Origin of the sequence: Leifsonia sp. NPDC058230 (assembly GCF_042882245.1) — a bacterium.
In the GTDB taxonomy this organism is placed as follows: domain Bacteria; phylum Actinomycetota; class Actinomycetes; order Actinomycetales; family Microbacteriaceae; genus Leifsonia.
In genome coordinates, this window is the sequence record NZ_JBHVWM010000002.1 from 776191 (window position 1) to 832015 (window position 55825).

54 protein-coding genes (1 of these 54 cut by a window edge) are annotated in these 55825 nt (G+C 67.7%); 17 read left to right on the forward strand and 37 right to left on the reverse strand.

The features are described from left to right. On the reverse strand, positions 1-803 hold the 5' portion of the coding sequence (locus ACFVV0_RS09320) for a DegT/DnrJ/EryC1/StrS family aminotransferase (protein WP_387061462.1). Its footprint begins 289 nt before the window's first position; the window shows 803 of its 1092 coding nt (coding positions 1-803); its start codon is at positions 801-803; its stop codon lies beyond the left edge, outside the window. After that, positions 800-1390, reverse strand: a complete 591-nt coding sequence (locus ACFVV0_RS09325; RefSeq protein WP_387061465.1) for an acyltransferase — start codon at positions 1388-1390, stop codon at positions 800-802. Before ACFVV0_RS09325 ends, ACFVV0_RS09320 begins: the two co-directional genes overlap by 4 nt. Positions 1391-1590: 200 nt before the next feature. Between ACFVV0_RS09325 and ACFVV0_RS09330 the strand changes: the two genes are divergently transcribed. Continuing rightward, a complete protein-coding gene (locus tag ACFVV0_RS09330) occupies positions 1591-3084 on the forward strand; it encodes a DUF2142 domain-containing protein (RefSeq protein ID WP_387061797.1) in 1494 nt (497 codons plus the stop codon). On the opposite strand, the gene ACFVV0_RS09335 is transcribed toward ACFVV0_RS09330, so the two are convergent. Both ACFVV0_RS09335 and ACFVV0_RS09340 read right to left on the reverse strand, forming a co-directional pair. Beyond that, complete coding sequence (locus tag ACFVV0_RS09335) at positions 3081-5378, reverse strand: hypothetical protein (protein ID WP_387061468.1); 2298 nt, start codon at positions 5376-5378, stop codon at positions 3081-3083. The two genes, ACFVV0_RS09330 and ACFVV0_RS09335, sit on opposite strands and share 4 nt — an antisense overlap. Next, positions 5378-5842 carry a hypothetical protein gene (locus ACFVV0_RS09340; protein ID WP_387061470.1) on the reverse strand — a complete coding sequence of 155 codons (465 nt, stop codon included), beginning with the start codon at positions 5840-5842 and terminating at the stop codon, positions 5378-5380. The genes ACFVV0_RS09335 and ACFVV0_RS09340 overlap by 1 nt, the downstream gene beginning before the upstream one ends. A gap of 215 nt (positions 5843-6057) precedes the next feature. On the opposite strand from ACFVV0_RS09340, the gene ACFVV0_RS09345 reads away from it, so the two are divergent. Both ACFVV0_RS09345 and ACFVV0_RS09350 read left to right on the forward strand, forming a co-directional pair. Then, positions 6058-6993, forward strand: coding sequence for an ABC transporter permease (locus ACFVV0_RS09345; protein ID WP_387061473.1), 936 nt, complete (start codon positions 6058-6060; stop codon positions 6991-6993). A 3-nt stretch (positions 6994-6996) separates the two neighbouring features. Beyond that, positions 6997-8187 carry an ABC transporter ATP-binding protein gene (locus ACFVV0_RS09350; protein WP_387061475.1) on the forward strand — a complete coding sequence of 397 codons (1191 nt, stop codon included), beginning with the start codon at positions 6997-6999 and terminating at the stop codon, positions 8185-8187. Between the two features lie 40 nt (positions 8188-8227). Here the strand turns inward: ACFVV0_RS09350 and ACFVV0_RS09355 are convergent, their stop codons facing one another. Continuing rightward, positions 8228-9175, reverse strand: coding sequence for an NAD-dependent epimerase/dehydratase family protein (locus tag ACFVV0_RS09355; RefSeq protein WP_387061800.1), 948 nt, complete (start codon positions 9173-9175; stop codon positions 8228-8230). Then, positions 9171-10136 (reverse strand): glycosyltransferase domain-containing protein, encoded by a 966-nt coding sequence (locus ACFVV0_RS09360; RefSeq protein ID WP_387061478.1) that lies wholly within the window; start codon positions 10134-10136, stop codon positions 9171-9173. The genes ACFVV0_RS09355 and ACFVV0_RS09360 overlap by 5 nt, the downstream gene beginning before the upstream one ends. Before the next feature lie 102 nt (positions 10137-10238). Here ACFVV0_RS09360 and ACFVV0_RS09365 point away from each other — a divergent pair, with 102 nt between their 5' ends. Next, complete coding sequence (locus ACFVV0_RS09365; protein ID WP_387061482.1) at positions 10239-11117, forward strand: hypothetical protein; 879 nt, start codon at positions 10239-10241, stop codon at positions 11115-11117. Between the two features lie 7 nt (positions 11118-11124). Here the strand turns inward: ACFVV0_RS09365 and ACFVV0_RS09370 are convergent, their stop codons facing one another. From ACFVV0_RS09370 to ACFVV0_RS09380, 3 genes are read right to left on the reverse strand one after another with little or no spacing between them, the layout of a single operon-like run. Beyond that, on the reverse strand, positions 11125-12102 hold the full coding sequence (locus ACFVV0_RS09370) for a glycosyltransferase family 2 protein (protein ID WP_387061485.1): 978 nt from the start codon (positions 12100-12102) through the stop codon (positions 11125-11127). Continuing rightward, a complete protein-coding gene (locus tag ACFVV0_RS09375; protein ID WP_387061488.1) occupies positions 12095-13024 on the reverse strand; it encodes an NAD-dependent epimerase/dehydratase family protein in 930 nt (309 codons plus the stop codon). The genes ACFVV0_RS09370 and ACFVV0_RS09375 overlap by 8 nt, the downstream gene beginning before the upstream one ends. Then, positions 13017-14282 carry a glycosyltransferase family 1 protein gene (locus ACFVV0_RS09380; protein ID WP_387061491.1) on the reverse strand — a complete coding sequence of 422 codons (1266 nt, stop codon included), beginning with the start codon at positions 14280-14282 and terminating at the stop codon, positions 13017-13019. Before ACFVV0_RS09380 ends, ACFVV0_RS09375 begins: the two co-directional genes overlap by 8 nt. A 162-nt stretch (positions 14283-14444) precedes the next feature. Between ACFVV0_RS09380 and ACFVV0_RS09385 the strand changes: the two genes are divergently transcribed. Then, entirely contained in the window at positions 14445-15335 is an 891-nt protein-coding gene (locus tag ACFVV0_RS09385; protein WP_387061494.1) for a glycosyltransferase family 2 protein, read from the forward strand. On the opposite strand, the gene rfbA is transcribed toward ACFVV0_RS09385, so the two are convergent. Then, on the reverse strand, positions 15332-16198 hold the full coding sequence (gene rfbA, locus ACFVV0_RS09390) for a glucose-1-phosphate thymidylyltransferase RfbA (RefSeq protein ID WP_387061497.1): 867 nt from the start codon (positions 16196-16198) through the stop codon (positions 15332-15334). The two genes, ACFVV0_RS09385 and rfbA, sit on opposite strands and share 4 nt — an antisense overlap. Before the next feature lie 4 nt (positions 16199-16202). After that, positions 16203-16814: a dTDP-4-dehydrorhamnose 3,5-epimerase family protein gene (locus tag ACFVV0_RS09395; RefSeq protein WP_387061500.1), complete on the reverse strand. Its 612-nt coding sequence runs from the start codon at positions 16812-16814 to the stop codon at positions 16203-16205. 71 nt (positions 16815-16885) lie between these two features. On the opposite strand from ACFVV0_RS09395, the gene rfbB reads away from it, so the two are divergent. Genes rfbB through ACFVV0_RS09410 form a run of 3 tightly spaced genes read left to right on the forward strand, consistent with a single transcriptional unit; the run spans position 16886 to position 19882 of the window. Then, on the forward strand, positions 16886-17875 hold the full coding sequence (rfbB, locus tag ACFVV0_RS09400; protein WP_387061503.1) for a dTDP-glucose 4,6-dehydratase: 990 nt from the start codon (positions 16886-16888) through the stop codon (positions 17873-17875). Between the two features lies 1 nt (position 17876). Next, positions 17877-18731: a dTDP-4-dehydrorhamnose reductase gene (gene rfbD, locus ACFVV0_RS09405; protein ID WP_387061506.1), complete on the forward strand. Its 855-nt coding sequence runs from the start codon at positions 17877-17879 to the stop codon at positions 18729-18731. Next, positions 18728-19882 (forward strand): glycosyltransferase family 4 protein, encoded by a 1155-nt coding sequence (locus tag ACFVV0_RS09410; protein ID WP_387061509.1) that lies wholly within the window; start codon positions 18728-18730, stop codon positions 19880-19882. The genes rfbD and ACFVV0_RS09410 overlap by 4 nt, the downstream gene beginning before the upstream one ends. 54 nt (positions 19883-19936) lie before the next feature. Here the strand turns inward: ACFVV0_RS09410 and ACFVV0_RS09415 are convergent, their stop codons facing one another. The 5 genes from ACFVV0_RS09415 to ACFVV0_RS09435 all read right to left on the reverse strand — a co-directional run bounded on the left by ACFVV0_RS09415 (position 19937) and on the right by ACFVV0_RS09435 (position 24776). Beyond that, positions 19937-21181, reverse strand: a complete 1245-nt coding sequence (locus ACFVV0_RS09415; RefSeq protein ID WP_387061511.1) for an acyltransferase family protein — start codon at positions 21179-21181, stop codon at positions 19937-19939. Between the two features lie 134 nt (positions 21182-21315). Then, entirely contained in the window at positions 21316-21657 is a 342-nt protein-coding gene (locus ACFVV0_RS09420) for a hypothetical protein (protein ID WP_387061513.1), read from the reverse strand. 97 nt (positions 21658-21754) lie between these two features. Continuing rightward, complete coding sequence (locus tag ACFVV0_RS09425) at positions 21755-23116, reverse strand: LCP family protein (protein WP_387061516.1); 1362 nt, start codon at positions 23114-23116, stop codon at positions 21755-21757. Beyond that, a complete protein-coding gene (gene purE, locus ACFVV0_RS09430; RefSeq protein WP_387061519.1) occupies positions 23113-23619 on the reverse strand; it encodes a 5-(carboxyamino)imidazole ribonucleotide mutase in 507 nt (168 codons plus the stop codon). Before purE ends, ACFVV0_RS09425 begins: the two co-directional genes overlap by 4 nt. A gap of 17 nt (positions 23620-23636) precedes the next feature. Beyond that, positions 23637-24776, reverse strand: coding sequence for a 5-(carboxyamino)imidazole ribonucleotide synthase (locus tag ACFVV0_RS09435; protein ID WP_387061522.1), 1140 nt, complete (start codon positions 24774-24776; stop codon positions 23637-23639). Between the two features lie 121 nt (positions 24777-24897). On the opposite strand from ACFVV0_RS09435, the gene ACFVV0_RS09440 reads away from it, so the two are divergent. Then, positions 24898-25449, forward strand: a complete 552-nt coding sequence (locus ACFVV0_RS09440) for a GtrA family protein (RefSeq protein ID WP_387061525.1) — start codon at positions 24898-24900, stop codon at positions 25447-25449. Here the strand turns inward: ACFVV0_RS09440 and ACFVV0_RS09445 are convergent. Together ACFVV0_RS09445 and ACFVV0_RS09450 are read right to left on the reverse strand one after the other, a co-directional pair. Then, positions 25411-25959: a PH domain-containing protein gene (locus ACFVV0_RS09445; protein ID WP_387061528.1), complete on the reverse strand. Its 549-nt coding sequence runs from the start codon at positions 25957-25959 to the stop codon at positions 25411-25413. The two genes, ACFVV0_RS09440 and ACFVV0_RS09445, sit on opposite strands and share 39 nt — an antisense overlap. 6 nt (positions 25960-25965) lie before the next feature. Then, entirely contained in the window at positions 25966-26730 is a 765-nt protein-coding gene (locus ACFVV0_RS09450) for a biotin--[acetyl-CoA-carboxylase] ligase (RefSeq protein ID WP_387061531.1), read from the reverse strand. Positions 26731-26806: 76 nt separating this feature from the next. Here ACFVV0_RS09450 and ACFVV0_RS09455 point away from each other — a divergent pair, with 76 nt between their 5' ends. Further along, complete coding sequence (locus ACFVV0_RS09455) at positions 26807-28438, forward strand: acyl-CoA carboxylase subunit beta (RefSeq protein ID WP_387061534.1); 1632 nt, start codon at positions 26807-26809, stop codon at positions 28436-28438. Beyond that, on the forward strand, positions 28435-28668 hold the full coding sequence (locus tag ACFVV0_RS09460) for an acyl-CoA carboxylase epsilon subunit (protein WP_387061537.1): 234 nt from the start codon (positions 28435-28437) through the stop codon (positions 28666-28668). The genes ACFVV0_RS09455 and ACFVV0_RS09460 overlap by 4 nt, the downstream gene beginning before the upstream one ends. A 396-nt stretch (positions 28669-29064) precedes the next feature. Here the strand turns inward: ACFVV0_RS09460 and ACFVV0_RS09465 are convergent, their stop codons facing one another. From ACFVV0_RS09465 to ACFVV0_RS09480, 4 genes are read right to left on the reverse strand one after another with little or no spacing between them, the layout of a single operon-like run. Beyond that, complete coding sequence (locus ACFVV0_RS09465; protein WP_387061540.1) at positions 29065-30093, reverse strand: hypothetical protein; 1029 nt, start codon at positions 30091-30093, stop codon at positions 29065-29067. Further along, positions 30090-31334, reverse strand: a complete 1245-nt coding sequence (locus ACFVV0_RS09470; protein WP_387061543.1) for an ATP-binding protein — start codon at positions 31332-31334, stop codon at positions 30090-30092. The genes ACFVV0_RS09465 and ACFVV0_RS09470 overlap by 4 nt, the downstream gene beginning before the upstream one ends. Next, positions 31321-31980, reverse strand: coding sequence for a response regulator (locus tag ACFVV0_RS09475; protein ID WP_387061546.1), 660 nt, complete (start codon positions 31978-31980; stop codon positions 31321-31323). Before ACFVV0_RS09475 ends, ACFVV0_RS09470 begins: the two co-directional genes overlap by 14 nt. Before the next feature lie 38 nt (positions 31981-32018). Next, the gene (locus tag ACFVV0_RS09480) at positions 32019-33305 is read right to left on the reverse strand and encodes a class I SAM-dependent RNA methyltransferase (RefSeq protein WP_387061550.1); all 1287 of its coding nucleotides are present in this window, start codon (positions 33303-33305) and stop codon (positions 32019-32021) included. A gap of 24 nt (positions 33306-33329) precedes the next feature. Between ACFVV0_RS09480 and ACFVV0_RS09485 the strand changes: the two genes are divergently transcribed. After that, positions 33330-33968 carry a Maf family protein gene (locus tag ACFVV0_RS09485; RefSeq protein ID WP_387061553.1) on the forward strand — a complete coding sequence of 213 codons (639 nt, stop codon included), beginning with the start codon at positions 33330-33332 and terminating at the stop codon, positions 33966-33968. Positions 33969-34047: 79 nt separating this feature from the next. Then, the gene (locus ACFVV0_RS09490) at positions 34048-35814 is read left to right on the forward strand and encodes an acetyl/propionyl/methylcrotonyl-CoA carboxylase subunit alpha (RefSeq protein ID WP_387061556.1); all 1767 of its coding nucleotides are present in this window, start codon (positions 34048-34050) and stop codon (positions 35812-35814) included. A gap of 68 nt (positions 35815-35882) precedes the next feature. Here ACFVV0_RS09490 and ACFVV0_RS09495 read toward each other — a convergent pair whose 3' ends face one another. Together ACFVV0_RS09495 and ACFVV0_RS09500 are read right to left on the reverse strand one after the other, a co-directional pair. Continuing rightward, the gene (locus ACFVV0_RS09495) at positions 35883-36740 is read right to left on the reverse strand and encodes a type IV toxin-antitoxin system AbiEi family antitoxin domain-containing protein (protein WP_387061559.1); all 858 of its coding nucleotides are present in this window, start codon (positions 36738-36740) and stop codon (positions 35883-35885) included. A gap of 211 nt (positions 36741-36951) precedes the next feature. Continuing rightward, positions 36952-38388 carry an NAD(P)H-quinone dehydrogenase gene (locus ACFVV0_RS09500; protein ID WP_387061562.1) on the reverse strand — a complete coding sequence of 479 codons (1437 nt, stop codon included), beginning with the start codon at positions 38386-38388 and terminating at the stop codon, positions 36952-36954. Positions 38389-38492: 104 nt separating this feature from the next. Between ACFVV0_RS09500 and ACFVV0_RS09505 the strand changes: the two genes are divergently transcribed. Continuing rightward, on the forward strand, positions 38493-39326 hold the full coding sequence (locus tag ACFVV0_RS09505) for a purine-nucleoside phosphorylase (RefSeq protein WP_387061565.1): 834 nt from the start codon (positions 38493-38495) through the stop codon (positions 39324-39326). Beyond that, on the forward strand, positions 39323-41056 hold the full coding sequence (locus tag ACFVV0_RS09510; protein ID WP_387061568.1) for a phospho-sugar mutase: 1734 nt from the start codon (positions 39323-39325) through the stop codon (positions 41054-41056). The genes ACFVV0_RS09505 and ACFVV0_RS09510 overlap by 4 nt, the downstream gene beginning before the upstream one ends. A 15-nt stretch (positions 41057-41071) precedes the next feature. Here ACFVV0_RS09510 and ACFVV0_RS09515 read toward each other — a convergent pair whose 3' ends face one another. Beyond that, positions 41072-42274, reverse strand: a complete 1203-nt coding sequence (locus ACFVV0_RS09515) for an MFS transporter (protein WP_387061571.1) — start codon at positions 42272-42274, stop codon at positions 41072-41074. A gap of 24 nt (positions 42275-42298) precedes the next feature. Here ACFVV0_RS09515 and ACFVV0_RS09520 point away from each other — a divergent pair, with 24 nt between their 5' ends. After that, a complete protein-coding gene (locus tag ACFVV0_RS09520) occupies positions 42299-42664 on the forward strand; it encodes an ArsR/SmtB family transcription factor (protein ID WP_387061575.1) in 366 nt (121 codons plus the stop codon). A gap of 12 nt (positions 42665-42676) precedes the next feature. Here ACFVV0_RS09520 and ACFVV0_RS09525 read toward each other — a convergent pair whose 3' ends face one another. The 11 genes from ACFVV0_RS09525 to ACFVV0_RS09575 form a co-directional block, all read right to left on the reverse strand. Next, positions 42677-42949: a PTS sugar transporter subunit IIB gene (locus ACFVV0_RS09525; protein WP_387061578.1), complete on the reverse strand. Its 273-nt coding sequence runs from the start codon at positions 42947-42949 to the stop codon at positions 42677-42679. Then, positions 42946-43407: a PTS sugar transporter subunit IIA gene (locus ACFVV0_RS09530; RefSeq protein WP_387061581.1), complete on the reverse strand. Its 462-nt coding sequence runs from the start codon at positions 43405-43407 to the stop codon at positions 42946-42948. Before ACFVV0_RS09530 ends, ACFVV0_RS09525 begins: the two co-directional genes overlap by 4 nt. 24 nt (positions 43408-43431) lie before the next feature. Continuing rightward, positions 43432-44550 carry an adenosine deaminase gene (locus tag ACFVV0_RS09535; protein WP_387061584.1) on the reverse strand — a complete coding sequence of 373 codons (1119 nt, stop codon included), beginning with the start codon at positions 44548-44550 and terminating at the stop codon, positions 43432-43434. 37 nt (positions 44551-44587) lie between these two features. Further along, a complete protein-coding gene (locus ACFVV0_RS09540; protein WP_387061587.1) occupies positions 44588-45898 on the reverse strand; it encodes a thymidine phosphorylase in 1311 nt (436 codons plus the stop codon). 11 nt (positions 45899-45909) lie between these two features. Next, positions 45910-46359 carry a cytidine deaminase gene (locus tag ACFVV0_RS09545; RefSeq protein ID WP_387061590.1) on the reverse strand — a complete coding sequence of 150 codons (450 nt, stop codon included), beginning with the start codon at positions 46357-46359 and terminating at the stop codon, positions 45910-45912. Continuing rightward, positions 46356-47645: an ABC transporter permease gene (locus tag ACFVV0_RS09550; protein ID WP_387061593.1), complete on the reverse strand. Its 1290-nt coding sequence runs from the start codon at positions 47643-47645 to the stop codon at positions 46356-46358. Before ACFVV0_RS09550 ends, ACFVV0_RS09545 begins: the two co-directional genes overlap by 4 nt. Continuing rightward, positions 47642-48907 carry an ABC transporter permease gene (locus ACFVV0_RS09555; protein WP_387061596.1) on the reverse strand — a complete coding sequence of 422 codons (1266 nt, stop codon included), beginning with the start codon at positions 48905-48907 and terminating at the stop codon, positions 47642-47644. The genes ACFVV0_RS09550 and ACFVV0_RS09555 overlap by 4 nt, the downstream gene beginning before the upstream one ends. Then, positions 48904-50439, reverse strand: a complete 1536-nt coding sequence (locus tag ACFVV0_RS09560; protein ID WP_387061599.1) for an ABC transporter ATP-binding protein — start codon at positions 50437-50439, stop codon at positions 48904-48906. The genes ACFVV0_RS09555 and ACFVV0_RS09560 overlap by 4 nt, the downstream gene beginning before the upstream one ends. A 218-nt stretch (positions 50440-50657) precedes the next feature. Continuing rightward, positions 50658-51737: a BMP family protein gene (locus tag ACFVV0_RS09565; protein ID WP_387061603.1), complete on the reverse strand. Its 1080-nt coding sequence runs from the start codon at positions 51735-51737 to the stop codon at positions 50658-50660. Between the two features lie 173 nt (positions 51738-51910). Continuing rightward, the gene (locus ACFVV0_RS09570; RefSeq protein ID WP_387061606.1) at positions 51911-53041 is read right to left on the reverse strand and encodes a magnesium and cobalt transport protein CorA; all 1131 of its coding nucleotides are present in this window, start codon (positions 53039-53041) and stop codon (positions 51911-51913) included. Positions 53042-53080: 39 nt separating this feature from the next. Continuing rightward, positions 53081-54256, reverse strand: a complete 1176-nt coding sequence (locus tag ACFVV0_RS09575; RefSeq protein ID WP_387061609.1) for a glycosyltransferase family 4 protein — start codon at positions 54254-54256, stop codon at positions 53081-53083. A gap of 75 nt (positions 54257-54331) precedes the next feature. On the opposite strand from ACFVV0_RS09575, the gene ACFVV0_RS09580 reads away from it, so the two are divergent. Beyond that, complete coding sequence (locus ACFVV0_RS09580) at positions 54332-55456, forward strand: mannose-1-phosphate guanylyltransferase (protein ID WP_387061612.1); 1125 nt, start codon at positions 54332-54334, stop codon at positions 55454-55456. A 12-nt stretch (positions 55457-55468) separates the two neighbouring features. Here the strand turns inward: ACFVV0_RS09580 and ACFVV0_RS09585 are convergent, their stop codons facing one another. Then, positions 55469-55693 (reverse strand): hypothetical protein, encoded by a 225-nt coding sequence (locus tag ACFVV0_RS09585; RefSeq protein ID WP_387061614.1) that lies wholly within the window; start codon positions 55691-55693, stop codon positions 55469-55471. Between the last annotated feature and the right edge of the window lie 132 nt (positions 55694-55825).

The following is a 55825-nucleotide window of genomic DNA, read 5'->3' on the forward strand; positions in this document are numbered from 1 at the left end:
GTCACGACACCGGTGAGGTTCTCGTCGAAGAAGGCGGCGTTCTGCTGGCGGGTGCGAGTCCACCCGTGCACCTTGGTCAGCTGCACGCGTCCGATGGCGGCATGGATGTTCGTCATGCGCGCGTTGAATCCGACGATCTCGTTGGCGTACTGGCGTTCCATCCCCTGGTTGCGGAGCAGCCGCAGCATCCGGGCCACCTCGTCCGCACCGGTCGAGACCATCCCTCCCTCGCCCGACGTCATGTTCTTGGTGGGATACAGGCTGAACATCGCGAACTCGCCGAACGACCCGACCGGCCGTCCGCCCAGGCGTGCTCCGTGAGCCTGAGCGGCGTCCTCGAAGATCTTGAGACCCCGCTCTGCTGCGATGCGGGTGAGCTCGGTCATGTTCGCCGGGTGGCCGTAGAGGTGCACCGGCATGATTCCGACCGTCCGGTCGGTGATCGCGCGCTGCACCGAGCGCGGATCGAGGCAGAACGAATCGGGCTCGATGTCGGCGAAGACGGGTGTGGCGCCGGTCAGGGCGACGGAGTTGGCGGTGGCGGCGAAGGTGAACGAGGGCACGATGACTTCGTCGCCGGCCCCGACCCCTGCAGCCAGAAGACCGAGGTGCAGGCCCGCGGTTCCCGAGTTCACCGCCACGGTGTGCCGGCCGTCGATGAGGAGGTCGGAGAACTCCCGCTCGAACAACGCGACCTCTTCGCCCTGCGCGAGCATGCCGCCGGCGAGGACGGCGTCGACGGCGTCCCTCTCCTCCTGCCCGATGATCGGGCGCGCGGCCGGAATGAAGTTGGTCTCGGTCACTTGTCAGCCTCTCTCAGGATGTCCCCATCCTCTACGTACTCTTCACCGGTCTTCGGGCAGACCCAGACTCCGTCCTTCTGCTCCAGCGGCACGCCGGCGCGACCGACCCAGCGGATCCGCCGCGCAGGTACGCCGGCGACGAGAGCGAAGTCGGGAACGTCCTGCGTCACCACCGAGCCCGCTGCCACCAGCGCCCAGCGCCCGATGGTGACGGGCGCCACGCAGACCGCTCTCGCCCCGATCGAAGCGCCATCGCGGACGGTCACCCCGACCGGGGTCCAGTCCGACGCGGATTTCTGCGTCCCGTCCGGCTCGACCGCGCGCGGGTGCGTGTCGTTCGTGAAGACCACCGCGGGGCCGATGAAGACGCCGTCGCCGATCGCGGCCGGCTCATACACGAGCGCGTAGTTCTGAACCTTGCAGTTGTCGCCGAGACGGACCTGGGAGCCGATGTACGCTCCACGCCCGATGATCCCGTTGACGCCGATCACGACACCCTCGCGAACCTGCGCGAGGTGCCAGATCTTGGTGCCCTCCCCGAATTCGGCGTCAGGTGAGACGTCGGCGGTCGGCGCGATGAACACCATGCTCAGAAAGCTCCTTCCAACGCCCTCGGCCGGACCGACCGGAAGAGCCGCACTCGAAATTACCATCTGCGCGCTGGCATTCCCATTCGACGCCCAGGGGGAGCCGGGGTCTTTGAAGCGATCATCCCCGGGCCTGACGCTACGCTTGTGCAGACGGACGGCGTGGTGCCGCTGGAACGGAACGGATGACAAGCGTGGCCATGCAACCCTCCTCCTGGAAGAGACTTCTCGGAATCCTGGTACCCGTCGCGCTGTTCGCAAGTCTCGTGGCGTGGGGTTTCTCCTCCCCCGTCGGATCCAGTCCCGACGACGACTACCACATGGCCAGCATCTGGTGTGGACAAGGCGTACGCGAGAACCTGTGCGAACCGGGTGACACTCCCGGGGAGATGCGGGTGCCCCAGGCCCTCTTCGACTACGGCGACTGCTACGTCGGCAAGCCGGACAAGTCGGCGACATGCCCGATCGACCCGGTCAGCAACCTGACGTCGACCACGCGAGGCAATTTCAACGATCACGGCTACCCGGGGCTGTACTACGCAGTCATGAGCGTGTTCGCATCCGGAAACATCGGACTCTCGATCCTGGTGATGCGGACACTCAACGCGTTGTTGTTCACCGGCCTCGTGACGGCACTCTTCTTCGTGCTGCGTCCCGGGCGCCGAGGTCCGCTGCTCTGGGGCACCATGGCAGCGAGCATTCCGTTGGGCGTCTTCATCGTTCCCAGCGTGAACCCGAGTAGCTGGGCTTTCACATCGGCCGCTGTCCTGTGGATGTCCGCGTACACCTTCTTGACCGCCGTGAAACGGCGAGACCGGGTGACGAGCGGCATCCTGGCGGTCGCGGCGACGCTGATCGGGGCCGGTGCCCGGGGGGACTCCGCCGCCTACAACGTTCTGGCGCTCGGGATCGCAGCGATCCTCTCCTTCGAGCGCACCCGTCGCTATCTCTACTCGCTCGCTCTGCCCGCGGTGCTGACCGTGATCTCGGCCGCATTCTTCCTCTCAGCCGGCCAAAGCGGGATCCTCGTACCCAGCAGCAGCGAGAGCGCGCAGACACCCACCGAATTCATCGGACTGCTCGGCGTCAACCTGCTGGGGCTTCCTCAGCTGTGGACGGGCAGCCTCGGCACGTGGTCGCTCGGCTGGTTCGACACCACGCTCCCAGCCGTGGTTCCGACGTTCACCTGCGCCGTATTCGCCGGGCTGGCGTTCTGGGGCTTGCGTCGGCTCTACTGGCGCAAGTCGGTCGCGGTCGCGGTGTTGGCGTTCAGCCTCGTCGTCGTTCCGCTCTACATTCTGACGCGCGGTCAGATCGTCGTCGGCGGATACGTGCAACCGCGGTACATCCTGCCGCTGCTCGTGATCTTCGCCGGCGTGATCCTCGTGGGAGCCCGGCGCGACGATCTCGCACTCAACCTGACTCAGCTGGTCGTCGCAGGCACGATGCTCGCCGCAGCGTTCGGAGTGTCACTGTTCACGAACCTCCGCCGATACGTCGTCGGAGCGAGCGCGCACGTGATCAATCTCGATTCGCACATCTCCTGGTGGTGGCCGTCACCCGTGCCGGGCCCGATGGCCGTGTGGATCCTGGGCTCACTCGCGTTCGGCGTCTTCGTCGCAGGCGTCATCGTGTACTCGCGCGTCTCCGCACGCGAGCGCGCATCGATCGCGACGATCGCGTCGATCGGCTAAGACGTCGGAGCGCCCGTCGGGATCTGGTTGGCGAAGAGGTCCACGACGTTCAGCCATCCGTTCCCGCCGAGGGCTGCGTACGCGGCCATCGACGACAGCGGATGCTTCTGCCCACCCTGCAGATAGTAGATGGACCCACCCGGGGTTCGGATGAACTTGGTGGCGTCCGCGCCGACGTTCAACAGTCGGCACGTGTACGAGTCGAGGCTCACGAACGTGAACGGATACAGGGCCTGCAACGTCGGGTCCACCTTGTGGACGGCGCCGCCGGCGCTGACGTAGTTGGTCGTCCCACAGGTCAGGCCGAAGCCGAGGAGCGTCGACGCAACCGGGTAGGCGTCGAGTCGATCCTGGGTTGTGAAGCTGAAGGCCGACAACCCGGCCTCGGTTGCGAAGGCGAAGTTCGACATCGCGATCTTGTTCGTGACGCCGTTGACGAGGTACACCGTCGCGTTGTCGGGCGAACGGGCGAGCGTGTTCGACGTCAGCGCGACCGGGCCGGCGGGGATCGCCGCGACGACCTGCTCGGGCACGACCTTGATATCGGGATTTCCTCCGCCCGCCAAGGCGACCAGCGACTCCCAGGCGCCGACCGGGAGCAGTCGGGTGTCCTGAACGATGTAGACCGTACTGTTCGAGGCGGTCTTGACCATGGAACCGCCGACGATCGTGCCCTGGCTCGGGTAGGAGTCGACGAGGGCTTGCGGAACGACGACACCCTGCAGACTCGCCGAGGAGGCAGCCTGCCAATCGAGTCGGCCCGTCGGGGTCAGGACGGACTTCGCCGACGACCCCGCGACTTGGACGACCCCGGTGAACGTGGTGGAAGCGCTCGGGATGCGTGCGAGGCTCGACGGGTTGAGCGAACCGCTCACACGCGCGTCCGCTCCGGTTGTCGAGGCGACCGACGACGAGACGGAGTACTTGGCCGTGTTCCCGAGATAGTAGGAGCCGCTGCCGCCGCGGGTCGACGCGAAGGCGCCGTCGCGAACGATCGGCTGACCGACCGTGAGACCGGCGACCGCATCCTCGGTCAGCACGTTGTAGCCGCTCGGCAGGCCCGCCGCGGCCTGCGATTGATCGTCGAGAACCTCGCGGGTCGTTCCCTGCGTCACGTAGTACCGCGAGCCGGCCGTCGTTCCCAGCATGGGGCCCATCGCGGGACCGTTCGCGAATCGTGCCATCTGCTCCGCCGTCAGCTGCATGAATCCGGATGTCCCGCACGAGCCGCCGTAGTCGACTACCAGGCCGCACGTCGAGAACGGGAGTTTGATCCCCGCGTCGAAGAAGTAGATCGAGCCGTTGGGGTCTCGTAGCACGCGGCCCGCGGTCTGCTGCGTCGAGAACCCGTCGAGGTAGTTCTGGGAGACATAGCCGACCGGTCCGAGCACCGAGAGCGCGTTCAGCATGACCATGCTCGCGACGGGGTATTTGTTCGTCCCCGAAACGACGAACACCGTGCCGTTGTCCAGGGTGCGCAGGAGCGACGTGGCACCGTTCGGAGATCCGAACCAGTCGGTGAAGATGCGCCAGAAGTTGCGGTTGCCGTAGGAACTGCATCCGTCGCCCGTGCCGTAGAGGTTGTTCAGTGCAGCGGCGTTGGGCTGGTACGGCGTGTAGTTGTAGAGGCCGGCGGTCGCCTGGTTCTGGATGAAGACCGCTCCGGTGCCGCAGGCCGCATTCGGGCTGTATCGCACGTTGTTCACCCGGCCTGCGATGTGGTTCCAGCTCGTCGGGGTGGCGGCGTACCGCTTGAACTGCAGGGCCGCGCTGTAGACCTGGTTGAAGAACCCGTAGTAGAGGGAGTCGCAGGCTGCTGTGTCGGGGCAGCCGTATCCGGTGGCACTTCGATACTGGCTCGCCTCCGGCGAGCTGTCTGAGACGAGGCTCTGCTCCTTCTCGAGGAGCACGAGGAGCGCCCGCTGGCTGATTCCGCAGGCGACGCCGACCTTGGCGATGATGGTGGCCGCCGATTCGGAGGCTGCGCCGGTGTACGCGTCGCACCGGCCGCTGACGGCGGCCTTGGTGGTCGTCGCCTGGCTGTACGACTTGAGGCAGGTGTAGCCGGCGGCACAGTTGGCGACCTTGCTGTTCAGGACGCTCTGCACCTGGGCGGCGTTCAGCGCCTGACCGTCGAAGAACATGGCGTCGCTGATGATGTTGCCCGGGTCGAACAGCCGGGCGTCCGCCGTCGCGCTCGCGGGCTGGCTCGCGACTCCCGCGAAGCCGGTCGCGCTCAGCACCGAGCCGATGAGTGCGACGATGGCGGCAACTGCGATGATCCGTGCGCGCATCAGGGCACCTCCAGAGTGTTCGTTTGCGACGTGTACTGCTTGCCCTCGACGTCGAAGGCCAACGTCACTTTCCAGGTCCCGCGGGTGAAGCTGGCGATCGGCACCTGCGACGTGCCGCACGAAGTCGAGTCGCGATCGGCCGTGACCTCGTGAGTGACCGTCACCGGCGACGCAGTCTCGTGGGTGAACGTGAACGTGCACTCGCCCTGCGACTGGATCGTTCCCGAGACATATCCCGAAACCGACACGTTCTTTCCGTCGACGTCCACACCGGCCACGACGATCACGGGCTCGATGGTGCTCGACGGGGATGGTGTCGGTGTCGCCTCGACCGACGAGTTCGGGCTCGCCGACTGGGCGGAGTCGTTCGACGCGTCCTGGCCGGCCCCCGTGCATCCGGCGAGCGCAAGAGCGCACGCCAAGGCTGCGACGAGCGCGCTCGAGCGCAGGATGCGCGGTTTCACACGAACTCCAGACGGGTCGGGGGGTGGAGTGTTCGTTTCGAGGCTATATGGCGCGCATCGCCCTGTCACGGCACTCAGCACGCCGACACGGCCCCCCAATGGAGGCACGCGCCAAGCAAACTCCCGGGATCGGGCGAGTTAGACTCCTCTGTGTGCTGCGCCCGAACGAACGCATGCCCGTCCATTCATCCCCTGCAGATAGTCGAGGTACCGTCATGACATCCACTGTCGACGCGGATGCCCGCGCAGCCTCCATCGAGAATCTGCCGATGCAGTACGTCGGCCAGAAGTCGGGGTTCGTCCGCGGTACCCGCCGCTCGTTCGCCGACATCTGGGCGCACCGCGAGCTTCTCGGCCTGCTCGTCCGGCGCGAGCTCAAAGCCCGGTACAAAGACAGCAGCCTCGGCATCGTCTGGAGCCTGTTCCGGCCGCTCGCCCAGCTCCTCATCTACTACTTCGCCATCGGGCAGGTGCTCGGTGCCGCGAGGCAGACACCCGACTTCGCGATCTTCGTCTTCGTCGGACTCACGATGTGGGGGCTCTTCGCCGAGATCATCACGGGGAGCACCACGGCCATCCTGGCCAACTCCGGACTGGTGAAGAAGGTCTACCTTCCGCGCGAGATCTTCCCGCTGAGCGCGATCGGCGGGGCGCTCTTCAACTTCCTCGTCCAGCTCGTCGTTCTCGCGGTCGCGATCTTCGTCCTCTCGAGCGTTCCCTTCGCACCGGGCATCAACATCCTGCTCGCGCCCCTCGCGGTCGTGACCCTCATCGTCTTCGCGACGGCGGTCGGACTCGTTCTCTCCGCCATCAACGTCTACCTCCGCGACACCCAGCACCTCGTCGAGATCGCCATCATCATCCTGTTCTGGGCGTCGCCGATCGTCTACTCCTTCACGTACGTTCACAAGCTGCTCGGCGGAAACTGGCTCGAGCAGCTCTACCTGGCGAACCCCGTGACCATCGCGATCATCTCCATGCAGAAGGCGCTCTGGGCGGCCGGTTCCGACCCCGCGAGCACCCCGCCCCAGTACTGGCCCGCCCACCTCGCCCTGCGTCTGCTCATCACTCTGGTGGTGAGTCTGGTGCTGCTGTGGCTCTCGCAGCGCGCCTTCTCCCGCCTCCAAGGAAACTTCGCTCAGGAGCTCTAGGACATGGCCCACCCCTCTCTCGTCAGCGTCAAGGACGTCTCCAAGCGCTTCGTCCTGCACAAGGAGAAGTCGCTCAAGGAGCGCATCGTCAACTTCGGCGCATCCCGTCGGCACAAAGATGACTTCTGGGCGCTTCGTGACATAAACCTGGAGATCCCCGTCGGGAGCACTGTCGGCCTCGTCGGCCACAACGGATCGGGAAAGAGCACCCTGCTCAAGGTCGTCGGAGGCATCATCGAGCCGACGACGGGAACAGTCGCCCGCCGTGGCCGGATGGCGGCCCTCCTCGAGCTCGGTGCCGGATTCCACCCCGACCTCACCGGTCGCGAGAACGTCTACCTCAATGCGGCGATCCTCGGCCTCACCCGCAAAGAGACCGACCGCTACTTCGACGAGATCGTCGACTTCTCGGGCATCGAGTCGTTCATCGACACCCAGGTGAAGTTCTACAGCTCCGGCATGTACGTGCGACTTGCATTCGCTGTCGCCGTGCACGTCGATCCGGATCTGCTGCTGGTCGACGAGGTGCTTGCGGTCGGCGACGAGCCGTTCCAGCGCAAGTGCATGGACAAGATCGAAGAGTTCCAGCGGGAAGGCCGCACGATCGTGCTGGTGAGCCACTCCGCCGAGCAGGTCGGCCGTCTGTGCGATCGGGTCGTCGTGCTCAACCACGGAAATCTGCTCTTCGACGGCGACCCCGCCGACGGGCTGCGCGTGCTCCGGTTCGGATTCGAGCGGGAGCGCCTCGAGCACGACCGCACCCACAGCTCGAGCGCGCCGAAACCGGCTGCCCGCATCACGAGCATCGATGTGGTCCACGACTCCGTCGAGGAGACACCCGTCGTCAAGGCGGGCGCCGACCTCGTGCTCGAGTACACCTACGAACTCGACCGCCCCCAGCCGGCCCTCGTCGCCGGCATCGCCATCGAGACGGCGAACGGCCAGCCGGTGTACGGCGTGAACACGAAGATGCTCGACGTCACTCTCCCGACCACGCCGGGAACGCACACGGTGGAGCTGCGGTTCCCGCGCCACACGCTCGGTTCAGGCAATTACATCGTTCGCGGAAGCCTCGAAGAGTTCGCCGGGGCGTCGCTCGACCGGCTCAACCCTGCCGCCACGTTCGAGGTGGACGAGCCGCAGCACGGCTCCGGCCTGATCCGGCTCGACGTGGAAGCCTCGATCGCCGGCTGACGCCGATGGCCGGTGTCCCGGCCGACACCGATCGACCGGCTCAGCGAGCGCCGCCCGACACCCACTGCCACTGCTCCGTGAGCCCCTCGCGGAGCGAGCGCCTCGGCTCCCAGCCGAGCGCGGTGCGCGCCAGCTCGTTCGAGCCACCGGTCCGGAAGACGTCGCCGAGCACGGCGTCGAGGTACGTGACGTCGAGTTCGCGACCGGTGATCTCGCGGATGGTCTCCAGCACTTCGTTCACCGAGACGCTCGAGCCTCCGGAGAGGTTCATCACCGGCGGCATGGGCCCCTCGGCGTTCACAGCGAGGATCAGCGCGTCGACGATGTCGCCGACGAAGGTGAAGTCCCGGATCTGCTCGCCGTCGCCGTAGATCGTGATCGGGCCGCCCTCATCCGCCGCGCGCAGGAACCGGGTGAATGCCATGTCCGGGCGCTGTCCGGGGCCGTACACCGTGAAGAAGCGGAAGGCGACGGTGTCCAGATCGAAGTTCGCACGGTAGAGGTTGACCAGGTGCTCCCCGGCCAGTTTCGTGACACCGTACGGGCTGAACGGCTGCGGCAGCGCCCGTTCGTCGGTGGGGTAGCTCTCGGCCTGCCCGTAGATCGAGGACGACGAGGCGTACACGAAGCGGGGACGCCGCTCGAGCCCCTTCACCGCTTCCAGGAGGCGTTGGGTCGCCTCGACGTTGGCGTGCGTGTAGCTGTCGAACTGCGAGCCCCAGGAACCGCGGACACCGGGCTGCCCCGCGAGGTGCACGATCGCGTCCACCTCGAACCCGGCCAGCTGATCCGCAGTCACGGTCACGAGGTCGATCTCCACGAAACGGAAGGCGGGCGAGACGAGTCTCGCCAGGTTGGCCCGCTTGATGGCGGTGTCGTAGTACGGCGTGACCGAGTCGACCCCGACGACCTCGTCGCCCCGGGCGAGGAGTTCCCTGGCGAGATAACTGCCGATGAACCCGGCGGCGCCGGTGACGAGAACCCTAATCGGTCGGCCCTCCTGATCTCAGTCGCCGCAAGCGGGTGCCGACAGCGCGGATGGGGCGGGTCATCCGCCACGAGACGCTGTTCCTGATCGAGTTGATCTCAGCGCGTGCCGCATTGGCACGCCCCTTGGCATCCGTCAATTCTAGCTGCGTCGCATCGAGCCGGGCCGCCGCCTCGGCCTCGACATCGTTCACCTTCTGCGCGACGGGCTGGAGAGCGGCGATCTCCCGCTCGAGGCGTGCGATCTCGGCGAGCATCGGGCCCGTACGGCGACCCGTCGCCACGCCCATGCTCGCGCGGCGCTTGACGTCCACGGGCCAGCGATGCCACTGCGAGGCATTGTTGTCGAGGTCGATGACCTTCGGCGCGACCGGCCCGATCGAGAAGGCGACGTTCGCGGACAGCTGGTCCCGGCGGGAGTACCGCAGCACATGATCGAACCAGATGTGCATCGTGGCCGCCACGTCGTGCGTGTGCCGCCGCGCGATCATCCCGTTCCAGGTCGGATGCTGGAGCAGCACATCCGGATACAGCTCGGCGTAGTGCAGCAGCTGCTCGTTGACGCGGCCGGCATCGTCGTAGTTCAGCCGGACCACCTCGTCGAACTCGTCGATCACGCGTTCACGGAAGCTGTGGCTGGCGAGGGTGAAATCGGCGTCGGCGAGGAGGGAATCGAGGATCTGCTCCGGCGGCGCTTCCAGGTGCACGGAGTTGTCGATGTAGAGGGTCTCCTCGAACGGGGCGAGGTAATCGTGCCCACGGATCTTGAACTCACGCTGACTGCGCACCAGATCGAACGGGAACAGCGGGGTCACCGGGACGATGGTCCAGGTGTCGCTCGTGACGTCCGGACGATCGGTGAAACAGACGAACGGCAGGTCCGATTCCCGTGCCACAGGTTGTTCACTGAGCTCCTCGTAGCCACCGAGAAGGGCGGTGTAAACCGCGCGGCGTGTATTCATCAATCATTCTCTCATCGGGTCGGGTATCCGGCGGGCTCGCCTTCGAGCGACCGGGTTCCCACCGGCAGACCCCGTCTACTCTAGCCGGATAGACTCTTCGGCATGTTCCGTCGCACGCGCACTGTTCATTTCGTCTACGCGGAACGATTCCAGCACTCCGGCTCGACCGTGATGCGAGGTCGTCAGCTCAGCGGTATCGCGGGCGAAGCGCTCGGCGACAGCGCCACCGTGTCGTACACATCCCTCGATGCGCCGATGCGCAACGCCACCCTGTTCCTGACCAAGGGCGCCCTCATGGCTGCGACGCCCGAGCGGCTCCAGGAGCTGAAATCCGCCGGCAATCGCTTGCTGTTCGATGTCGTCGACGAAGTGCCGCCGCCGACCACCCGGGGCTACGCCGATCTGATCGTCGCCGCATCGATCACGGCGTTCATCGACCTCCAGCGGGACTACCCGACGATCGAGGTCGCCCTCGTCAATCACCACGTCGACCCGCGCCTGGCGAAGCTCCCCACGGGCCGCCCGGACGACCGGATGCGCGCCGGATACTTCGGCGAGCTGGTCAATGCCGTGCTCACGCCGGAGATCGAGCAGCTGGTCACGCCTGTCTTGGTCGACACCTCGTCCCAGAGCGACAGCTGGCTCTCCCGTCTCCCCGAGTTCAATCTGCACTACGCCGTGCGCCTGACGCGCGGCGCCGATCACCACAAGCCGTTCCTCAAGGGATTCACCGCTGCCCACTGCAGCAGCAACATCCTGATCCAGCGGAGCCAGGCCGAGGCCGTGCTCTGGCTCGGCGAAGACTATCCCTACCTCCTCGACGGCGAGCCGACGCCGGCGGACATCCTCACGGCGCTCGAGCACGTGCGCGACGACTTCGGGTCGGCCGAGTGGATGCGCGGCCTCGACGCGATGCGCGACATCCGGGAACGTACGTCGGCGGCACGCATCGGCGCTGAGGCGGCCCGCGCGCTTCGTTGAGCCGGGCTCAGCCGCGCTTGCGGGAATGCTCGAGCGAGCCGGCCTTGACGGCCTCGTCATCGGTGACGTCCACCAGGGTGGAATCGCGGTAGCTCCGCCACTTGGCGATCTGATATGCGGGGTTGACCGCCAGCCAGTACAGCCGCCGTTTCCAGCTGAAGTCCGGGTCGCGCAGGATGCGCAGGGTGTCCCCCACGACGCCGCGGAGGGTCAGCCGCAACTGCCCCGCCCGGCTCATCGGCGGAATGGGGAAACCGATCTGGCGCAGACCGACGGTCTCGTCGAAGATCCGGCGACCGTACTCGTCGAGCGTCAGATCGTTCGAGTGCTCGACCGCCGCGCGACCGGCGTATGCCTTGCGGTAGCCTGCCTCGATCAAATCGCGACCGAACAGCTGATCCTCTGCGTATCGCACATCGCGGTAGGGAATCGTGTCGACCAGGAAGTCCCGGCGGGCAGCGGAGTTGACGTCGGAGTAGAAGCTGATGGCCCCGAGAACGCCGTCGTCGCGCACGAAGTCGTCCTTGTAGAAGACGGTCGTTCCGAAGTCCGGTCCGAAGCCGGCGAACACGCCCTTGATCTCGTACTTGAGCAGCGGGAAGCAGTTCGCCCGGGGAACCTGCTTGCCCATGACGGCGACGATCTTCTCGTCCATGGCGAAGGGTGCGAGCAGCTCTCGCAACCAGGAGGTGTCGGTCGGGATGGCGTCATGCGTGAGGTACGCGACGAACTCCCCGGCGGCGAGCTGGGCGGCGAGGTTGCGGGTTCGACCGTGGCCGAACTCGGAGTTCGCGATCTGGTGCAGCCGAACGGACGGGAAGTCGGCGACGATCCCCAGAGTGGAGTCGGTCGACCCCGAGTCGATCACGAGGATCTCGACCTCACCGTCGACCTCCTGCTTCCCGACCATCTCGAGGATGCGTCGCAGGTAGGTCTCGCCGTTGTACGTCAGGATGGCGACGGTTGCGACAGGACGATCAGCCATTCATCTGCTCCAGGATCTCGGCGTAGGTTCTCGCCACGCCCTCGTCGAGGCTCGTCAGCGGTCTCGAGCCGAACTCGGTGACGAAACGGGTGGGATCGAGGACGACTCGGTCCACGAAGGTGGCGGGCCGGGGGCGTTCCTCGATGACGAGTTCGCGTCCGGTGACCCGGGCGAGCGATTCGAGGATCTCGGAGACCGAATGCCCGACGCCGCTGCCGACGTTGTAGAGGTCGTGCTCCGGCTCGACGCCGATCGCCGAGGTGAGCATGGCCGCCAGGTCTTCCACATAGACGTAGTCCCGCACCATGCTCCCGTCGCCGAAGCGCACGACGGGGCGGTCGAGCGCGATCTGACGAAGGGCGATGGGGATGAGTCCCTGCTTCTTGTTGACGTGCTGCCGGGTGCCGTACGGGTTGGAGATCCGGAACGCCGTGGATGCGAGTCCGTGGCGCACCTGGAAGTAGGTGAGGTAGTGCTCGATGGTGAGCTTGCCGATGCCGTACGGCGAGACAGGAAGTGCCCTGTCCGTCTCCGAGTACTCCGACTTGCCCTGCTCGCCGTAGATCGCGCCACCCGTGGAGGCGAAGTAGAAGCGCGACACTCCCGCCGCCACGCAGGCTTCGAGAAGCTCGATGGTCTGCGCCACATTGGTGCGCACGTCGAGAGTGGGGTCTCCCTCCGCGGTGGCCGGTGTCGTGGTGGAGAGGAAGTGGAGCACGTAGTCCTGCCCGGCGACCGCCTCTTCGAGGTCGGCCCTCGACAGGAACTCCCCTCGCATCAGCTCGACGCCGGAAGGGTCGAACGTCGGGCGCCCCGAACTGAACCGGTCGAACGCCCGCACCGTGTGCCCTGCCGCCGAGAGGGAGTCGACCAGATGCGATCCGATGAAACCGTTGGCGCCGATAACGACCGTCTCAGCCACGCATCGCCCTCTCGAAGGCGGCGACGAACTGATCGCCGGAATCCTGCCAGTTGACCTCGGCGACCGACTCCGACATCGCGATGGACCGCTCCACCGCATCCGGGCGGTCGAGCGCCTCGGCCAGCGCGCGCGCGATCGCCATCGGCGAGGCCGGCACGTACTCGATGTAGGGGTTGTCGGAGACCATCCGGTTGTTCTCGCCGTCGTTGACGACCGGCGTCACGCCACTGGAGATGAGTTCGAGTGGGAGCAGCGACATGTTGGACAGCGAGAGCACCAGCCCGGCGCCGCAGCGGTTGTAGATCCCGTTGAGCTCGGAGATCTCGAGACTCGCGAGGTTCTTGTACGGGAACGGGACCTTCCAGTTGGAGACGTCCCAGCCCGCGAGGTTGATCGTCACATCCGGCTTCAGCGAATGGAAGTCTTTGAGGGCGAGCAGACCGAACTCGAACGCCCGTCGCGGGGTGACCGGCCGGGCGTAGAAGAAGATCTCGGTGCGCCGGTCGGTGTTCGTCACGCTGTAGTGGCGCTTGTCGACCGCGAAGTCGAACGAGTCCGTCGTCATGCCGAACCGCTCGTTCAGCGTGTGGGCGAGCCACCCACCCGCCGTGATCCCGTGGAAGCCGAAGCGGTAGGTGTTCTCCGCGAGCAGCGACTCGGTTCCGAGCGGGTAGAAGCTCGACTCGAGGTCCTGCACGAAGTAGAAGCGCCGGGCCCTGGAACCGTCGAGGTACGCGGGGTACGCGGTCTCCCATCCGGTTGCGAACAGGGCCTGGGTCTCCGGCTTCACGCCGATCTCGGAATCGTAGACGACGATGTCCGCGGCGAGCTTCGGGTAGGCGTCGGTCGATCTGAGCATCCCGTGCACGTCGTCAATGCTCACCTGGCCGGCCGCGGAGTAGAGGTAGATCGTCGAGCGATGTCCTGCCTTCTCGGCGAAGTCGATGAACCGGAACAGATTCTGGTGACCGCCGCTCTCCTTTCCGGGAGGCGACATGATCCAGGCGATCTCGACCGGTCCCTCACCGACAGTGATCGGGTCCCCGTGCTGCGGGAGGCGGATCGTCCAGTCGACCTGAGCGGCGTCTTCGGTCTTCACGAGCATCGCCGGGGTGTTGACGGCGAGCCTCTGGTGCGCCTTGGCCAGGACCCGGGCCGAGAACGAGCGCGGGCCCTCGTCACGAAGAACGCGGAAAGGACGCAGAATCGAGCGCGATGCCTTACGGGAGAACGTGCCGAAACCCTGGTCCCGGATCACTCGGATGCTTCTGCTGACCTTGTTCACTCATACTCCCGACCATCGATCACGACGTTTCAGGCGCCGCCGAACCAGCGGCAAGTGTACCAAGGCCGCAGTGCCGGGTTGCTGAGTGCCTCCGCTCTTCGCGTTGCTCCAGCCCAGGACCTTATGCTGAGGGGGATGTCATCCGAGCCCTCCCTCTCTTCCGTCGCTGTTGTGACCGTGAGCTACAACTCGAGCGCTGAGATGGCGCCGTTCCTGTCTTCCGTCACTGAAAGCGAGGGCGCGCCCGTTCGAGTGGTCGTCGCCGACAACGATTCCGCCGACGCGTCGGAGACCCGTCGCATCACGCTCGACGAGAAGGCGACGTTCCTCCCGACGGGCGGGAACCACGGCTATGGCGGAGCCATGAACCGCGGGGTCGCCTCCCTCGGGCCCGACATCGACGCGGTCCTCATCTCGAACCCGGATGTGGTGATCCACCCCGGCGCGATCTCACGGCTCCTGGCCGTGCTCGCTTCGTCGGAGTCGATCGGAGCCGTTGGACCGCGCGTCCTGAACCCGGACGGGTCGACCTACCCGTCGGCCCGGGCCCTCCCCTCGCTGCGGTCGGGCATCGGTCACGCGCTGTTCGGAGAGATCTGGCCGACCAACCCCTGGTCGGCCTCCTATCGCGTCGATATGAGCGATGTGAGCGCCACCCGTGACGTCGGCTGGCTCTCCGGTTCGTGTCTGCTCGTGCGGCGATCGGCGTTCGAGGCGATCGGCGGATTCGACGAGGGCTTCTTCATGTACTTCGAAGACGTCGACCTCGGCCGACGACTCCACGAGGCGGGCTGGCGCAGCGTCTACGTCCCCGACGCCTCCGTCACGCACACGGGTGCCCACTCCACGTCGACCGACTCGGTCAAGATGATCAGGGCGCATCACGCGAGCGCATACCGCTACCTGAAGAAGAAGTACCCGTCGGCCCTCTACTCGCCGATCCGGCTCGCGCTGCGGATCGGCCTCGCCGCACGCGCGCAGTACCTCATCATCCGCGCGCGGCGACGCCGCTCGTCCGTCGGCTAGTCGACGTTCAGCAGCCCGGTCAGATAGGTGCCGTACCCGCTCTTCACGAGCGGCCGCGCGAGCTCGGCAAGCCGGGCGTCGTCGATCCATCCCGCGCGCCAGGCGATCTCCTCGATGCAGCCCACCTTGAAGCCCTGACGGTCTTCGATCACGCGCACGTACTCGGACGCCTGCATCATGGACTCGAATGTGCCTGTGTCGAGCCAGGCGGTGCCTCGATCGAGCACCTGCACCTGCAGTTTGGCGTCGGTGAGGTACCGCTCGTTGACCGTCGAGATCTCCAGTTCGCCGCGCGCGCTGGGTTCGATGGTCTTGGCCAGTGCGACGATCGAGTTGTCGTAGAAGTAGAGGCCAGGCACCGCGTAGTTGCTCTTGGGTCTCGTCGGCTTCTCCTCGATCGACAGCGCCTTGAAGTCGTCGTCGAACTCGACGACGCCGTACGCCGTCGGATTGCTGACGTGGTATGCGAAGATCAGCGCGCCGTCGATCTCGTTGTGATCGCGCAGCGACGAACCGAGGCCCGCGCCGTGGAAGATGTTGTCACCGAGCACGAGCGCCACCGACTGGTCGCCGATGAACTCCTCGCCGATGATGAAGGCCTGCGCCAGCCCGTCGGGCGACGGCTGGACCGCGTACTCCAGGCGGATGCCGAGCTCGGAGCCGTCACCGAGCAGGGCTTTGAACTGCTCGTTGTACTCCGGCGTCGTGATGATGAGGATCTCGCGGATGCCCGCCATCATCAGTGTCGACAGGGGGTAGTAGATCATCGGCTTGTCGTAGATCGGCATCAGTTGCTTGGAGATGCCCTTGGTGATCGGCCAGAGCCGGGTGCCGGATCCGCCGGCCAGGATGATTCCGCGCATGCGGTTACTTACCTCCGTTGTCGAGGGTGGCGTAGAACGCACGAGCGGCATCCCAGGTCGGAAGGAGCCCAGCGGCGGCCGACTCGGCCAGCCCGGGAGCGTCGGTGTCTTTCGGCGAGAGCAGCAACTCCCCCGCCTCGGCGGGGAAGACCAACGCGATGTCGGCGTCGAGGGGATTGATGCCGTGCTCGGCGGTCGGGTTGTAGACGTCGGAGACGAGATAGCTCACGGTCGCATTGTCGGTGAGCGCGACGAAGCAGTGACCGAGCCCCTCGGCGACGTAGACGGCGCGACGGTCCTTGTCGTCGAGCAGGACGCTGTCCCACGCACCGAAGGTCGGTGAGCCGACCCGGATGTCGACGACGAAGTCGAGCACAGCGCCGTACGGTGCCGTGACGTACTTGGCCTGGCTCGGCGGCACGTCGGCGAAGTGGATTCCGCGAACGGAGCCCCGCCTCGAGACGGAGGTGTTTCCCTGCCGGAGGTTCAGGCTGTGACCCACGGTCTCCTCGAGCCGGTCGAAGCGGTACCACTCCAGAAAGACGCCGCGGTCGTCCGCGTGCTGTTTCGGGGTGATCTCGTAGGAGTCGGGGATGGCGAGTTCGCGGATTTGCACCCGGGGAGTCTACCAATCAAGGCGCGACGGTAGACTCAAACGCGTTTGTCGACAGAAAGCACCCATCTCACATGAAGATTCTCGTCACCGGCGGCGCCGGTTTCATCGGCTCCAATTTCGTCCGTCGCACCCTGCAAGACGCGTACCCGGGCCTCGAGGGCGCTGAGGTCGTCGTCCTCGACGCGCTCACCTATTCGGGCAACCTGCAGAACCTCGCGTCGGTCGCCGACTCCCCTCGCTACACCTTCGTCAAGGGCGACATTCGCGACGGCGGGCTGCTCGACGAGCTCTTCCCGTCGCTGGATGCGGTGGTCCACTTCGCCGCCGAATCGCACGTCGACCGCTCCGTGCGCGACGCCTCCATCTTCGTCGAGACCAACGTGCTCGGCACGCAGCAGCTGCTCGACGCGGCCCTGCGCAACAACCTCGACCGGTTCGTCCACGTGTCGACGGATGAGGTCTACGGCTCGATCGCCGAGGGCTCGTGGGCCGAGGACCGCCCGCTCGAGCCCAACTCGCCGTACTCCGCGTCGAAGGCCGGCAGCGACCTGCTCGCCCGCAGCTACTTCCGCACTCACGGCCTCAATCTCTCGATCACCCGCTGCTCCAACAACTACGGGCCCTACCACTTCCCCGAGAAGGTCATCCCGCTGTTCGTCACGAACCTGATCGACGACAAGCACGTGCCGCTCTACGGCGAGGGCAACAACATCCGCGACTGGCTGCACGTCGACGACCACACCCGCGGTATCGCGATGGTGCTGACCAACGGCCGCGCCGGCGAGATCTACAACATCGGCGGCGGCACCGAGCTCACCAACAAGGAGCTGACCCAGCTGCTGCTCGACGCCACCGGCAAGGACTGGTCGTATGTCGACCGGGTCGCCGACCGGCTCGGCCACGACCTGCGATATTCGGTCGACATCTCCAAGATCCAGTCGGAGCTCGGCTACGAGCCCCTCGTGCCGTTCCAGCAGGGTCTCGCCGACGTCGTTCAGTGGTACCGCGACAACCGCTCGTGGTGGGAGCCGCTGAAGGCGCGCGCGGCGCTGGACAACTGACGTGACGCGCTACCTGATCACCGGGGCGGGCGGGATGCTCGGAGCCGACCTGCAGCGCGCCCTCACCGGCCGTGAGGTCACGGCGCTCTCCCGCGCCGACCTCGACGTGACCGACCTGGATGCGGTGCGTGCCGCGGTCGTCGGTCATGACGCCATCATCAACGCCGCCGCCTACACGAAGGTCGACGATGCCGAGACCGACGAAGAGCTGGCGTACTCCGTCAACGCGACGGGAACGCAGAACCTCGCCATCGCCGCGGCGGAGACGGGTGCGAAGCTGGTGACGATCTCCACCGACTACGTCTTCGACGGCGCGGCGACCTCCCCCTACGACGAGAATGCGCCGCGTGACCCGATCAACGCGTACGGTCGCACGAAGGCCGCCGGCGAGGAGCTCGCACTGGCCGCACATCCGGACGGCACCTACATCGTGCGCACCGCCTGGCTGTACGGCGCCGACGGTCCCAACTTCGCGAAGACGATGGTGCGGCTGGCCGCAAACCACGAGACCGTGAGCGTCGTCGCCGACCAGCTCGGCCAGCCCACCTGGACCGGTGACCTGGCCGAACGCATCGTCGCGCTGCTCGACTCCGACGCCCCCGCGGGCATCTACCACGGCACCAATTCGGGCGAGGCCACGTGGTTCGAGTTCGCCAAGGCGGTGTTCAGCGAGGCCGGATTGAACCCTGATAGGGTCACACCGACCGACAGCGCACAGTTCGTACGGCCCGCTCCTCGTCCGTCGTACTCCGTTCTCGGTCACTCCGCGTGGCAGGCCGCCGGCCTCTCGCCGATGCGGGACTGGAAGGAAGCACTGGCCGACGCATCACGTCACGGAGTCTTGGAAGCAGAATGACAACCCTCAGAGTGGTCGTTGATGAGCTCATCGGCGACGGCTCGTCGGGAGCGCAGCGCTACGCGGAAGAGCTGACCAGGCAGATCATCGCGACCGCCCCGGCGGGGACCGAGGTCGAAGGCGTCGTGTCCAACCTTCCGCAGGAGACCATCGACGAGCTCACGGCCCGCCTCCCAGGGCTCGCTCGCCTGATCAAGCTCCCGCTCGCCCGGCGCGAACTGACGGTGGCGTGGCAGTCGGGTCTGGCCATTCCGGGAGCGCGAGGGATGATCCACGCCCCGAGCCTGCTCGCACCGCTCCGCAAGCACGATCGCGCCGACGGCGATCAGACCACGGTGACGATCCACGACGTACTGCCGTGGACGCATCCGGACTCGCTGCCGTCCACGACCGTCATGTGGCACAAGGCGATGGCCAAACGGGCCCGCAAGTTCGCCGATGCGGTGGTCGTGCCGACGCACGCCGTCGCCGACAGGCTGATCGAATTCGTCGACCTGGGCGACCGCATCCGTGTGATCGGCGGGGCTCCGGCGACCACGCTGAGGCTGCCACCCGATGCAGACGAACGCGCCGAGCGGCTCGGGCTCCCGCACCACTACGCGTTCACGCTCGGCTCGATCCAGCCGCGCAAAGGCATCGCCCCGCTCATCCGGGCCGTCGCACGGCCGGAGGCGCTCGGGATCCCGCTGCTCATCGCGGGCCCCGACCGCTACGGCGACGGGTCCGCCACCGGTGTCGCGGCAGCGGCGGGTCTTCCGGAGGACCGGGTGCGCGTTCTCGGTCAGCTCGACGACGCCGACCTCGCCGTCGCACTCGACCGCGCGACCGTCTTCGTCTTTCCGAGCGTTGCGGAGGGCTTCGGCCTTCCCATCGTCGAGGCGTTCAAGTTCGGTACCCCGGTCATCCACTCGGACGACCCCGCCCTCGTCGAGGTCGCCGGCGGCGCGAGCCTGATCGTGGAGCGTCCCGAGCAGGGTACGTCTGCCGCCGACGACGAGGGCTACTCGGAGCGCCTCGCAGCCGCCATCGGCCGCGTCCTCACCGACGAGGCGCTGCGCGCCCGCCTTGCCGTGCTCTCCGCCGACCGCGCACGCGCATTCAGCTGGCGCGACTCCGCGGAGCGCGTCTGGCAGTTGCACGCCGACCTCTGATCCGAGGCTGCGTGGCCGCCGGCGAGGCGCGCCGGGTCGCCTGGGCTCCTCCGGTCAGCCGGCGTCGACGGATTCGCGCTTCGGGGCCTCGATGGCCTTCGGAGCGACCTCGGACTGCTCGGACCGGCCGAACGACGCACGGTAGCGCTCGGACGCCCAGGCGCCGATGGCCCTGGACCAGCCGTGGCTGCGCTTCTCGACGAGCCAGGTGAATCCGACGGCGACCAGGATCGCGACGGGAACCGCGAACAGCAGCGGAACGTACCAGGCCGCGCCGGCGAACAGGTACGTGCTGAAGATGATGATCGGAACGTGCACGAGGTAGAGGCTGAACGAGATCGCGCCGACGAACTGGAGCGGCTTCGACTCGAACAGCGCGCGCAACGGAGCCCAGCCGATCGCTGCGACGACGATCGCGGCGGCGCCGAGCGGCGCCAGGCCCTTGAGCGCGTGATTCAACTCGGTCATGTCGGCGATGTTCGGGCCGAACAGCCAGGGCGCGATCATCAGCATCGAACCGCCGAAGGCCAGGACGAACCAGAACAGGTGCCGGCCCTTTCGGGTGTTCATCCGGTCGGCGAAGTTGCGCACGGCATCCAACCGCACCGCGAGCACCGCGCCGACGAAGAACGCGGGCAGATAGCTGAGGGCGCCGGAGTCGGTCCGCACACCCAGCCAGGTGAGCACGACAGCGCCGGCGAGGCCGGCGACCCACCACTTGCGCATCGCGAGGGCCGCGATCACGAAGACAGGGAGCGCAAGCGAGAAGATCAGCTCCCAGCGCAGCGACCAGAGCGGGTTGTTGATCTGGCCGTCGCCGCCGAGGAGGTCCCACGCCTTGACGATGTACTCCCAGCCGAAATTCGGCGTCGACGAATCGGTCAGCCAGGTGCCCTTGGGCTGCGTGCTGATCTGCGGGATGGCCATGACGAAGGCGGCGGCCACCACCACAGAGGCGATGACCGGCACCATCAGGCGCACGACCCGTCGTGGGAAGTAGGCGATCCAGTCGAAGCCGGCCTTCCGGACGACCGGCAGAGTGACCACCAGGCCGCTGAGCACGAAGAAGAGGATCACCGACTCCCAGCCGGCCGTGGCGAGCTTCAGCGGGGTGTAGCTGATCCACCACATCGGGCTGCCCACCGTCACGCTTCCAGACCCCGGAGTCCCCGGGAATGCGGGATTCGTATACAGGGAGTGATGTGCAAGAACGATCAGCGCGGCGAGCCCGCGCACTCCGTCGAGAGCGGCCAGCCGCCCACCCGTTTTCGCATTCATCTTCACACCAGTACTCGACATAGGCGTATGACGGTACCCCTGGATACTGTGGAGACTCTGTGCCTCCAATAGGGGTCACGTGTGCGATCGCGCTCCAGGGCTGAGCAGCGCTGAGCAGCGCTGAGCCACCCCGGCCCGGCCCGGCCGGGCCCGGATCAGCTGGACCGCAGCAGCCGCGCCAGCGCCAGCCCGGCCGCTGACACCAGCGGAGCCGCGGCGATGACCAGCGCGACCGGATTCGGGCGGAACGTCGGCCCATGGGGCCCGCCGATGTAGGCGCCGATCGGTATCGTGTAGCCGCCGCCACCGCCGCCGCTTCCCTCGCCTCGCGTGGAGCCATCCGGATCGTCACCAGACCCCTCGCCGCCTCCGAAGCCGAAGACGACGATCGCGACGGGGAGGATGTCGTGTCCGTCGAGCGTGGTCTTGTCGCCGTACGCGAGCCGCGCACCCCAGGAGGGCACGGAGTCAGCCAGTCTCTCGATGAGGTTCGTCATGGGTCGACCGTACGCGCGTCCGTGGCCGGCGACCAGAGGCAGTGCCCTTCGACGCCGACGGCCCTGGCGGAAAGACGATCTGCGTCGGCGGCCGACACTACTTCGAGGACGTCGGGGAAGGCGTGGCCGGAGCCACCGCATCCCGCACCAACTGGTGGATCTGCGTGTAATCCGGATGCGTCGGATCGATGGTCGGCGGCACCAGCTCGAGCTGTTTCACGGGGAGTTTGCGGGTCTTCATCCCGAGGTCGACGAAGTAGCCGAGCATCGACTGGGGAATGTCGGTCTTCACGACCTGCGTCCCCGCATCGGCGATGCCCTCGAACTTGGAGACCACGTTGACCGGGTTGACCTGCTTGAGAATCGCATCCTGGAGCTGGCGCTGGCGCATCATGCGGTCGTAGTCACTCGTGCCGTGGCGCGAACGGGCGTACCACTGAGCGTAGTAGCCGTTGAGGTGCTGCTTGCCCGGCTGGATCCAGTCGACGACCCCGTTGAGGTTTTCGTCGCCGCCGATCGGCAGTTTGTCCTTAACCGTGATGTCGACCCCGCCGAGCGCGTCGACGAGATCGGCGAAGCCCTGCATGTCGATGAGCACGTAGTACTGGATGGTGAGGCCGGTCGCGCCCTCGAGCGCATCGCGCATCGACTCGATGCCCGGGTCGCTGTTCTGCGACGTCGCGGCGGGGTACAGATCGGATTTGTACACCGTCACCTCGGTGTAGATCGAGTTGAGCTGGCAGACGTCGACATCGCATCGGCCCTTGAAGCCGTAGCCGTCGGGGTAGAGCGTGTGCATCGGAGAGTCGGACGGGAACGGCACGGGGTCGAGGTCGCGCGGAAGGCCGATCGTGACCGCCTGGCCGGTGTTCGCGTCGATGCTCACCACCGACATGCTGTCCGGACGCAGGCCGTCGCGGTCGGGGCCGGCGTCGCCGCCGAGCAGCATGATGTTGTAGCGACCGTCGACCGGCGGCTGCGACGGGCCCGCCGAGAAGATGTCGCCCAGCGCCCCCCGCGCCGAGCCGGCCAGGACCGATCCGTAGCCTGCGGTGCAGGTCAAGCCGACCAGGACGACGACAGCCGAGGCGGCGATCCACCCTCGGGCGTTCGCCTTCGTCTTCACCAGCCGCACAAGCCGAAGGGTGTCGAGGGTGAGCACCACCCAGAGCACCGCGTAGAGCACGAGCACGATCTGCGCGGTCCAGAGGCTGACCGCCTGCGTGAACATCGTGTAGATCACGGTCGGCCAGATCAGGTAGACCACCAGCGCGGCCAGTGCGAGAACCCAGAGCAGTCCCGTGGCGATGATTCCGAGCCGGCCGAGCCTGCGATCGCCGGCGAGCACCTGCACCGACCCCGGCAACAGGATGTTCAGCCCGACGAGCCACCAGGCCCGCTTCGTCATCGTGGGCGCGGATCCGGTGTCCGGAAAGCGGAGCGGGCTCGCAATGCTCATAGTCGGTCTTTGAGCGCCTGGTTCTTCTGCTCGACAGCGGCCTCGAGGTCGGCGGCATACGTCTCGAGCGCGGACGCGAGCTGCTCGTCCGAGGTGGCGAGGATGCGCACCGCGAGGAGCCCCGCGTTCTTGGCCCCGCCGATCGAGACCGTGGCGACCGGGATCCCGCCCGGCATCTGCACGATCGAGAGCAACGAGTCGAGGCCGTCGAGCCGAGCGAGCGGCACGGGGACCCCGACGACCGGGAGGGTCGTCACCGACGCGAGCATGCCCGGCAGGTGCGCCGCACCGCCGGCACCGGCGATGATCACGCGGATCCCGCGGCCGGCGGCCCTGCGGCCGAAGTCGATCATCTTGTCGGGCGTGCGGTGCGCGGAGACCACTTCCACTTCGTGGGCGACGCCGAACTCGTCCAGGACCTGCGACGCATCCTGCATCACCGACCAGTCCGAGTCCGACCCCATGTAGATCGCTACGCGCGGGTTGCTGGACGTGACGGGCATGCCGTCAATGCTAAAGGTCAGCCCTCGAAGAACGCGGCTGCGCCACGCGCCTGATAGACCACGTCGTCGAGGTCGTCACCCGTGACGGTGACGTGTCCCACCTTGCGGCCCGGACGCGGCTCCTTGCCGTAGCCGTGCACCTTGGCGACCGGATGCGCGGCGAGCGCGGCCGGGTACCGGTCCTGCAGCGTCCCCTCGGCCGGACCGCCCAGGATGTTGACCATCACCGACCACTCGTCGCGCGCATCCGTCGCTCCGAGCGGCAGGTCGAGCACCGCGCGGAGGTGCTGCTCGAACTGGCTGGTGACGGCTCCCTCGATGGTCCAGTGCCCGCTGTTGTGCGGGCGCATCGCGAGTTCGTTGACGAGCACGCGACCATCCGTCGTCTCGAACATCTCGACCGCGAGGACCCCAGTGACGCCGAGCTCGGTCGCGATCGTGCGTGCGATGTCGGCGGCCAGCTCCGCGACCCGGCCGGCCGATTGCGGCGCCGGGGCGATGACCTCGGCGCAGACGCCGCCGCGCTGGACGGTCTCCACGACCGGCCAGGCCGCCGTCTCCCCCGAGGGCCGGCGCGCGATGAGCTGCGCGAGCTCCCGCTGGAACGACACGAGCTCCTCGACGAGCAGCGCCCCGCCCCGGCCGTCCTCGGCGAGCGCGAGGAACCAGTCGTCGGCCTCGGAGGCTTCGGTCACCAGGCGCACGCCCTTGCCGTCGTATCCACCACGGGCCGTCTTGACCACGGCGCGGCCGCCGTGATCGTCGAGGAAGGCGCCGAGCTCCTCGGCCGACTCGACCGCGGCCCAGTCGGGAACGGGCACTCCGAGTTCGGTGAGCCGGGCGCGCATGTGCAGCTTGTCCTGGGCGTAGAGCAGCGCATCCGGCCCCGGATGCACGGGGATGCCGCGCGAGACCAGCTCGCGCAGGATGGCGGGCGGCACGTGCTCGTGGTCGAAGGTGACCACGTCCACCGTCTCGGCGAAGGCGAGCACGGTGTCGAGATCGCGGTAGTCGCCGACGCCGCTCGCCGCGATCTCCGCGCTCATCCCTGCGGCCTCTTCGAGTACGCGGATGTCGATGCCGAGTTCGATCGCGGGAGGGATCATCATCCTCGCCAGCTGCCCGCCGCCGATCACGCCCACCGTGTTCTTAGCCATGTACCGTTGTCTCCTCGATGTCCCTCAGGATGGAGAGGGGGAACTCCCAGATTGCGTCCCGCATTCTCGCGTACGCTCGCACTGCACTCCCTATCTTCCCGCATTCGATTCGGTTGGAAGCATGGCCCTAGATTCAAGCCCCGTCCGAGGTTCGCGGCTCCTGCCGCAGCTGGTGAAGTTCGGTGCCGTCGGCGCCGTGGGCTTCGTCGTCAACCTCGTCGTCTTCAACGGTCTGATGCTCACGGTCTTCAGCGGAGTGCACCACGGCACCATCTTCGCCACGGTGATCGCGACCTTCATCGCCATCGCGACGAACTGGGTGGGCAATCGCTACTGGGCGTTCGCCGCTCAGCGCCAGAGCAACACCACGCGGGAGGGCATCGAGTTCTTCGTCGTCAGCCTGGCCGGCATGGGGATCCCCCTGTTCTGTGTGTGGCTCTCCCACTACGTGCTCGGGTTCACCTCGCTGCTCGCCGACAACATCGCGAACAACGTGATCGGACTCGTTCTCGGCACGCTGTTCCGCTTCGCCTTCTACCGCTGGTGGGTCTTCTCGCCCAAGCGGGCGGCACGCCTGGCGAAGGTCCCGACAGCGCACCCGGCCCGGGAGGCGGTCACGACGCTGCCGACCTCGCTACCGGGATCCCCAGACCGTGGTCTCATCGGAGACTGACTCGCTCTGCTGACGGCGCACGGCGACGACCGTCTGCGAGTGCTCCATCAGGTCGTTCAGTGCGCGCTGCACCGTGTCGGCCTTCGGAACGTCTTTGAGCACGACCGGGCGTTCCAGCCCGGAGTTGATGCGCACATCCCCGGACCGGAACGCGCTCTGCAGCCAGTTGCGCCTGAGCGTGACGTCGTAGCCGCGGCTGTGCAGCAGCTCCTGGCGCACGCGCACGAAGAAGCCGTGGCGCAGGATGATGCGGCGGGTCGTGATCGTGTACCGCTTGCTCAGCCAGAACGCCAGCGGGAGCAGGAACAAGAGCAGCACGATCGCGGCGGCGGCCGACCAGAGGAGCACGTTCTCCCACACCTCGTCGAACTGCCCGGCGAAGTAGCCCATCGCGCCGCAGGTGGCGATCAGCACGATGCTCGGCCAGAACAAGGCGCGAGCGTTCGGGCGCAGACGCGCCACGATTCTCTCGGGAGGCTGTGCGGGAGCTCCCTCAGGCGTGTTGCTCATGCCCTATTAATACCGCAGGTGGGTGACGTCGCCGGCCGCGACAGCCGTGATGCCCACATCCGTCCGGACGAGGAGCCGACCCTGCTCATCGATGCCCGTCGCGGTGCCGAACAGGTTCTTCTCCGCCGGCAGCTCGACGCGGACCGACCGGCCGATCGTGTCGCATCCTTCGACGACCGAGTCGCGAAGTGTGCTCTCGATCGGATCCCCACCCGCGGTGAGGAACTCGCGGTAGAGCGTGCTGAATGCGGTCAGGTATGCCGCGAGCACCGCATCCGGATCGAGGTCGGCCGGTGCGTCGGCCAGCAGCAGCGAGGTCGAGGTGTCGGTGGGCAGCTCGTCGCCCTCGAGGGTCAGGTTGAGCCCTGCGCCGATGACGACGCCCGAGCGATCGGGGAGGAGTTCGGCGAGCGTGCCGCTCACCTTCGCGCCGTCGATCAGCACATCGTTCGGCCACTTCACGGCCACCCCCGCCGCCACGAAGGTCGACACCGCCCGGCTCATCGCGAGGCCGGCGAGCAGAGGGAACCAGCCGTAGCTCTCCACCGGCAGGCCGACGGGTTTCAGCAGGATCGAGATGGCGAGCGCCTTACCGGGAGGCGAGACCCAGACGCGCCCGAGCCGTCCGCGGCCGCCGGTCTGATTCGCGGTCACGATCACGGCGAGGTCGGGCAGATCGGATGCGCGACCGACGAGCACATCGTTGGTCGAGCCGGCCTCCTCCAGATACTCGAGCACGGGAACGACGGTACGGCTGCGACGGAACTCCATTGCCTCAGTCTGCCAGCGGGTGACCCCGTTTTTGTAGGGAATCCTCAACGGCACGCCCCAACCGCTGGCCGGTAGAGTGAAACGCGTGACCGACACTGAACCGCGACAGAGCGCCACGGCGCCCTCGGCCCCCGATCTGCACACGACCGCCGGCAAGCTGGCCGACCTCAAGGAGCGGTTCCACGAAGCGGTGACCGCAAGCGGTCAGGCCGCGATCGAGAAGCAGCACGCCAAGGGCAAGCTCACCGCCCGGGAGCGCATCGAGCTCCTCCTCGACCAGGGGTCGTTCGTCGAGTTCGACGAGTTCGTACGGCACCGCACGCACGCCTTCGGCATGGAGAACAAGCGTCCGTACGGCGACGCGGTCGTGACCGGCGTCGGCACCATCCACGGCCGCAACGTGGCCGTGTATAGCCAGGACTTCACGATCTTCGGCGGCTCGCTCGGCGAGGTCGCGGGCGAGAAGATCATCAAGGTGATGGACCACGCACTGAAGACCGGCGTGCCGATCATCGGCATCCTCGACTCCGGCGGCGCCCGCATCCAGGAGGGTGTGGTGGCGCTCGGCAAGTACGGCGAGATCTTCCGCCGCAACACCGCCGCATCCGGGGTCATCCCCCAGATCTCGATCGTCATGGGCCCGGCTGCGGGCGGCGCGGTCTACTCGCCCGCGCTCACCGACTTCGTGATCATGGTCGACAAGTCGAGCCAGATGTTCGTCACCGGACCCGACGTCATCAAGACGGTGACCGGCGAGGACGTCGGCATGGAGGAGCTCGGCGGCGCGCTCACGCACAACAAGATCTCCGGCGTCTCGCACTACCTCGCCAGCGACGAAGAGGATGCGCTCGACTACGCGCGCACGCTGCTCTCCTACCTGCCGCAGAACAACCTCGCCGAGCTCCCCGTGTTCGAATCGGAACCCGAGCTCGAGACGACGGATGCCGACCGCAAGCTCAACACGATCATCCCCGACTCCCCCAACCAGCCGTACGACGTCAAGACGATCATCGAGGGCATCGTCGACGACGGCGAGTTCCTCGAGGTCCAGCCGCTGTTCGCACCGAACATCGTGATCGGGTTCGCCCGCGTCGAGGGACGATCCGTCGGCATCGTCGCCAACCAGCCGAGCGCCATGGCGGGAACGCTCAACATCGACGCCGGCGAGAAGGCCTCGCGCTTCGTGCGGTTCTGCGACGCGTTCAGCATTCCGATCCTCACCCTGGTCGACGTTCCCGGATACCTCCCCGGCACCGACCAGGAGTGGACCGGTGTCATCCGCCGCGGCGCGAAGCTGCTCTACGCGTACGCCGAAGCGACCGTGCCCCTCGTCACGATCATCACGCGCAAGGCCTACGGGGGCGCATACATCGTGATGGGCTCGAAGCAGCTCGGCGCCGACATCAACCTCGCCTGGCCGACGGCGGAGATCGCGGTCATGGGCGGCCAGGGCGCTGTGAACATCCTCTATCGCGGCGAGATCAAGCGCGCCGAGGAGGCCGGCGAAGACGTCGCGGCCGTGCGCACCAAGCTCGCCAACGAGTACACGTACAACGTCGCCAGCCCCTTCCTCGCTGCCGAGCGCGGAGAGCTCGACGGCGTGATCGAGCCTGCCGCGACCCGGGTGTCCGTGGTGAAGGCGCTGCGCGCACTGCGCACCAAGCGTTCGTCGATGCCGCCCAAGAAGCACGGGAACATCCCGCTGTGACCGAGCGTGCGGGGCTGTCCGCCGATCAGATCCAGTTCGTCACCCGCGGTGTGACACCGGAAGAGGTCGCCGCCGTGACCGCTGTGCTGACCGCCGCGGCAGCCGAACAGCTGGCCGCAGCGAGCGCCGAACGCACGCCTGCCGGCCCGGATGCGTGGGCCCGCAGCCAGCGTGCGTTGCGGGTCGCCGTGCATCCCGCGCCAGGCGCCTGGCGGTCGTTCTCCGCCTGAGGCGAGCGGCCGACTGTCCCCCGTGTACCCCGATCGAGGCACCCCCCGTTGGCGGGGTACGCTGGAATTCGCGGGCGCGGGCGATCGGGGCCGTCGAATTGTCCCCCACGTGTCCTCCAAAATGACGACTTTGCAATTACCGCGCACAGCGCCAATATTGTTATTGCTAGGTGTCTCTCCTCGTGAGTTACACCGCCAATCACTCGCCGACTAGGGTAAGCGGGCGAGTGTTTTGGGGGCGAGTCAGGGCGATATTCGGGTTGTCGCCCTGACTCGGGGTTTGAAAAGGGGCCGGCCATTCGGGTGCCGGCCCCTTTCCCTTTGTCCGGGGGCCTTTGTCCAGGGGCGCTCTCGCGGTGCTCTCGACGCAGCCGCGTCTCGGGTCTCAGCTGAGCGTCACGGCTCGCGCACGGGGCGCGGGATCTCCAGCCAGAGGTCGACCTCGTCGTCCTCTGTGTCGGCGCCGAGAGCGTTGGCGTTGCCGTCGTCGAACATCCGGAGACCGACCACCGTCACGGCGGTCTTCGACGAGCGCGGAACGGTGCGCACGATGAGCTTGTCGGTCGTGGTCCCCCGGATGGCGTCGGCCAGGCGCTTGAGAACGACGCCGAGCGAGCGCTCGTCCAGATCGTCGATGCCGCCCTCGTCGAGGAGGCTGACGACGACACCGCGGCGGCGCGCGTCCATCACCTGACGGCGGACGTCGTCGTTGAGGAGGCGGCGCCCGCGGATCTCGTCCCGGATGGCTCCCTCGAGGTAGCGGCACTCGCGGCGCTCGGCCTCGGTGAGGTCACCGCCACGGCGCACGATCTCGGCGAGCATCGGAGCCGCGACGCGATACGTCTGACGCAAGCGCATCTGGCGCTCCATGACATGGGCCTCCTGCGCGGCCTGCCACTCCGTCGCTTCGCGCTCCGCTCTCGCGAACTGCAGCGCATCCCGCCCCGCCTTGGCCAGGGAGCCGGAGATCACGACGGCGACCCCCACCCACACGACCGAACCGATCACGCCGAGACCCGCGAGCGCGGGAACGCCGGCCCACACGATCGTCTGCGCGGCCAGATAGGCGACACCGATCCACGCGGCGAACTGCTGCCGGCGCACGGCGACGATCGTCATCAGGGTGCCGACGGCCGCGACGTACCAGGTGGCGTAGCCGTTGTCCTTCGCCGGGTCGAGCTGACTGGTGACCAGGATGGGGATCGCCACGCACACGGCCAGATCGAACGCTGCCAGCCAGAGCGGCATCTTGGTCGGACTCGTCGGCCACAGGCTGATCACCGTCGCGATCGCGTACAGGATCATCGCGACGATGGCCGGACCGGCGACCGTGGGGATGGACAGCGACGACAGGCCGAGGAAGAGGTGGTAGGCCGAGAAGAGGGCTCCCAGGCCGAGGAAGAGGAACCGGGGCAGGGTGATCACGAGCCGGCCTCCGCATCCAGTTCGGACGACGGCCACAGGATCGTCACCGTCGTCCCGCCACCGGGTTCCGATTCGATGCGGGCGTGGCCGCCCACCTTCGACAGGCGTTCCCGGATGCTCACCCGCAGTCCCAGACGCTCGGCCGGCACCTCACTGGAGTCGAACCCGCGGCCGGTGTCCGCGACGACGATGTGCACGGTCGCGAGCGGGCTGCCGCCGCGGATCGCCAGCGTGCGACCCACCTCGGCCCCGCCGGCGTGCTGCATGCTGTTCACCATCGCCTGCACGGTCGCGGAGTAGACCGCTTCGGCCACGTTCACGGGGAGGGTGTGCACCTCGACGTCGCGCACGTCGAGCTCGAACGGCGATGAGAAGGCCTCCGCCGCCGTCGTGATGCGCTCGCTCAGCCGGTCGAGGCCGACGAGCGACTGGTCCTCGGGGCTCGACGCCTCCGCCGCGTGCAGGTGGCCGATCGCGTCCGACGCCATCCTCGCTGCGAGTTCCTTGGCCTCGGGGGTGCGGGCGCTGGCTGCGGAGAGCAGGGTGGTCAGGACGCTGTCGTGCACGATCGCATCCACCTGCACGCGCTCCACCTCGGTCGCATGCTGCCGCACCGCGTTGGCGTATTTCGCAAGGGCCTGGCTCTGCGCCGCGTCGACCGTCGAGGCGGCCTGGCGCAGCATCGCGATGATGACGAGGATCACCCCGCCGAGGATGATCGCGTACAGAGCGTCGAGGCCGGCGATCTCCGCGCCGACCCCTCCACCCGACGGCAGCGCGCGGATGAATCCGTAGGCGATGGGGACCACGAACGTGTACGCCGTCGCCAGCCAGAGCGGATAGGCGACGGCGGCGAAGGCGGTGAAGACGGAGCAGAGGAACCACACCCAGGGCTTCTCGCCGATCGCGTCGGGGTCGAGCGCCAGAAACGGCCAGGCGATGATCGCGACGAGGAAGACGACCGACAGGGTGCCCATCGCCGCCTTGACGAACTTCTGGATGATGGCGAGCACCGGAATGATCGCGAGTCCCGCGAACACGATGATGACGACCGCGAGACCCCACGGCTCCTTCTGGCTGTCCAGCTGCGACACCGCGGCCGGAAGCGTCTGGAGCCCGAAGACCAGGCCGAAGGCCGAGACGCTGCGCCCCGCGATTCGCTCGAAGCGCGCACGGCTGATCGGGTTCCGTGGTTGGGTGGCCCCCGGCAGGGGCCGCTCTACCACGTCAGTTTCGCTCATTGCCCGTGTCGGGGTCGAGCCCGGGCAGGATGCCGTCTTCCACGGCGCGGCGCAGGAGGTCCACCTTGGTCGGCGCAGGACGGCCCACCTCGACGTACTTCACGCGAATGCGGTCGAGGTACTCCCGGGCGGTCGAGTTCGCGATCCCGAGCTGGGCGGCGACGGCCTTGAGGGGCAGACCGGATGCGTAGAGGTGCAGCACATCGCGCTCACGCCGCCCGAGCTGCGCCTTCGCGAAGTCGCTGTCGGCGTCGATCGCGGTGGCCCACTCGAGGTTGTTGAGCACATCGCCGCTCGCGACCGTCTTGATCGCGTTCATGACGGTGGTGGTCGGCGACGACTTGGGGATGACTCCTGCCGCACCCGCGGCGAGCGCCTCGCGGACGCTGGCGACCCGGTCGGCGATGCTGTGGACCAGCACGGCCGCGCCGGTCGCCTGAGCCCGCTTGACATTGTCGGTGACCCGCGACCCGTCGCCGAGGGAGAGGTCGAGCACGACCACATCGCACTCCTGCGAACCGAGGAGCTCGACGAATTCGTCGACGGTGGCCGCGGTGACGAGCACCTCGTAGCCTGCGTCCTGGCAAGCCGCTTTGAGCCCCAGGCGCACAGACTCGTGATCATCGACGATTGCCACGCGTACCATGCTGTCCATCGTAGTGGGCTGCATGTATTACCCCGCGCTCACCGCGTGAGCGTGGCGACCGCCTCGACGTGGTGGGTGTTCGGAAAGAGGTCGAACGCGCGGAGCGTTCGGAGCCCGTAGCCGCGCTCGGCGAACAGCGCCACGTCCCTGGCCAACGCAACCGGATCGCAGGCGACGTAGACGATCTGGGCCGGTTCGAGGGAGGCGAGCGCATCGACCACGGGCCTGCCCGCACCGGAGCGCGGCGGATCGAGCACGACGGTCGCTGCGCGCAGCCGGGAGCGATCCGTCGCGGACGAATCCGCGGCGAGTCGCGTGACGAACCGCTCGACCCGATCGGTGACGGCGGATGCGCCCAGCCACTCGGCGAGGTTCTCGGCCGCGTTGTCGGTGGCTGCTTCGTCGCTCTCCACCGACGTGATGCGGAGGGTGCTGCCGAACCGGTCGCCCAGCGCCGCTGCGAGAAGGCCGACGCCGCCGTAGAGGTCGAGGTTCGCCGCACGCGGATCGAACAGTGCCTCGTCGACCGCCGACTGCACCGCCTCGGTCAGAGTCGCCGCCGCGCGACGGTGCACCTGCCAGAAGCCGCGCACGTCGAGCTGGAACTCCCGGTCGCCGACGACCTCGCGGATGGGCATGGGCCGGTGTCGTGGGCGCACCGTGCGCTTGCCCCGCTTGACCGGTGGCTCGTTGACGAGAACGTGGGCGGCACCGGTGCTGGTCGCGATCACGTCGATCGACTCGGCGCCGGGGAAGGTCTGCCCGAACGGCACCGTCTCGCCGACGAGGGCTGTCGCCAGCGGCAGGTCGGTGGCGGGGACCACGTTGTGCGTCCGGGCCGCGTACGGCCCGAACTCGCCGTCGCGCGCGACCTGCAACCGCACACGGGTGCGCCATCCGGTGCCGTCGGCTGTCTCGTCGTCGACGGGCTCGACCGTGACGTCGGACTCCAGCTTCGCCATGCGCTGGAGGGCATCGACCAGGACCTGCCGCTTCAGTTCGCGCTGATAGGGCAGGCGGATGTGCCCGAACTCGGCGCCGCCGGCCCGCGCATCCGGTGCCCGCTCGATGGATGCTGCCGACCAGACGTGCTCCTGGCGCTCGGGAGCCGCCTCGATCACCTCGAGCGTCTCGGCGCGCCAGAAGCTGTCGTGCTTGCGATCGGTGATGCGTGCACGGATGCGCTCACCCGGCATCGTGTCGGGCACGAAGACGACACGGCCCTCGTGCCGGGCGACGAAGACGCCGCCATGGGCGACGTTGGTAATGTCGAGGTCGACCACGTCCACTCTCTGGACATCCCGGGCCTGATCGTTCTGGGGCATCCGTCGAGCATCCCACAGGAATCCATGCGCCTCTACCTCGCCTCCACGTCGCCGGCCCGTCTCGCCCTGCTGCGGGCGGCGGGCATCGAGCCCGTCGTCGTCCCTTCTCATGTCGACGAAGAAGCGGCCGTCGCAGCGGCCGAAGCCGAGCACGGCCCGCTGTCGGCGGATGCGATGGTGCAGTTGCTCGCCCGACTCAAGGCGGAAGCCGTTCGCGGCGACTTCGCCGGAGAACCGATCGACGGTTTCATCTTCGGCGGCGACTCCGCGTTCGAGCTCGACGGCGAGATCTTCGGCAAACCCCACGACCCCGAGGTCGCCCGCGCTCGCTGGCGCGCGCAGCGGGGCCGCACCGGCCACCTCCACTCCGGGCACTACCTGATCGACCACCGCGGAGGCGTCGAGAACCAGTCCGCCGGCCGCACGGCGGTCGCTGCAGTCACGTTCGCCGACATCACCGACGCCGAGATCGACGCGTACGTCGGAACCGGCGAGCCCCTCGAGGTCGCCGGCGCGTTCACGATCGACAGCCTGGGCGGCCCGTTCATCTCCCGGGTGGAGGGCGACCCGAGTACTGTCGTAGGGCTGTCGCTCGCGACACTGCGCGAACTCTTCCGGGAACTGGGCGTCGACTGGCCCAGCCTGTGGAATCGCGTTTTGTAGGCTTTCCGAGCAGCGACCCTCTGATTTTTGTCGGGTTCACCCAAAAGGGGACCCCCACAGACGAATAGGCTAAAGAACTGTGCCACGTATCACCAAGGTCCTCATCGCCAACCGGGGCGAGATCGCCGTCCGGGTCATCCGAGCGGCGAAGGACAGCGGGATCGCCGCCGTCGCCGTCTATGCGGACCAGGACCGTGACGCCCTCCACGTGAAGCTCGCCGACGAGGCGTACGCGCTCGACGGCACGACCAGCGCCGAGACGTACCTGGTGATCGAGAAGCTCCTCTCCGTCGCGCGACGCTCCGGCGCCGACGCCGTGCACCCCGGCTACGGCTTCCTGGCTGAGAACGCCGATTTCGCCCGCGCCGTCATCGCATCCGGCCTCACCTGGATCGGGCCGTCGCCGGAGGCCATCGAGCGCCTCGGCGACAAGGTCAGCGCGCGGCACGTCGCGGAGAAGGTGGGCGCCCCGCTCGCACCAGGCACGCTCAACCCGGTCGCCGATGCCTCCGAGGTCCTCGACTTCGTCGATATCCACGGGCTCCCTGTCGCCATCAAGGCGGCATTCGGCGGCGGCGGCCGCGGCCTGAAGGTCGCGCGCACCCGCGACGAGGTTCCCGAGCTCTTCGAGTCGGCCACCCGCGAGGCGATCGCGGCGTTCGGCCGCGGCGAGTGCTTCGTCGAGAAGTACCTCGACCAGCCGCGCCACGTCGAGACCCAGTGCCTGGCGGATGCGTACGGCAATGTCGTCGTGGTCTCCACCCGCGACTGCTCCCTGCAGCGTCGTCACCAGAAGCTCGTCGAGGAGGCGCCCGCGCCCTTCCTCACCGCGGAGCAGACGGAGAAGCTGTATAGCGCATCCAAGGCCATCCTCAAGGAGGTCGGCTATCAGGGCGCCGGCACCTGCGAGTTCCTCATCGGCAAGGACGGCACGGTCTCGTTCCTCGAGGTGAACACGCGACTGCAGGTCGAGCATCCGGTGTCGGAGGAAGTCACGGGGATCGACCTCGTGCGCGAGCAGTTCCGCCTCGCCGAGGGCGGTGAGCTCGACTACGACGACCCGATCGCGCGCGGCCACTCGTTCGAGTTCCGCATCAATGGCGAGGATGCGGGCCGCGGCTTCATCCCCTCCCCCGGCCCCGTTCACGTCTTCAAGCCCGCCGGCGGCCCCGGCGTTCGCGTCGACAGCGGAATCCAGGCCGGCGACGTGATCAGCGGATCGTTCGACTCGATGCTCGCCAAGCTCATCGTCACGGGCGCGAACCGCGAGGAGGCGCTCGAACGTTCGCGCCGCGCCCTCGACGAGTTCGAGGTGGCCGGGCTTCCCACCGTGCTCCCCTTCCACCGCGCAATCGTGCGCGATCCCGCGTTTGCACCGCAGGACGGCGAACCCTTCTCCGTGTACACCCGCTGGATCGAGACCGAGTTCGTCAACGAGATCGACCCGTGGTCGGGCTCGCTCAGCGATGCCGCCCCAGCCGCACAGCGCAGCAGCGTTGTCGTCGAGGTCGAGGGAAAGCGCATCGAGGTCTCCATGCCCTCGAAGCTGCTGACCGTCGGTGGCTCGGCCGCCGCATCCGGCGCCCCCGCACCGCGCCGCCGCGGCGGAGCCCACGCTGTCGACACGGCGACCGGTGATTCGGTCACTGCGCCGATGCAGGCCACGATCGTCAAGCTCGCCGTCGCCGACGGCGACGAGGTCGTCAAGGGCGACCTCGTGCTCGTGCTCGAGGCGATGAAGATGGAGCAACCCCTGACCGCCCACAAAGACGGCACCGTCTCGGGACTCAACGCCAACGTCGGCGAGACCGTCTCGTCGGGACACCTCCTCCTCAGCATCGTCTGACCGTTTGCCTCCGGCTCTGCCTCCGGCTCTGCCTGGGCGCGCCTTCCGCTGTACCAGTGGAATCTCCGTCATGACGGATGAATCGCCGACGCGGCGCGCGATACTTCCTGACTGAGGACCGTTCGTATCGCGTCCCGCACGGCATCCCACTCCCGTAACACCTGATTCGCCGTGAACCGCAACCTCCGCTCGCCCTGTGTCGCGAACGCGAGATCCCGGATGCGGTCCCGCTCAAACGCCTCCCGACTCGAGTGATAGGCGAATCCGTCCAGTTCGACGAAGAGCCATCCGTCGATCCGCAGATCCACCCGGCCGACCCCCGGCACGGTCACCTGCTGCTCCACGAGATGACCGGCCGCGGTGAGCCGTTGCCTGACGATCGATTCGATTCCCGACTCCGATCCTGGGCGGGCCCGTTCCGCGACAAACCCCGTCCACTTCGGTTCGGTCTCGAACCAGGCACGGAGATCACTCAAGCGCACGCTGCCGCTCGCCACCGCGGTGTCGAGGACGGCGACCGCGGTCTCCGTGTCGGCGCAGCGCACCACGCTCCGCAGGCAATCGGCGGGCGAGACGCGCCAGATCTCGCGCGCCGCGCCCGAATTCTTCCAATGGACCACGACATCCGGGCCGAGCTCAGGCAGGCTCCGCGCACTGGCCGATACGCGAAGGTGCAGCCGGGGATCGAATCCGGCCCACCATCCGTAGCTTCGGGCCGCGGAGACGCAACTCAGTCTGGCGCCGAGCCGCGCGGCCTCGAGCATGGGCCCGGTCGTGTCTGCCAGGGCGTAGGTTCCGCGTCGCGGCCGAACGATCCGGCCCGCCCGGACCGCGGCAGTGAGTTCGATGGGATGCGCGCCCGCGCGGGTCAGCTCCGCCCGGCTCGCGATCCCGCCGCGGGAACTGAGGTGATGAATCCACTGCATGAACCGAGTCTGGCGAGCAGCGCGAGAGTCATGGGCAGTGCGGGGAAACCGGTGGACAACGGCGGCGTGTGGAACGAAGGAGTAATCGATCGACACGCCGAGGATTTGTCCGTCGGGACGGAGAAGTGGCGTGAAAACCGGCGAAATCTCCGACGCTGGCCAGCTGGCCGGGCTGGGCAGCTGGCCGGCTGGCCGGCCAGCCAGGCCCGCGCTACAGCACGATGTGCATCGCGCGCGCGGCGTCGGAGATGGAGCCGGAGAGGGAGGGGTAGACGGTGAAGGCGCGGGCCACCTGGTCGACCGTGAGACGGTGCTCGACGGCGAGCGCCAGCGGGAAGATGAGCTCGGATGCGCGCGGTGCCACGATCACGCCGCCGATGACCGTGCCCGACCCGGTGCGTGCGAAGAGCTTGACGAAGCCGTCCTTGATGCCGAGCATCTTGGCGCGGGGATTGGACTTGAGCGGCAGCTTGTAGATGTCCCCCTGGGCGATGCCCTCCTCGATCTGCTTCTGGTTCCAGCCCACGGTCGCGATCTCGGGCTGGGTGAAGATGTTGGAGGTGACGTTTCGGAGTTCGAACGGGTTGACCGCATCCCCCATCGCGTGGAAGACGGCGGTGCGTCCCTGCATCGCGGCGACCGACGCGAGCGGCATCAGGTCGGAGCAGTCTCCGGCGGCGTAGATGTTGGGGACCGAGGTGCGGGCGACGCGGTTGACCCGGATGTGCCCGGATTCGGTGAGCTGCACGCCCGCCTCCTCGAGTCCGATGCCTTCGGTGTTCGGCACGGAGCCGACGGCCATGAGGCAGTGGCTGCCCTCGATGGTGCGTCCGTCGGTGAGGGTGGCGACGACACCGTTCTCCGTGCGCACGATGGACTCGGCGCGGGACTTCGAGAGCACCTGCATCCCGTTGCGCTTGAAGACGTTCTCGATCACACGGGCGGCGTCGGCGTCCTCGCCGGGCAGCACCTGGTCGCGGCTCGAGATGAGGGTGACCTTCGAGCCGAGCGCGGTGTACGCGGACGCGAACTCGGCTCCGGTGACACCCGAGCCGACGACGATGAGGTGCTCAGGCACGTGCGGGAGGTCGTAGAGCTGGGTCCAGGTGAGGATGCGCTCCCCGTCGGGCACAGCAGACGGCAGGATGCGCGGGCTCGCCCCCGTCGCGATGACGAAGGTGTCTGCCTCGATCCGGTCGAAGTCGGTTCCCGTGTCGCCCTTGGCCGTCGACACGATGATCGCGCTCGACCCGTCGAGGCGTCCTTCGCCCGTGACGATGCGCACGCCGGCCCGCATGAGCTCTGCCCGCATGTCCTCCGACTGCTGGCGGGCGAGGCCCATCAGGCGCTTGTTGACCGCGGCGAGGTTGACCGCGACATCCGGACGAACGGGCTTGCCGTGGTCGCCACGGCTGAAGAACTGAACGCCGAGGTCTGCCGCCTCGCCGATGGCGTTCGCCGCCTCGGCCGTGGCGATGAGGCTTTTCGACGGCACCACGTCGGTGATCACGGCCGAGCCGCCGACACCGAGGCGTTCGACGACGGTCACGTCCGCTCCGAGCTGCGCGCCGGCGAGGGCCGCTTCGTATCCTCCTGGCCCCCCTCCGAGTACAGCGATTCTCTGCTTGCGCTCGAATTCATAGGCCATACCTCTATTCTCGCGCACGTTGCGGGGTTCTCCCGCACGTTCTCGCGCCGATGCGCATCCGGACGCGGAGGCGATCGGCGGCACCATCCGAATAGAGTTGGTCCATGCCTGAAACCATCACGAACCCGCTCGATGACCTGGCCACCGACCCTTTCGAGGTCGCCCGGCAGGCCGCAGAACAGCTCGCCGAGAAGACCGGCGTCGCGAAGCACGACATCGCTCTGACCCTGGGCAGCGGATGGGGGAAGGCGGCCGACCTCATCGGCGAGACGACCGCGACCATCCCCGCCGCCGAGATCGTCGGCTTCAGCGCTCCCGCGCTGGCGGGCCACGTCGGCACGCTCCGCTCGGTGCTCCTCCCCAGCGGGAAGCGCGCGCTCGTGATCGGCGCACGCACCCACTACTACGAGGGCCACGGCGTTCGCCGGGTCGTGCACAGCGTGCGCACCGCGGCTGCGGCGGGCGCCACCACGATGATCCTCACCAACGGCGCCGGCGGCATCAAGGAGAGCTGGAAGCCGGGCACGCCCGTTCTGATCAGCGACCACATCAACCTCACCGCCGACTCGCCGCTCGAGGGCGCGACGTTCATCGACCTGACCGATCTGTACTCGGCACGGCTGCGCGCGATCGCCAGGGGGATCGAGCCGGGCCTCGACGAAGGCGTGTACACGCAGTTCCGCGGACCGCACTACGAGACCCCGGCCGAAGTGCAGATGGCGAAGACCATCGGCGGCCACATCGTCGGCATGTCGACGGCGCTCGAAGCGATCGCCGCGCGGCAGGCCGGCATGGAGATCCTCGGGATGTCGCTCATCACCAACCTGGCCGCCGGCATCCAGAAGACGCCGCTCAGCCACCAGGAAGTCATCGAGGCCGGACGTGAGGCCGAGCCGGTGATCAGCGCCCTGCTGGCGAAGATCGTGGGGGCGCTGTGAACGCCGCGCACACGCGCGACGTCTCCGCTGGGGACGACGCCGACCTGCTCGAACAGGTGCGTTCCTGGATCGCGCAGGACCCCGATCCGGAGACCCGCGATGAACTGCAGCAGCTCGCCCTCGCCGGCGAGAGCGGATCGCAGGCGGCCCTGGACGACCTGCACGCGCGCTTCGACACGCGTCTCGCCTTCGGCACGGCCGGTCTGCGCGGGGAGATCTCGGGAGGACCCAACCGGATGAACCGGGTGCTGGTCGCACAGGCGGCCGCCGGATTCGCCCGCTACCTCCTCGAGCATGCCGAAGGCACGACCCCATCGGTCGTCATCGGCTACGACGGACGCAAGAACTCGGATGTCTTCGCCCGTGACACCGCGGAGCTCATGGCGGGCGCGGGCGTGCGCGCCATCCTCCTGCCGCGCCTGATGCCGACCCCGGTGCTCGCGTTCGCCGTGCGCCATCTCGACGTGAGTGCGGGCGTCATGGTCACCGCAAGCCACAACCCGCCGAACGACAACGGGTACAAGGTCTACCTGGGCGGCGAGGATCACGGTTCCCAGATCGTGTCGCCGGTGGATGCGGAGATCGCCGCGCACATCCTGGAGGTCGCAGCTTCGAGCATCAGCGACCTCCCGCGAGCCGAGACGTACGAGGTCGCACCCGAGTCCCTGGAGCAGGAGTACGTGGACGCCACCGCCGCCGTCGCGAGCTCGACGGCTCCGCGGGATGCGGTCTCGTTCGTCTACACGGCGATGCACGGTGTCGGCTGGCGCACGGCTCGACAGGTCTTCTCGAAAGCCGGATTCGCTGAGCCGACCATCGTCGCCGAGCAGATCGACCCCGATCCCGCCTTCCCGACCGTGGCGTTCCCCAACCCGGAGGAACCGGGCGCGATGGACCTCGCCTTCGCGGCCGCGCGCGCCGCGGGAACCGATCTGGTGATCGCGAACGATCCCGACGCCGACAGGCTCGCCGTGGCGATTCCGGATGCGTCGAGCGAGGCCGGGTACCGCCGGCTCAGCGGGAACGAGGTGGGCGCGTTGCTCGGCTGGCGCGCTGCCCGGCTGGCCGAGGCGGCGGCCGGGCCCGACGAGGCGGCGTTCGGCGCTCTCGCGTGCTCGATCGTGTCGTCGCCCGCACTGAAGGCGGTGGCGGATGCGTACCGTCTCGACTTCGAAGACACCCTCACCGGTTTCAAGTGGGTCTCCCGCGCACCTGGCCTCGTCTACGGATTCGAGGAGGCGCTCGGCTATCTGGTGAACCCGGAGACGATCCGCGACAAGGACGGGATCTCGGCCGCGACCGCGTTCCTCGACCTCGCGGCCTCACTCGCCGCCGAGGGCCGCACCATCGGAGACCACCTGACGGAGTTCGCCGAGGAGTTCGGCTTCTTCGCCTCCGATCAGATCTCGATCCGGGTCACCGATCTCAGCGACATCGACCGGATCATGGCGTCGCTGCGGGCCACCCCGCCGCAAGCCCTCGGCGCTGTCGAAGTGACGCAGATCGACGATCTGAGCGACGGCTTCGGATCGATCCCCCCGAGCGATGTGCTGCGCATCCTGCTCGCGGACGGATCGCGGGTGATGGTCCGCCCGAGCGGCACGGAGCCGAAGCTGAAGATCTACATCGACGCGTCGAGTGACGTTGGCACCGTCGAGGAGCGACGGGCGACGGCCGAGGCGCGCGTCGCCGCGCTCGGAGACGTAATGCGCGAACTCACCGCCGGATAAGCGCGAGCAACGTCGTCACGGAGCCGGCGCGGCCGCAGCGGGCGCTGCTGCGCGTCGGCGCGCGTAGCCGGCGATGAACAGCACCAGGGCCACCGCTGTGACAGCGGCGCCGAGGGCGGGAACCGCCTCCGGGCCGCCGAGCGCCAGCGCCGCCGAGCCCAGCGGCGGGGCGACCGCGATCCCGACGTACATCGCGGTCGAGTACCACGACAGCGCGAGCGCTGCCGATTCGGGCTCGACGGTGACGAGCCGGTGCTGCACCGGGATCGCGATGGCGAACGCGGCCACGCCCCACACGGCGAACACGATGACGGAGGCCACGAACGACGACTCCACGAACGGCAGCACCGCGAGCGCCGCGATCTGCCCGCCGAGCGCGACGATCGCCGTCGCCCGGCTTCCGAAGCGGTCGGTGAGCGGCCCGGCGACGATGTTCCCGGCGACGCCCGCCACCCCGTAGGCCAGGAGGAGCGCGGCGAGCAGGGCACCGGATCCGCCGGTCGAGGCGTGGGTGACGGATGCGCTGAAGATGTACACGATGTTGAACCCGGCGATCATCAGCAGAGTCGTTCCCAGTGGCGCGAGCACCCGCGGGTCGGCGAGCGGTGCGATCCGCTGGCGCAGCGACACGGCCGGGGCGATCGGCACGGCCCGGACGAACAGCGGGATCGCGACGACGAGCACCGCGGCGACACCGACGAGCAACCACAGGGGCAGGCGCCAACCCGCGATTCCGCCGAGAGCCGTTCCGAACGGTGAGCCGATGGCCGTCGCGAGCGTGAACCCGGCGCCGACGATCGCGAGTGCGCGCCCGCGCTGCTCCGGGCGTGCCAGCGACGCGGCGGCCGCCGTCGCCGTCGGTACGAGGGCGGCGCCGCCGATACCCGAGAACGTGCGCCCGATGAGGAACAGGGGAAGAGACGTCGCCGAGACGGCCAGCGCACCGCCGATGGCGAAGACCGCCAGGCCCGCGGCCATCAACGTCGCGCGCGGTACCCGCGGAAGGAGCACGGAGATGACGGGCGCGGCGACCGCGACGACCAGAGAGTACGACGTGATCGAGTAGCTCACCTGCGTCGGCGTTGCGTGCAGGTCTCCGGCGATGTCGGGAAGGAGTCCCGCGATGACGAAGGCGTTGGTACCGACCACGAACATCGCGAGAGCCAGCACGAGAAGCTTCAGAGTCGGCGTACGATACGATTGTTCGACAGAAGTCATACGATCACTGTAGAGAATAGTTCGATGAGTGTCAAACTATTCTCGTACAGCCCAGCGAACCATCCCACCGGAGAACCGATGTCGGCCGACTACCCAGCCCCCGAGATGTCCGACGTGCAGCTCGTCGACCTCCTCCGAGCGGTGGCCGACCCCATCCGGCTTCAGATCGTGCGGGTGCTCGCCGACGGCGAACCGCACTCCAAGAGCGGCGCGGAGTGGGGATTCGAGGTGCAGAAATCGACCCTGTCGCACCATTTCAAGGCCCTGCGCGAGGCAGGTGTGACCCTGACCATCGTGAACGGGCGCACCCACGCCATCCAGCTTCGCCGCCGCGAACTCGACGAACGTTTTCCCGGACTGGTCGACGCTCTGATCGCGACGCCGCGTTAGTTCGGACGCAGCCTAGCCGAGCGCTTCCTCGAGCTTGCGCTCGATCTCGTCGAGGTCGAAATAGTTGTCGACCACGACGACGTCGGCGTTGGTCGGGCCGATCCGGTCGACCAGCTCCGGCGACGTCAGGATGACCTGAGCGGTGGCGGCTGCGGTGGCGACATTGGCCAGGTCGGACGCCGTCACGTCCGCATCGATGTCGAGCCGGTCGAGCACGCGCTCGGCGTTCACCTTGAGGATGCCGGATGTTCCCACCCCGGCACCGCAGATGGCGACGATCTTCATCGCGCGGCCCCCTCGCCGCTGGCGGCCATGATGCTCTGGACCTCGGCGACGTCGGATGCTGCTGCGAGCGCGGGGATCGCGCCCGGGTCGTTGAAGATGTTGGCGAGCTCGGCGACCGAGGTGACGTGCGCATCCGGAGTCGCTACGGCGAGCCCGATGACGACGCTGACGGGATCGTTGTGCGGGTGCCCGAAGACGACGGGTTCGGCGAGCGTGACGACCGAGAGGCCGTCGGTGAGCACGTCCGGACCGGGTCGGGCGTGAGCCAGCGCGAGCCCCGGAGCGATGACGATGTAGGCGCCGAACTCGTCGATCACCTGGATCATGCGGGCTCCGTAGCCCTCCTCGGTCGCGCCGGAGCGAACGAGGGCAGCTCCCGCGAGCTCCACCGCATCGCGCCAGTCGGACGCATGCGCTCCGACAGTGATGGCGGAATCGGGGAGGGGCGGCAGTGGCATACCTTCAGCGTATCGGTACGGGAACTAGGAACCCTCGAAACCCGCTGTGATGATGTCGGCGAGCTCTTCGCGCTCTTCGAGAGAGAGGAATGTCGACGCCGCCGCGTTCAGCTGGAACACCTCGAGGTCGGTGCGGTCGTACTGGAACGCATCGGCCAGGATGCTCAGTTCGCGCGTGAGTGTCGTGCCGCTCATCAGGCGGTTGTCGGTGTTCACCGTCACGCGGAATCCGAGCTGGTAGAGCAGGTCGAACGGGTGGTCGAGGATGTCGTCGCCCCACGCGGCGATCGCGCCGGTCTGCAGGTTGGAGGTCGGGCTCGTCTCGAGCGCGATCTCACGGTCCTTCACCCACTGGGCCAGGAGGCCGAGGGTCACGTAGGTGTTCTCGTCGTCCTGACGCTCGATCACGATGTCCTCGGCGATGCGAACTCCGTGGCCGAGTCGAAGCGCACGACCGTCGAGGAGGGCGCCGCGGATGCTCTCGAGCCCGTCGGCCTCGCCGGCGTGCACCGTGGTCGGGAAGAACTGTGCGGCGAGGTAGTCGAACGCGGCGCGATGGTTGCCGGCCGGGAAGCCGGCCTCGGGTCCGGCGATGTCGAAGCCGACGACGCCACGGTCGCGGTGGCGTACGGCGAGCTCGGCGATCTCCAGGCCGCGGTCGTTGTGGCGCATGGCGGTGACGAGCTGCCCGATCCGGATGGGGTGGCCGGTGCCGCGCACATCCTCGATGCCCTGCTCGATGCCCTCCTGCACGGCTTCGACCGTCTCGTCGAGGCTGAGGCCGCCGCCGAGATGCTGCTCAGGGGCCCAGCGGATCTCGCCGTAGACGACGCCGTCGGTTCCGAGGTCTTGCACGAACTCGCGTGCGACGCGCCCGAGACCCTCGCGCGTCTGCATGACCGCGGTGGTGATGTCGAACGTCTTGAGGTATTCGACGAGCGAGCCCGAGTTGGACTTCTCGGCGAACCAGGCGCCCAGCTCGCGCGCATCCGTCGCCGGCAGTTCGAGGCCGATCCCGGATGCCAGCTCGACGATCGTCGCCGGCCGCAGCCCGCCGTCGAGGTGGTCGTGCAGCGACACCTTCGGGAGCGCCCCGATGTCTGTTCCGTCGCTCAGCGTGTACGTCTGGTTCTCTTCGCTCATGCTCATCAATCTATCGGTCTGCGACGCCGTCGCCGGGTCAGGAGATGCGGTCGGCGATGAGGGGGCCGCCGGTGAGCACGGGGTCGCCGGCGTCTCCGATGCGGTAGGCGCCCGCGACGGCCTCGAGGGCCCGCTCGAAGCGGGCGGGCTCGTCGGCCGAGAGCGTGAACAGCGGCTGCCCGGCGCGCACGGTGTCGCCGGGTTTCGCGTGCAGATCGATGCCGGCGGCGTGCTGCACCGGGTCCTGCTTGCGGGCGCGCCCGGCGCCGAGGCGCCACGCACCGATGCCGAACGGGAGCGCCTGCTGCTCGACGAGAACGCCGTCGCGCTCGGCGACGACGGTGTGGGTCTCCTTGGCGACCGGGAGTGCCGCATCCGGATCGCCGCCCTGGGCGCGGATGACCTCGCGCCACTTGTCCATCGCGCGACCGTCCTTCAGAGCGGCCTCGACGTCCACATCCGTCTTTCCGGCGAGGGCGAGCATCTCGCGGGCCAGCTCGACGGTCAGCTCGACGACGTCGGCCGGTCCGCCGCCTGCCAGCACCTCGACGGACTCGCGAACCTCGTTGGCGTTGCCGATGGCGAAGCCGAGGGGCACGTTCATGTTCGTGAGCAGGGCGGAGGTCGCAACCCCGGCATCCGTGCCGAGGGCCACCATCGTGCGCGCCAGCTCACGCGACTTCTCGATGTCTTTGAGGAAGGCTCCCGAGCCGAACTTGACGTCGAGCACGAGTGCACCCGTGCCTTCGGCGATCTTCTTGCTCATGATCGAGGATGCGATCAGCGGGATCGCCTCGACCGTTCCGGTGATGTCGCGCAGCGCGTACAGCTTGCCGTCCGCCGGCGCGAGGCCGGAGCCGGCGGCCGAGATCACACCGCCGACGTCGCGCAACTGGTCGAACATCTCCTGGTTGGTCAGGTTCGCGCGCCAGCCGGGGATGCTCTCGAGCTTGTCGAGCGTGCCGCCCGTGTGCCCGAGACCGCGCCCCGAGAGCTGCGGCACGGCAACGCCGAAGGTCGCGACGAGCGGCATCAACGGCAAGGTGATCTTGTCGCCGACCCCGCCGGTGGAGTGCTTGTCGCTGGTCGGTTTGCCCAGACCGTCGAAGCTCATCCGCTCCCCCGACGCGATCATCGCCATCGTGAGGTCCTTGATCTCACGACGGGTCATGCCGTTGAGGAAGATCGCCATCGTCATCGCGGCCATCTGCTCGTCGCCGACGTAGCCGCGGGTGTACGCGTCGATCAGCCAGTCGATCTCGGCGGTGGAGAGTTCGCCGCTGTCGCGCTTGGTGTGGATGAGGTCGACGGCGTCGAAAGCCTCGACGGTGCCGGAGGTGCTGGTCAAGTCAGAGGTCCTTAATCGTTGTGTTCTGCGGCGTCTTCTGCGGCGTAGGCGACGAGCTGGCGCGGCCCGAACGCATCCGGGAGCACCTCGTCGATGGTGCGGATGCCGGAGACCGTCTCCAGCAGCATCCCTTCGGCCGAGTGCTCGTACAGCAGCTGCCGGCAGCGGCCGCACGGCATCAGGATGTTGCCGTGCCCGTCAACGCAGGTGAACGCCACGAGATGGCCGCCGCCTGAGATGTGCAGTTGCGACACGAGCCCGCACTCGGCGCAGAGGGTGACGCCGTAGCTGGCGTTCTCCACGTTGCAGCCGACGATCGTGCGTCCGTCGTCGACGAGTGCGGCGGCGCCGACCGGGAAGTTCGAGTACGGCGCGTACGCGTGGGTCATCGCCTCGCGCGCGGCTGCGCGAAGCGCCTCCCAGTCGATGCGCGGGCCGTCCGTCGGTGGCACGGTGCTCATGATTTGATGTACGGCTTTCCGTCGGCTGCTGGGGCCCGCGAGAGCCCGACGAGCCCGGCGACCGCGAAGATCGTCACCACGTAGGGCAGCATCAGCATGAACTCGCTGGGAACCGGCGAACCGATCGTGCCGAGCACGTTCTGCAGGTTGGTCGCGAACCCGAACAGCAGGGCGGCGAGAGTGGCCTTGATGGGGTGCCAGCGCCCGAAGATGACCGCGGCGAGGGCGATGAAGCCCTGACCGGCCGTCATCTCTTTCGAGAACGCGCCCACCGAACCGAGCGTGAAGTACGCACCGCCGAGTCCCGCGACCGCGCCCGCGAGGGAGACGTTCCAGAACCGGGTGCTGTTCACGTTGATGCCGACGGTGTCGGCGGCTTCGGGATGCTCGCCGACCGACCGCACGCGCAGACCCCATCGTGTGTGGAACAGTCCGAACCACACCGCGAAGATCGCGATGTACATGAGGTACTCGATGATCGTCTGGTGGAAGAGCACCGGCCCGATGATCGGGATGTCGCTGAGCAGCGGGATCGGCCACTCCGGCAGACGCGGCGGGCGGTTGAGCAGGTCGGGGTTCTGTGCGAGCACCTTCGAGTAGAGGAAGCTCGTGAGGCCGGTGACGAGCACGTTGAGCACGACACCGACGATCACCTGGTCGACCAGGTATTTGATCGAGAAGGCGGCGAGCACGAACGAGACCAGGACGCCCGCGATGAGGGCGGCGAACAGTCCGACCGCCCAGCTCCCGGTGAGAGTCGCCGTCATCGCCGACACGAACGCGCCGGCGAGCAGCTGGCCCTCGATCGCCACGTTGACGACACCGGAACGCTCCGAGATCACGCCACCGAGGGCTCCGAACACGAGTGGCACCGACAGGCTGACCGTTCCGAGGAGCAGTCCGGTGATGGGGATGGGCAGCTCGCCCGAGCCGGCCCAGGCCAGGAACCCGAACATGAAGACCAGCGCGAAGCCGATGACCAGCCACAGGCTCGCCTTGCGGGCCTGCCACGCGAGGTAGGCGCTCACCAGGGTGAGGATCACGAGGATGATCGTCACGATGACCGTCGTGCTGAAGGTGTCGACGACCAGGTTCGGCAGCGCGATGGTGTCGCTGGTCTCGGTGAACTTGAACGTGCTGGTTCCGTGGCGGGGGAACCCGAAGAACAGGATCAGGCTGATGACCACGAAGATGCCGAAGGCGATCGGCGCCTTCCAGCTGCGGATCTGCGCCTTCTCGAGAACGATCGGGGACTGATCGGGGATGACCGGTGTCGCGGTGCTCACTTGGCCGCCACCTCCTTCGTGACGATGGGACCGGATCTCCGGGGCGTCTGCCCGGGTGTCGGCAGGCGGAAGATCGCGCGCACCAGCGGCGGCGCCGCGACGAACAGCACGATGAGGGACTGGACGACGAGCACGATGTCGATCGGGATGTCGTTGGCCGCCTGGATCGTGTATCCACCGGCCTTGAGGGCGCCGAACAGCAGACCGGCGACGAACACGCCCCACGGCCTGGAGCGTCCGAGCAGGGCCACCGTGATGGCGTCGAAGCCGATGCCCGCATCCACGCCCGAGCTGATGCCCGACGGGAAGACGCCGAGGGCCTGATTGGCGCCTGCGATCCCGATGAGGCCACCGGCGATCAGCATCGCGTAGAGGTACATGTTCTTCACGTTGATGCCGGCGACGCGGGCGGCGTTCGGGTTCTCGCCGACCGCACGGAAACGGAAGCCGAGGTTCGACCGGTTGATCAGCCACCAGACGAAGACCGTCGCCCCGATGACCACGATCAGCGCCCAGGTCAGGTTGTACTGCACGCCGAACAGCGGCGGGAAGATGGCGGTGTCCTTGATCGGCGGCGCCTTCGGGTTGTTCGACCCCGGCGCCTGCAGCAGACCCTTCGTGCGCAGCAGGTACGAGATCAGGTAGAACGCGATGTAGTTCAGCATGATCGTGACGATCACTTCGTGCGCACCGGTTCTCGCCTTGAGCACACCCACGATTCCAGCCCAGACGGCACCGCCCGCGATGCCGGCCAGGACCGCGACGACCAGGTGGATGACCGGCGGCAGGTTGAACGAGAAGCCGACCCAGGCGGAGCAGGCGGCGGCGATGAGGATCTGTCCCTGGCCACCGATGTTGAACATGCCGACCCGGAAGGCGAGGGCGACGCCGAGTCCGCCGACGATCAGCGGGGTGGCGAAGGTCAGCGTCTCGGTGAGCGGCCGGATGCCCGCGGAGAAGGTCGGCCGGCGGAAGTTGTAGATCGCGCCCTGGAACATCGAGGTGTACGCGCTCGACACCGAGTTCCAGATCGCGACGAACGTGTCGCCGGGGCGGGCGAAGAAGTACCCCGCCGCCCGCTGCACGTCGGGATCCGTGATGGCGATCAGGATGGCGCCGACCACCAGGGCGAGCACCACCGCGAGGATCGAGATGACGACGGAGCCGCCCATCATCTCGCGGACGGCCTTGCTCCAGCGCGAGGGCTCCTCGCCCGGCGTCTCCGGCTTGGTCAGGCCCGGGGCCGTCTCGGTCCCGCTCATACTGCCGCTCCGTTCACTGCTGCTTGCGCATCCTCCGGCGATTCGCCGGCCATCATGAGGCCGAGCACGTCGCGCGACGTGTTCCCCGGCACGATTCCTACGATTCCGCCGCGGTACATCACCGCGATGCGGTCGGCGAGCGCGGCCACCTCGTCGAGTTCGGTCGAGACGACGATGACGGGGATGCCCGCATCCCGGGTCTCGACGATGCGCTTGTGCACGAACTCGATCGAGCCGACGTCGAGCCCACGGGTGGGCTGGGCCGCGACGAATAGCCGAAGCTCGCGGCTGAGCTCGCGGGCGAGCACGACCTTCTGAGCGTTGCCGCCCGAGAGCCGGCCGACCTTGGTCTCGATCGACTGGGTGCGCACATCGAACTCGCGCACCTTCTCTTCGGCGAACTCGTTGAGATAGCCGAGCTGCAGGTTTCCGCCCTTCACGAAGGGCGCTCCGGCCGACCGGTCGAGCATGAGGTTCTCCGCGATGCTGAACTCGCTCACGAGGCCGTCCTCGTTGCGGTCCTCGGGGATGAACCCGACTCCGGCGTCGAGCACCCTGCGCACGCTGTGGCCCTGGATGCTCCGGCCGTCGAGCTCGATCTCGCCCTCGACTCGGGGCTGCAGCCCGAGGATCGCCTCTGTCAGCTCGGTCTGCCCGTTGCCCTGAACACCGGCGACGGCGAGGATCTCCCCCGCTTTCACATCGAAGCTCACCCGGTTGACGACCATCTGGCCGATCGGGTCGATCACCGACAGGTCGCGCACGACGAGCGCGGGGGCGCCCGGCGTCGCGGGGGTCTTGGAGACGGTCAGGGAGACGGCACGGCCGACCATCATCGACGCCATCTCGGTGTTCGACGCGGTGGGCTCGACCTCGCCGACGACCTTGCCGAGGCGGATGACCGTGATGCGGTCGGCGACCTCACGCACTTCACGGAGTTTGTGCGTGATGAAGATGATGGCCGTGCCCTGCGCCTTGAGCTGGCGCATGATCTCCATCAGCTCGTCGGTCTCCTGAGGGGTCAGCACGGCGGTCGGCTCGTCGAACACGAGCACCTTCGCCTCGCGGGAGAGCGCCTTGATGATCTCCACGCGCTGCTGCACGCCGACGGGCAGATCTTCGACGAGCGCGTCCGGGTCGATGTCGAAGCCGAAGCGGGCCGAGATCTCGCGCACGCGCTTGCGCGCAGCCGGCAGGTCGAGACGCCCGCCGAACTTCGTCTGCTCGTGTCCGAGCATCACGTTCTCGGCGACGGTGAATACCGGGATGAGCATGAAGTGCTGGTGCACCATGCCGATGCCCGCCTTCATCGCGTCACCGGGGCCGGAGAACTTCTGGACCTCGTCGTCGAGGAGGATCTCACCCTCTTCGGCCTGGTACAGACCGTAGAGGACGTTCATCAGCGTGGACTTGCCGGCGCCGTTCTCACCGAGGAGACAGTGGATCTCGCCTGGCTCGACAGTCAGGTCGATGTGGTCGTTCGCGACCAGGGCACCGAACCGTTTGGTGATGCCGCGAAGTTCGAGCTTCATTCGGGTGGGGTTTCCTTCTCTACTCGCCCGGGTGGAGCGAAAGCGCGCGAAACGGCAGGTGGGCCTCGATGCGCGTATTCACCCTAACCTCTTGCACATATGTCAGTGTGTGCTCACTTGAGCAACCATCACAAGACCGGATGCGCAACTCGCCAGGGGTCAAAAGGGCGGGGAGGCCAGCATGCGCTGACCTCCCCGTCACTCTTGGTGTTGCTGGATTACTTCGGCGAAGACGGCGACGTGACCTTGATCGATCCGTCGATGATGCCCGCCTTGATCTTGTCGAGCTCGCCCTGCAGGCCCGGGTCGACCTTCGACTCGAAGTCGTGGAACGGAGCGATTCCGACGCCGTCGTTCTTCAGCGTTCCCACGTACGGGGTGCTGTCGAACTTGCCGTCGGCCGCCGTGGTGACGACGTCGTTCACGGCCGGCTTCATGCCCTTCATGACCGAGGTGAGGAGCAAGTCCTTCACGCTCGGGTCGGACTCGAAGACGTCGGCGTCGACACCGATCATCGCGATCGACTTGCCGGAGTCCTTGATGGCTGCCGCGGCGCTCTGGTAGATCGGGCCACCGACCGGCATGATCACATCGGCGTTCTGGTCGATGACGCCCTGAGCGGTGTTCTTCGCCGTCTCGTTGGCGTCGAAGCCACCGGTGAACAGGCCGTTCTGAGCGTCGACGTCCCAGCCGACGACCTTGACGGACTTGCCCTTCTGCTCGTTGAAGTACTTCACGCCGTCGGCATAGCCGTCCATGAAGATGGTGACGGTCGGGATCTGCATACCGCCGAAGGTGCCGACGATGCCGGTCTTCGAGTAGCTCGCCGCAGCGTAGCCCGCGAGGAACGCGGCCTGAGCGGTGTCGAAGATGATCGGCTTGACGTTGTCGGCCGTGATCGAGCTGTCGTCGATGATGGCGAAGTCGACGTCGGGGTTCGAGGCAGCAGCCTTCTTCGTGGCGTCGGCAAGCAGGAAGCCGACGGTCACGACGAGGTTGCAGTTCGCGTCGACCATGCTCTGGATGTTGGGGGCGAAGTCGTTCTCGCTCTTGGACTCGGCCGACTTCGGCGTCACTCCGAGCTTGTCGGCGGCCTGGTTGAGGCCTTCGAAGCCGAGCTGGTTGAACGAGTGGTCGTCGAATCCGCCGGAGTCGGAGACCATGCAGGGCAGGAAGTCGCTCTTCGCGGCTCCCGACGTCGAGGTGTCCGACGGTGCCGCCGAACATGCGGCGAGCAGCGACATTACGCCGACCGCCGCCAGACCGAGCAAGCCGGCCTTACGCGCTGTGGTTCTCAAGGTGGTGTCCTCCAAGATGCAGGCCTACGGGTGAGGCCATTTGGTTTCACGTTACCGAATGTGACGAACTGCCTTGTTCGAATATCCGGCATCTTCATGTAAGCGTTACAAACGCGCGCCTGATTGTCGCCTGCTCATTTGAGCAGGCGACAATCGGCTGTCCCCTAGCCGGGTTACAGCCAGCCGCGTTTGCGGAACACCACGTAGAGCACGGTGCTCAATCCGAGCATCGCGAGCACGGCGAGCGGATAGCCCAACGGCCAATCCAATTCGGGCATATGCGTGAAGTTCATGCCGTAGATCCCCGCGACGAGCGAGGGTGCGAAGAGGATCGCCGCCCAGGACGAGATCTTCTTCACCTCTTCTCCCTGCCGGTGCGTCGAGTGGGCGAGCCCGGCCATCTCCTCGTTGCGGCGTTCCGACACCAGGGTCGAGTTCACCGTGAGGATGTCGCGCAACAGCTGACGGAATCCGTCGACCCGCTCGTTGACGAGGATGAGGTGGTCGGACACGTCGCGCAGCCCGCGCTGCAGCTCCTGCGTCACGCCGTACTTCTCCGACCCGTGCTCGAGCGCGATCATCACCGAGGTGAGCGGATGCGTCGCCCGCTGGAAGTCGATGACCTCGCGGGACAGCTCGTAGATGCGCCGCGACACCAGCGCATCGCCGCCGAACACCTGCGTCTCGATCTCGTCGATGTCGTTGGCGAGGCCCGCGACGACCGGGCTGTACGCATCCACGACCGCGTCGATGATCGCGTACAGGATGGCCTGGGTGCCGAGAGCGAGCAGCTCCGGTTCGCGCTCCATGCGCTGACGCACATGCGACAGGTCGGGCGACTCGCTGTGGCGCACCGTGATGACGAAGTTCGGCCCGACGAAGAGGTGCAGCTCACCGAAGTCGACCTCCTCGGGCACGTCGAGGTAGTTCGCCGCCTTGAGCACGACGAAGAGCACGCTGTCGTACCGCTCCAGCTTGGGCCGCTGGTGGGCGACGATCGCGTCCTCGATGGCCAGCTGGTGGAGTCCGAACTCCTCGGCCAGCGACATGAGCTCCTGCTCGCTCGGCCGGTAGAGGCCGATCCAGGCGACACCGTCGGGCGTCTCGTCGAGGGCGCGGTAGGTCTCGGACAGTGAGCGCGGCGAAGCGACGCGGCGGCCCTTCGAATAGATCGCGCTGTCGACCATGCTCGGCCGCTGGTCGCGGGGCTCGACGTCCGTGGCCGTGCTCGTTGAGGGAGGATCCACCCGCCGTGCCCGCGAGACGAACGGCATCGGAATGCGTCGATTGGTGTTGGGGGCCATGGGTCACCTCCGTGTGGATCCAGCTGTGGTCAGTACGGTTCAGCCCTTCGGAAGGGCCACCCCACTGTACGCGCGCTCCCTGCCGATGCGCTGGATCTCTTCGGCCCGAGCCAGGATGACGCTGGCATAGTGCTGCACCAGCTCGTCGCAGATCACGGACCACGATCGGCCGAGCACGGCACGACGGCCGGCCTCGCCCATCCGCAAGCGGAGTCCCGCGTCGGCCACGAGCATCCCGACCCCGGCCCGCAGGGCGCTGTCGTCGCCCGAGGGGAAGAGCAGTCCGTCGACGCCGTGCTCGACGAGGTCGATCGGCCCACCCGCGCGCGGGGCGACGACGGGCAGCCCGGATGCGTGCGCCTCCTGGACCGTCTGACCGAACGTCTCCTCCGACCCGGTGTGGGCGAAGATGTCGAATGCCGCATACGCCGCGCCGAGGTCTGCCCCGCCCAGGCGTCCGAGCCAGGTCACGGGCATCCCCCGCAGTGCCGCGGCGACGGCGGGCCGCGCGGGTCCGTCGCCGACGATGGCGATGTGAACGTCCCGGATGCCCCGGAGCGCGGCAAGGCGCTCAACCTGCTTCTCGGGGGCGACGCGTCCGACGTACCCGACGACGAGCTCTCCGTCGGGCGAGAGCCGCTCGCGCAACTCGCGTGCCGCCGGAGTGCTCCGGTTGTTGGGGTGATAGCGCTCGAGGTCGACCCCGCGTCCCCAGCGCGCCAGTCGCTGCACACCCGCCGTGCGGAGGTCGTATTCCGACGCTGCCGAGGGGACCAGCGTGAGATCGGCCCCGTCGTGCACCCAGCGCACGTACTTCCACGCGATGGCGGAGGTCATCCCGAGTCCGTTGCGGCGGGCGAACCCGGCGACGTCGGTCTGGTAGATCGCGACCGACGGGATGCCCAGCCGGTTCGCCGCCGCGATGCCCTGCGCCCCGAGCAGGAACGGCGAAGCGGCGTGCAGCACGTCGGGCTCGAAGGCGCTCAGGATGCGCTGCACCTGCGGGCTGGGCAGCCCCACCGGGAACTGCCGGTAGGCGAACGACGGCACCTGGTGCACGCGGAAGCCCGCGTACTCGGCCGGCGCTCCCGCGTCGGGGCAGATCACGATGGCCTCGTGTCCCGCTTCGGCCAGGTGATCGAGCACCCGGCAGACACTCGTGGTGACCCCGTTCACAGTGGGGAGGAAGCTCTCGCTGACGACGGCGATCCGCATGCTTCGCACGCTACGGCGGCCGAGTGGCCGACCCGTGAACAGCGGGTGTCCGGAACCGCTCTGTATCCTTTCGGCATGGCTCGCGCTCACTCCCCCATCGACCGCTTCTACAGCGTGATCCCCGCCGGAGGCATCGGCTCCCGGCTGTGGCCGCTCTCGCGGGCTGATGCGCCGAAGTTCCTGCACGACCTCACGGGATCCGGGCAGACACTGCTGCGCGACACCTGGGACAGGCTCGCGCCCCTGTCGGGCGAGCAACGGATCATGGTGGTCACCGGTCGCGCGCACCGCGCCGCCGTGGAGAAACAGCTTCCGGCGCTCGCCGATCCGAACATCGTGCTGGAGTCGGAGCCGCGCGACTCGACCGCCGCGATCGGGCTGGCCGCGGCGATCCTCGAACGACGCGAGCCCGGGGTGATCATCGGATCGTTCGCGGCCGACCACGTGATCAAGAACCAGCGGCTCTTCGCCTCGGCCGTGCGCGAGGCCGTGGCATCGGCGAATGCGGGCTACATCACCACCATCGGCATCCGGCCCACGGAGCCCGCCGTCGGCTTCGGATACATCCACACCGGTGCCGAGATCGCCATCGACGGGGCGCCGAGCGCCATCTCGGTCACGAAGTTCGTCGAGAAGCCCGACCTCGCCACCGCCGAAGGCTACGTGTCCAGCGGCGCCTATCTCTGGAACGCCGGGATGTTCATCGCCCGTGCCGACCGGCTGCTCGAGGAGATCGGACGCTCGGAGCCCGAGCTGCTCGCCGGTCTCCTGGAGCTCGCAGCCGCCTGGGACGACCCCGCCACCCGTGGACCGGCGGTCGACCGCATCTGGCCGGAGCTCAAGAAGATCGCGATCGACTACGCCGTCGCGGAGCCGGCGGCGGCCGAGGGCAATCTCTCGGTCATCCCCGGCTACTTCGACTGGGACGACGTCGGCGACTTCGCATCCCTCGCCAAACTCAACTCCGGCGGCCGCAAGTCCGATCTCGCCATCCTCGGCGAGAACGCACGCGTGCTCTCGGATGCGTCGAGCGGCATCGTCATCAGTCAGTCCGGCCGCGTGATCAGCCTCATCGGCGTGAAGGACATCGTCGTCGTCGACACACCCGACGCGCTCCTCGTCACCACGAGTGAGCACGCCCAGCGCGTGAAGGCCGTGGTCGACGCCCTCAAGCTCACCGGCTCGACCGACGTGCTGTAGGCCTGCGACCCGCTAGTCGACCTGCGACGGCCCGCGCTGCACGCCCTTCGCGAGCCGGTGGATCTCCGCATCGTCGAGCTCGATGCCCGCGTCAGTCAGACGCTCGCGGAGCAGCCTCTCGCCGTCCTCCTGCGGGCGCAACTGCATGTCCGCCGTCAGCTGCTCCACGATTCCCTGCACCTTCGCATCCCTGCTCGCGTCGGCGCTGCCGTCCATGATCGGTTCGTTCTGCGTCATGCCGCGGACGGTACGCCGCTCCTCCGTGTGCGCAAGATTTCTCTCGACGTCGAGATAGTTAGGCCCTCCTAACCAGCGGCTCCAGCGCGGGCGGCATACACTTGCATTGCGCTCTCGCGCGTTCGTTGCGAT

Bases quoted from the DNA above. Each gene is read 5' to 3' on its own strand.
- ACFVV0_RS09325 (WP_387061465.1), bottom strand. From the start codon at position 1,390: ATGGTGTTCATCGCGCCGACCGCCGACGTCTCACCTGACGCCGAATTC.
- ACFVV0_RS09330 (WP_387061797.1), top strand. From the start codon at position 1,591: ATGCAACCCTCCTCCTGGAAGAGACTTCTCGGAATCCTGGTACCCGTC.
- ACFVV0_RS09335 (WP_387061468.1), bottom strand. From the start codon at position 5,378: ATGCGCGCACGGATCATCGCAGTTGCCGCCATCGTCGCACTCATCGGC.
- ACFVV0_RS09345 (WP_387061473.1), top strand. From the start codon at position 6,058: ATGACATCCACTGTCGACGCGGATGCCCGCGCAGCCTCCATCGAGAAT.
- ACFVV0_RS09350 (WP_387061475.1), top strand. From the start codon at position 6,997: ATGGCCCACCCCTCTCTCGTCAGCGTCAAGGACGTCTCCAAGCGCTTC.
- ACFVV0_RS09360 (WP_387061478.1), bottom strand. From the start codon at position 10,136: ATGAATACACGCCGCGCGGTTTACACCGCCCTTCTCGGTGGCTACGAG.
- ACFVV0_RS09365 (WP_387061482.1), top strand. From the start codon at position 10,239: ATGTTCCGTCGCACGCGCACTGTTCATTTCGTCTACGCGGAACGATTC.
- ACFVV0_RS09370 (WP_387061485.1), bottom strand. From the start codon at position 12,102: ATGGCTGATCGTCCTGTCGCAACCGTCGCCATCCTGACGTACAACGGC.
- ACFVV0_RS09385 (WP_387061494.1), top strand. From the start codon at position 14,445: ATGTCATCCGAGCCCTCCCTCTCTTCCGTCGCTGTTGTGACCGTGAGC.
- rfbA (WP_387061497.1), bottom strand. From the start codon at position 16,198: ATGCGCGGAATCATCCTGGCCGGCGGATCCGGCACCCGGCTCTGGCCG.
- rfbB (WP_387061503.1), top strand. From the start codon at position 16,886: ATGAAGATTCTCGTCACCGGCGGCGCCGGTTTCATCGGCTCCAATTTC.
- ACFVV0_RS09410 (WP_387061509.1), top strand. From the start codon at position 18,728: ATGACAACCCTCAGAGTGGTCGTTGATGAGCTCATCGGCGACGGCTCG.
- ACFVV0_RS09415 (WP_387061511.1), bottom strand. From the start codon at position 21,181: ATGTCGAGTACTGGTGTGAAGATGAATGCGAAAACGGGTGGGCGGCTG.
- ACFVV0_RS09420 (WP_387061513.1), bottom strand. From the start codon at position 21,657: ATGACGAACCTCATCGAGAGACTGGCTGACTCCGTGCCCTCCTGGGGT.
- ACFVV0_RS09425 (WP_387061516.1), bottom strand. From the start codon at position 23,116: ATGAGCATTGCGAGCCCGCTCCGCTTTCCGGACACCGGATCCGCGCCC.
- purE (WP_387061519.1), bottom strand. From the start codon at position 23,619: ATGCCCGTCACGTCCAGCAACCCGCGCGTAGCGATCTACATGGGGTCG.
- ACFVV0_RS09435 (WP_387061522.1), bottom strand. From the start codon at position 24,776: ATGGCTAAGAACACGGTGGGCGTGATCGGCGGCGGGCAGCTGGCGAGG.
- ACFVV0_RS09440 (WP_387061525.1), top strand. From the start codon at position 24,898: ATGGCCCTAGATTCAAGCCCCGTCCGAGGTTCGCGGCTCCTGCCGCAG.
- ACFVV0_RS09445 (WP_387061528.1), bottom strand. From the start codon at position 25,959: ATGAGCAACACGCCTGAGGGAGCTCCCGCACAGCCTCCCGAGAGAATC.
- ACFVV0_RS09450 (WP_387061531.1), bottom strand. From the start codon at position 26,730: ATGGAGTTCCGTCGCAGCCGTACCGTCGTTCCCGTGCTCGAGTATCTG.
- ACFVV0_RS09470 (WP_387061543.1), bottom strand. From the start codon at position 31,334: ATGAGCGAAACTGACGTGGTAGAGCGGCCCCTGCCGGGGGCCACCCAA.
- ACFVV0_RS09475 (WP_387061546.1), bottom strand. From the start codon at position 31,980: ATGGTACGCGTGGCAATCGTCGATGATCACGAGTCTGTGCGCCTGGGG.
- ACFVV0_RS09480 (WP_387061550.1), bottom strand. From the start codon at position 33,305: ATGCCCCAGAACGATCAGGCCCGGGATGTCCAGAGAGTGGACGTGGTC.
- ACFVV0_RS09485 (WP_387061553.1), top strand. From the start codon at position 33,330: ATGCGCCTCTACCTCGCCTCCACGTCGCCGGCCCGTCTCGCCCTGCTG.
- ACFVV0_RS09495 (WP_387061559.1), bottom strand. From the start codon at position 36,740: ATGCAGTGGATTCATCACCTCAGTTCCCGCGGCGGGATCGCGAGCCGG.
- ACFVV0_RS09500 (WP_387061562.1), bottom strand. From the start codon at position 38,388: ATGGCCTATGAATTCGAGCGCAAGCAGAGAATCGCTGTACTCGGAGGG.
- ACFVV0_RS09505 (WP_387061565.1), top strand. From the start codon at position 38,493: ATGCCTGAAACCATCACGAACCCGCTCGATGACCTGGCCACCGACCCT.
- ACFVV0_RS09515 (WP_387061571.1), bottom strand. From the start codon at position 42,274: ATGACTTCTGTCGAACAATCGTATCGTACGCCGACTCTGAAGCTTCTC.
- ACFVV0_RS09520 (WP_387061575.1), top strand. From the start codon at position 42,299: ATGAGTGTCAAACTATTCTCGTACAGCCCAGCGAACCATCCCACCGGA.
- ACFVV0_RS09525 (WP_387061578.1), bottom strand. From the start codon at position 42,949: ATGAAGATCGTCGCCATCTGCGGTGCCGGGGTGGGAACATCCGGCATC.
- ACFVV0_RS09530 (WP_387061581.1), bottom strand. From the start codon at position 43,407: ATGCCACTGCCGCCCCTCCCCGATTCCGCCATCACTGTCGGAGCGCAT.
- ACFVV0_RS09535 (WP_387061584.1), bottom strand. From the start codon at position 44,550: ATGAGCGAAGAGAACCAGACGTACACGCTGAGCGACGGAACAGACATC.
- ACFVV0_RS09545 (WP_387061590.1), bottom strand. From the start codon at position 46,359: ATGAGCACCGTGCCACCGACGGACGGCCCGCGCATCGACTGGGAGGCG.
- ACFVV0_RS09555 (WP_387061596.1), bottom strand. From the start codon at position 48,907: ATGAGCGGGACCGAGACGGCCCCGGGCCTGACCAAGCCGGAGACGCCG.
- ACFVV0_RS09560 (WP_387061599.1), bottom strand. From the start codon at position 50,439: ATGAAGCTCGAACTTCGCGGCATCACCAAACGGTTCGGTGCCCTGGTC.
- ACFVV0_RS09570 (WP_387061606.1), bottom strand. From the start codon at position 53,041: ATGGCCCCCAACACCAATCGACGCATTCCGATGCCGTTCGTCTCGCGG.
- ACFVV0_RS09575 (WP_387061609.1), bottom strand. From the start codon at position 54,256: ATGCGGATCGCCGTCGTCAGCGAGAGCTTCCTCCCCACTGTGAACGGG.
- ACFVV0_RS09580 (WP_387061612.1), top strand. From the start codon at position 54,332: ATGGCTCGCGCTCACTCCCCCATCGACCGCTTCTACAGCGTGATCCCC.
- ACFVV0_RS09585 (WP_387061614.1), bottom strand. From the start codon at position 55,693: ATGACGCAGAACGAACCGATCATGGACGGCAGCGCCGACGCGAGCAGG.